Here is a 56831-nt window from a genome sequence, read left to right as displayed (position 1 = left end):
GCAGCGCGGAAATGCCAAACTGTTCCGCCAGATGCTGACAGCGGGCGGGATCTTTCACCTCATCCTGAATAATTTCCGCCGTCGTGCGGCCGGTATCTTCTTCGCCAGGACTGAGTAAATCGGTATTGTTGCGCTGCCACTCGTCGCTGACCAGCTTCTGCAGCTGTTCAAAGGACAGGCGCGTCAGGCGCGTGAAATCGCTCCGGCATTCGCCTTTGAGAAGGGTAAGCTCTCCGGCGAGCGCGCGGGCCAGCGCGGATTTACCGCTGCCGTTAGTGCCGACAAACGCCCAGCTTTCACCCGCGCGTATTGTCAGATCGGCAATCGTCAGTGTTCGGGTATCGCTAAGACGAAACGTACCTTGCGAAATATGCAATGATGACATGATGTATCCCATTTTTTGCAGCAATTGATATCAGGGATACGCACTGTCGTCACGATTGTCAATGCGCTCAGCACAATGTGGCGATAATCACCCGGTCCGCGTTGAAATATGCGGTGACGACAGCACCTTCTTCTAAATCGTTCGCCTCGCTGAGCGGGACCGTGGCGCAAAGCGCCTGTCCGTCTGCCAGGGGCATCAGCACTTCGCACTGCTCCTTGCCGCGTTCGATATGGCTGATGGTGCCCCGCAGCTGGTTATCAGCCGCCTTTGCTTTGTCCGGGTCGCGTGTGATATTGACCCAGGGTGCTTTCAGCAACACCAGCACCTCTTTACCTTCATCCAGGTCAAGGCGCTCTGCGCTCTGGGCCGTTATCGCCGCTTTCAGACGGGTGACACCATCGGCAAGCAGGATCTCAACATGCTGCTGTACCTGGAGATTATCGCGCGCCGTCACCGTACCAAACCACTGGTTGCGGGCGCTGGTCTGCAACGAGAAGCGGGAAATGGCTGCCAGCAAGCTGTCCAGCGGAACGTTGTCGTCGTCACTCAATACATCGAACGCTTTTTGCTGAATCTGGCCCAGGAGATCGTAGAGCTGAATCAGGCGCAGGCCGTAGCGTGTGACAACAGCACCTCCACCGCCTTTGCCCCCTGTGGCTCTGTCCACCAGCGGATGCTCGCTCAGGGTGTTCATGTCATTGATGGCATCCCAGGCGCTTTTATAGCTAATCCCGGCGTTCTTAGCGCCCTGGCTAATTGAGCCGGTTTGTTCTATCTGTTTAAGCAGGGCAATACGTCGGGGATCGGCGAAAAGCTTTTGCTGAAGTCGGAGAGTAAGAAGAATTTCGGCCTGCATAACAGTGTCCTGGCAAAAAGAATATTGTGACCCAAATGGTGCAGGGCGCAAAGGGCACCGCACAAAAGGGGATGTTTTTCTTACTTTTCAGGGTAGAATAGCCCATTCACAAAATCTGGAGAAAACCATGTTAGAGTTGTTGAAAAGTCTGGTATTCGCCGTGATCATGGTACCAGTAGTGATGGCCATCATCCTCGGTGCCATCTACGGCCTGGGTGAAGTGTTCAACATCTTTTCGAATATCGGTCACCGAGACCGTGCGAAAAAGCAGCATTAATTTCCCACAAAACGCCCGGCTTGCCCGGGCGTTTTGCTCTCAAGCTTTTCTTACTTTCGCCGATATAATTTAACGTAACACACCATGTTACCCCTTGAGCGGTACGAATTACCGCTGGGATCTCCCTGACGATATCGTTATATTAATATGTATATAACGCTACTCACAGGAGTTACAGATGGCACGTTCATGGGTACGCCTTTTCGCAGGGGCAACGCTGATGCTTTCACTTACCGGACACGCGCTGGCGGACGAAGGTAAAATTACGGTCTTTGCGGCGGCGTCGTTGACCAACGCGCTGCAGGATATTGCGGCGGCGTATAAAAAAGAGAAAAACGTCGAGGTAGTCTCCTCTTTTGCCTCTTCCTCTACGCTGGCACGGCAGATAGAAGCGGGCGCTCCGGCAGATCTGTTTATCTCTGCTGACCAGAAGTGGATGGACTACGCGGTGGAGAAGAAATCGATTGATGCGGCGACCCGCGAAACGCTGCTGGGCAATAGCCTGGTTGTGGTTGCACCGAAGGCCAGCGCGCAGGGTGAAATCACCATCAATAAAGAGACAAACTGGACCCGCCTGCTGAACGGTGGCCGTCTGGCGGTGGGTGACCCGGAACACGTTCCGGCCGGGATTTACGCCAAAGAAGCGCTGCAAAAGCTGGGCGCGTGGGAGACCCTGTCATCAAAACTGGCCCCGGCGGAAAATGTGCGCGGCGCGCTGGCGCTGGTGGAGCGTAACGAAGCTCCGCTGGGCATTGTGTATGGTTCCGATGCCGTTGCCAGCAAGGGCGTAAAAGTGGTTGGCACCTTCCCGGAAGACTCCCACAAGAAAGTGGAATATCCTGTGGCGATTGTTGATGGACATAAAAATGCGACCGTAACGGCCTTCCGCGATTATCTGAAGGGGCCGGAGGCGTCCGCAATCTTTAAACGTTATGGATTTACGACTCACTGATGATACTGACCGATCCTGAATGGCAGGCTGTTCTGCTGAGCCTTAAAGTCTCTTCCCTGGCGGTTGCGCTGAGTTTGCCCTTTGGGATCTTTTTTGCCTGGTTACTGGTTCGCTGTCGGTTCCCCGGCAAAGCGCTGCTCGACAGCGTCCTTCATCTTCCCCTGGTTTTACCGCCCGTGGTGGTCGGTTATCTGCTGCTGATTTCGATGGGGCGACGCGGTTTTATCGGCGAAAAGCTTTACGACTGGTTCGGAATCACCTTTGCCTTTAGCTGGCGCGGTGCGGTACTGGCGGCGGCGGTGATGTCATTCCCGCTGATGGTCAGAGCGATCCGCCTCGCGCTGGAAGGCGTGGATATGAAGCTCGAACAGGCAGCCCGCACGCTCGGTGCCGGGCGCTGGCGCGTCTTTTTTACCATCACGCTTCCGCTTACGCTGCCGGGCATCATTGTCGGGACGGTGCTGGCGTTCGCCCGCTCGCTGGGCGAGTTTGGTGCGACCATCACGTTTGTGTCGAACATTCCCGGCGAGACGCGGACCATCCCATCGGCCATGTATACCCTGATTCAGACGCCAGGGGGAGAGAGTGCCGCAGCGCGGCTGTGTATCATCTCTATCGTATTAGCCCTGGTTTCGCTGCTGGTTTCTGAATGGCTGGCACGGCTAAGTCGCGAACGGATGGGGAAATAACGATGCTGGAACTGAATTTCACCCAGACGCTGGGAAACCATACCCTGACGCTTAACGAGACGCTGCCTGCAAGCGGCATCACCGCCGTCTTCGGCGTGTCGGGCGCGGGTAAAACGTCTCTGATTAACGCCATCAGCGGCCTGACGCGCCCGCAGTCAGGGCGCATTGTCCTGAACAACCGCGTCCTGAATGACGTGGAGAACAAGATTTACCTTTCGCCGGATAAACGCCGCATCGGCTATGTTTTTCAGGACGCGCGCTTGTTCCCGCACTACAGCGTGCGCGGCAACCTGCGCTACGGCATGGCGAAAAGCATGGCCGGGCAGTTTGATAAGCTGGTGACGCTTTTAGGCATTGAACCCCTGCTCGACAGGCTGCCGTCCTCGCTCTCCGGCGGGGAGAAACAGCGTGTGGCTATAGGCCGCGCGTTGCTGACCGCCCCCGAACTGCTGCTGCTCGACGAGCCGCTGGCCTCGCTGGATATTCCGCGCAAGCGTGAGCTCCTGCCGTACCTGCAGCGTCTGACCCGCGAAATTAATATTCCGATGCTCTACGTCAGCCATTCGCTGGATGAGATCCTGCATCTGGCCGACAAAGTGCTGGTGCTGGAAGAGGGCTGCGTGAAGGCCTTCGGCAACCTGGAAGAGGTGTGGGGCAGTAGCGTGATGCACCCCTGGTTACCCAGGGAACAGCAGAGCAGCATCCTGAAGGTGAGCGTTCTGGAGCATCATCCGCACTACGCGATGACCGCCCTGGCGCTGGGCGACCAGCATCTTTGGGTCAATAAGATCGACAAACCGTTGCAGTCCGCGCTGCGGATCCGCATCCAGGCATCGGACGTCTCGCTGGTGCTGCAGCCGCCGCTGCAAACCAGTATTCGAAATATTCTGCGCGCCAAAGTGGCGGAGTGTTTTGATGATAACGGGCAGGTAGAGGTGAAGCTCGACGTGGGCAGCAGGACGCTCTGGGCGCGCATCAGCCCGTGGGCCAGGGATGAGTTGGCAATCAAGCCCGGCCTGTGGCTTTACGCGCAAATCAAGAGCGTTTCGATCACCGCCTGATTACAGCAGGTGGGTATAAATGTACTGCGCGATGCTATCGGTGGTGTTGTCGCCAATCACCACGTTAGCGCGCGCTTTTACCGCGTCGTCGGCATTGCCCATCGCCACGCCCGTACCGACGGCTTCCAGCATGCTGATGTCGTTGTAGTTGTCGCCGAAGGCGATCGCGTCCTGCATTGACCAGCCCTGCGATTCCACGTACTGCTTCAGACGCTTGCCTTTGCTGTTGCCTTTGCGGGCAATATCCACCTGATCGTGCCAGGACCATTCGCACTCCAGCCCCAGCGTGTCCTCGACGTGTTTCGCGAAGGTATTCAGCTTGGTGGTGTCTTCATCCGTCAGGGCAAACTTCCAGATAGCCTCAACGTCCTGGGCCGCCTGACGCAGAGAGGAAACCTGGGTAAAGACCGGACGCTGCGCTTCTGGCAGGGACAACGCCCAGTTGCTGGTGCGTACCACATGGCCGGTTGGGCGCTCGTACACCATCGCGTTATCCACATACATCAGGCCGTGAACGTTATGCTCATCCAGCAGATCAATCAGCTGCAGCGCCTGGGGAACCGGTAGCGGGTCGGAGGCTAAAACCTTTTTTGCCTGATAATCATACAAATAAGTGCCATTACAACAAATTGCAGGTGTATCCAGCGCCAGTGCCTGATAAAAAGGGTGAATGGCAACGTGATGTCGACCCGTTACGATAAGGAGTTGATATCCCACTTCCTGCGCGCGTTTAAGCGCTTCAAGGGAGGAGGGGAGCAGGGTTTTCTGAGGGGTAAGTAATGTTCCGTCTAAATCCAGTGCAATCACACGCGAGGTCATTTGTTCTTCCGGGTTAATGTTGAATTTTAGGTCTCAGGGGATGTTACACCGAGAGTAAATCGCTGCAAAATTCCTGGCTAAAATTCAGCATTCACCGTTAAAAATAATCACTTTCACGTGCAGTGAGGAAAGGAGTATTCATGAAACAAACCGTTTATACCGCCAGTCCTGAAAGTCAGCAGATCCACGTCTGGCGCTTGAATGCAGAAGGTTCGCTCACGCTGGTTCAGGTTGTTGATGTACCGGGCCAGGTGCAACCGATGGTCGTCAGCCCGGATAAACGTTTCTTATACGTGGGTGTGCGCCCGGAGTTTCGCGTGCTGGCCTACCGCATCTCTCCTGACGACGGCGCGCTGACCTACACCGCTGAAGCGCCACTGCCGGGCAGCCCAACCCACATCTCGACCGATCGTAAAGGCCGCTTCATTTTTAGCGGTTCTTACAATGCCGGTTGCGTCAGCGTGACCCGTCTTGACGATGGTATTCCGGTAGAAACTGTCGACGTGGTGGAAGGGCTGGAAGGCTGCCATTCGGCGAATATCTCCCCGGACAACCGCACGCTGTGGGTGCCTGCGCTGAAGCAGGATCGAATCTGCCTGTTCACCCTGAGCGACGATGGTCACCTGGTGGCGCAGAATCCTGCTGAAGTCACCACCGTTGAGGGCGCAGGTCCTCGCCATATGGTATTCCACCCGAACCAGCAATATGCCTACGTCGTTAACGAACTGAACAGCTCGGTGGACGTATGGGAGCTGAAAGATCCAAACGGCCAGATTGAGTGCGTGCAGACGCTGGATATGATGCCGTCTGACTTCTCTGACACTCGCTGGGCGGCAGATATTCACATCACGCCGGATGGTCGCCATCTGTACGCCTGCGACCGCACCTCCAGCCTGATTACCGTGTTTAGCGTCTCCGAAGATGGCAGCGTGCTGGCTATTGAGGGCTTCCAGCCAACGGAAACCCAGCCGCGCGGCTTTAATATCGATCACAGCGGTAAATACCTGATTGCGGCGGGACAGAAATCCCACCACATCGCGCTGTATGAAATCAAAGGCGAGCAGGGCCTGCTGGAAGAGAAAGGACGCTATGCGGTAGGTCAGGGGCCAATGTGGGTGGTGGTTAACGCTCACTAAGCGGCTTAAAACAAAAAAACCTCGCGGATGCGAGGTTTTTTTATGCCCGGTGGTAGCCGGGTGAGCACATCAAAACGTAACCAACAGGGTCATCATAATGTCGACTCAAGGCGATGTAAATTCATCGTCAACGAACAAAGGAGAACACGGAATGATCAGTAAATAGTATATAAATAATAATCAGTCACTTAAGTGCTTTTGCTTTATAAATTCCTAAATTGGTTTTAACTGTTTTTATGTACAGTAGTGATTTGATATCATTCTGTGCGTTGGTTCGATGTGTTGCAGTTCCGCAATTCAGGATCCTTTTTAAGTCCTGGCTGTCGGGTGGTGCCGACGGTGCCTAAACTGCGGAGCACATCAAAACATAACCAACACACCTCTGGTGACAGGCAGCGGAAAGATAAACCAGAGGAGAAGTGCTCTATACCAAAGGAGTGGCGTATGAGCGGTGTGGAATGGGCAATTCTGTTCCTGCAACTCATGGTTGCGATTATGCAACTATTGGATGCGTATCTTAAGTTTGGAGCCTGACGCATTCAGTCGCAGTAAAAAGGGGGATTAAACTCCCCCTTTTACTCTCATCTCGTTACTGCTTCGGCTCAGCAACCACGTTGCTGCCCAGACCGCGGTTGTTGTATTCCCACATGCGGTTGAAGTTCGCGTCGTTCAGGTTGCGCTGCACGTTTCCTTTATCGTCCACCGCACCGGTGTTGCCGGAGAACGGACGTTTGGAGACAGCCGCATCAGCCCACGGCTTCGCCACGTTAAAGCCTTCGTTGATCACGCTGTCGCGGATAACGACCTGGCCGTTGGTCGCAGAGTCCACGTCCAGGGAGCGGCCCAGCTGCGCCACGCCGTCACCGGCCGCGTTAAAGCGGCTGTTCACGGCCAGGAAGCCGTAAAACAGGTTAGACTGGGTTGCCGGAGCAAACACATAGCCTTCCTGCTGGGTACGGGAATTCACCACGCGGAAATCGGTGTTATCAAACACCACCGCGCCGCGACCGGACACCAGATCCACGTCACCTTCAACGTAGCTGTTGGTCACCAGCGTGCGGGTCAGACGGTTGTTCTGCAGCGTGTTCTGTACGCCGCTGTTGGTCACGAAGAAGGTGTTCTGACGGCCCAGAATATTGACGTTGTTAATCTGCACCTTATCGCCGTCGCTACGCAGCGCCACGGCCTGATGGTTACCGGCATCCACGCTGTCACCCAGGGTATTCTGAATGGTCAGGTTCTGCAGTTGCAGGCCATTATTCTGCGACCAGAACACCGCCGAGCACATCACGCCAATGGTGGCGGAACGCTTGCTCTGGCAGTTATCAAACATATACCACGCCGGTTTGCCCGGCATATATTTGCCTGCCGGGTTCACCAGGTGACGCCAGGCGGTGCTGTCGATTTCGGAATCAATCGCCAGGCCAATTTTTACGTCGATGGCTTTTTCACCCAGACCGTAAATCGTAATGCTGCCAGGAGCCGCCGGAACATACACGGTGCCTTCGTATTCACCCGGCAGGATCGCGATGTACTGGCGAGACGCGCTGTGTTTAGTGATTGCCGCGTCAACCGCTGCCTGGATAGTGGTATGCGTTACGCCCTGCGCGCCAGCCGGGCCAACAACGAAGTCAGGCTGTTTAGGCAGGTTAATAGAAGACGGTGTCCACGGCGCGGCGTTAGGATCCATCGCCGAGAAGTAATGGGTGCGGTCGAAATTCTTCGCTTCATCCGCGGACAAAATCGGGCGGGAGGCGGTACCGGGCGCTACCTGCTCAGAAGGACGCTGATCCGGTGGTGTAGAACTGCATGCGGATAATGTCACGCCAAAGGCGAGCGCTAACGCCAGACGGGAAATCCTGGAAATGTTCAAGGTGAAGCTCCTGGGTATGCAAGTCTTTACGGGATAGACGAAATAGCCTGCTTTTTTATACTAAGTTGAGCGAAACGGGAAGATAAAAAGGGTAAAAGTTGCATTTTTTGCCCGGAGGTGACGGGAAAGTCATCACAAATAAATAACATTTTCCCTTAAGGCGGTTGACAGCAGACGATGGATGCAAATAAATGTCTATACAACCCATGACAAGTGGAATGCCCATGCAGCTTCAACCTGACGATGTTATATGGCGAAATGCGCGCCTGGCAACAATGGTTCCCGATACATCCGCGCCTTATGGCCTGAAAGAGCAGCACGCGCTGGTCGTGCGCGGCCAAACTATCCTTGGCGTGCTTCCTGAATCTGACCTTCCTTCCGGACACCGTCACGTCATCGATCTTGAGGGACGTCTGGTCACGCCTGGCCTGATTGACTGCCATACCCATCTGGTATTTGGCGGCGACCGCGCGGCGGAGTGGGAACAGCGTCTGAACGGCGTCTCTTACCAGACCATCAGCGCTCAGGGGGGCGGGATTAACGCCACCGTGACGGCAACGCGCAGCAGTTCCCTGGAAACCCTGCTGAAACTTGCGCAGCAGCGGCTCCAGCGTCTGATGAATGAAGGTGTAACGACCGTTGAAATCAAATCGGGATACGGACTCAACGCCGAGGCCGAAGAGAAGATGCTGCAGGTTGCCCGCCAGCTGAGCCTCGATAATCCGGTTGATATCAGCCCAACGCTGCTGGCGGCCCATGCGGTTCCGCCGGAATACCGACAGGATCCGGATGCGTACCTCGCGCTGGTTTGCGAGCAGATCCTGCCCACGCTGTGGCAAAAAGAGTTATATGAAGCAGTAGACGTGTTTTGTGAAAACGTCGGCTTTACCCCGTCGCAAACCGAGCGCCTCTTCCAGGCCGCCGCCGCGCTCGGTATCCCGGTGAAAGGGCATGTTGAACAGCTGTCGAATCAGGGCGGAGCGGCGCTGGTCAGCCAATATAACGGACTGTCGGCCGATCATATCGAATATCTCGACGACGCGGGCGTGCAGGCGATGGCGCAAAGCGGTACGGTTGCGGTACTGCTCCCCGGCGCGTTCTATTTTCTGCAGGAGCGCCAGCGTCCGCCGGTTGATCAGCTCCGAAAACGTGGTGTGCCGATGGCCGTCGCCACCGACTATAACCCCGGCACCAGCCCGTTTGCCAGCCTGCACCTGGCGATGAATATGGCCTGCGTCCAGTTTGGCCTGACGCCCGAAGAGGCCTGGGCTGGCGTCACGCGCCATGCGGCGCAGGCGCTGGGCCGCGGCGCAACGCACGGGCAGCTGCAGTCGGGGTTTGTCGCTGATTTTATCGTCTGGGATGCTCACCACCCGGTGGAGATGGTCTACGAGCCGGGACGCAATCCGCTGTATCAACGTATTTTCCGTGGGGAGGCAGTATGAAGTTATGGCGGCCCGTCGCCGAAACGGTCTGGCAGGGGCGAGACGACAGCGCCGAAGCCAGCAATGCAACGCGCATTTTCCAGACGATACAACAGCAGGCGCAGTTCACGCCGCTTTCATCCGGCATCGCGCTGATAGGCTTTGAATGCGATGCAGGTGTTAAACGCAATCAGGGCAGGCCCGGCGCCGCGCAGGCCCCTGATATTCTGCGCAAAGCGCTGGCGAATATGGCAAGCCATCAGGGACACGAACGGCTGGCGGATATGGGCTCGGTGTACGTTGAAGGCGATGAGCTTGAACCCGCGCAGCGGGCGTTAAGCGATGCCGTGACGGCCTGCCAGCAGTCCGGGATGCGCACGCTGGTGTTTGGCGGCGGGCATGAAACTGCCTGGGCGCATGGACGGGGTGTTCTGGATGCATTCCCCGGCGAGCGCGTGGCGGTGATAAACCTGGATGCGCATCTCGATCTGCGCAAGGCCGACCGGGCGACGTCCGGCACGCCGTTTCGTCAGCTGGCGCATTACTGCGCTGAGCGCGGGCGGGCATTTCAGTACGCCTGCTTTGGCGTGAGCCGGGCGGCGAACACGCAGGCGCTGTGGGATGAGGCCGAGCGCCTGAACGTCACGCTGGTGGAGGATCTTCATTTCAGACGCGAGGCATTATCGGCGCTGGAAAAGGTGCTGGCGCAGGCCGATCGTGTCTATCTGACGATCGATCTGGACGTCCTGCCCGCGGGCGAAATGCCTGCCGTTTCCGCCCCTGCGGCGTTAGGCGTCCCGGCAATGGATCTTATGCCGGTTATTGAACAAATCTGCCGCAGCGGTAAGCTGCAGGCCGCCGATCTGGTAGAGTTTAACCCGCAGTACGATCGGGACGGACAGGGCGCAAAGCTCGCTGCCCGTCTGGCCTGGCAAATTGCTCACTGGTGGGCATAACACTATTAAAGGAGTCACGATGTTTTCACGCTCACCCCTGCCGCAACCGAGCCCGCCCGCGCCTTTTTATGAAAAGGTGAAGCAGGCGATCAGCGAAAAGATTGCTACCGGCGTCTGGCGCCCGCACGATCGCATTCCGTCGGAGGCCGAGCTGGTGGCGCAGTTCGGTTTTAGCCGGATGACCGTCAACCGGGCGCTGCGCGAGCTCACCGACGAAGGACTTCTGGTGCGCCTGCAGGGCGTGGGGACGTTCGTGGCGGAACCGAAAGGGCAGTCCGCCCTGTTTGAAATCCGCAGCATTGCCGATGAGATAACCTCGCGTAATCATCAGCACCGCTGCGAAGTGCTGGTGCTGGAAGAGACCCAGGCCAGCGCCGAGCAGGCCGTTGAGCTAAATGTCAAAGAGGGTAGCCGCATCTTCCACTCTGTGATGGTGCATTTTGAAAACGACATTCCGGTGCAGATTGAAGATCGCTGCGTCAACGCAGAGCGGATACCGGAATACCTGAACCAGGATTACACCCACACCACGCCGCACGCGTATCTCTCGCTCGTTGCACCGCTCACGGAAGGGGAGCACATTGTGGAGGCCGTACGCGCGACGCCGCAGGAGTGCGAGCTGTTGCGCATTAAAGAACACGATCCGTGCCTGCTGATCCGCCGTCGTACCTGGTCATCATCGCATATCGTGTCGCATGCCCGACTGCTTTTCCCGGGGAACCGTTACCGGCTGCAGGGCCACTTTATGTCATAAGTTTTATAAGCGTGATCGCTAACGCAATATAACAAAATTGTATCTTTTTTGTTAAATCCGACCTTGTGTGTGCTTGTCTATACAAGTATATCTAAATGCATCATCTGTCCCTTATGAGGAGCACACAATGTCGTCAGGTAAATACCGCCAGCAGGACGTCCGCGCCGCGCGCGGCACCACGCTTACTGCCAAAAGCTGGCTCACCGAAGCCCCGCTGCGCATGTTGATGAACAACCTTGATCCTGAGGTGGCGGAAAACCCCCACGAACTGGTGGTCTACGGCGGCATAGGCCGTGCCGCACGCAACTGGGAATGCTATGACGCAATTGTAAAATCCCTGACCGAACTCGAACACGACGAAACCCTGCTGGTGCAGTCCGGCAAGCCGGTTGGCGTATTTAAAACCCATAAGAACGCGCCGCGCGTGCTGATCGCCAATTCTAACCTCGTGCCGCACTGGGCCACCTGGGAACACTTCAACGAGCTGGACGCGAAAGGGCTGGCGATGTATGGCCAGATGACCGCCGGGAGCTGGATCTACATCGGCAGCCAGGGGATTGTGCAGGGCACCTACGAAACCTTCGTGGAAGCGGGGCGTCAGCACTATAACGGCTCGCTGAAGGGCCGCTGGGTGCTTACCGCCGGTCTGGGCGGGATGGGCGGCGCGCAGCCGCTGGCCGCCACGCTGGCCGGCGCGTGCTCGCTGAACATTGAATGCCAGCAGAGCCGCATTGATTTCCGTCTGCGTACCCGTTACGTCGACGAACAGGCCGAGAATCTCGATGACGCGCTGGCGCGCATCAAAAAATACACGTCCGAAGGCAAAGCGATGTCGATTGCCCTGTGCGGTAACGCGGCGGATATTCTGCCGGAGCTGGTTGCCCGCGGCGTGCGTCCGGATCTCGTTACCGACCAGACCAGCGCCCATGACCCGCTGCACGGTTACCTGCCAAAAGGCTGGACGTGGGAAGACTACCAGCAAAAAGCGGAAACCGACCCTGAAGGCACGGTACTGGCGGCTAAGCGTTCGATGGCGGAACACGTCTCCGCGATGCTGGCCTTCAGCCAGTTGGGCATTCCAACCTTTGACTACGGCAACAACATCCGCCAGATGGCGAAAGAGATGGGCGTGAATAACGCCTTCGACTTCCCCGGCTTCGTGCCTGCCTATATCCGTCCGCTGTTCTGCCGCGGCATCGGCCCGTTCCGCTGGGTGGCCTTGTCCGGCGATCCGCAGGATATCTACAAAACTGACGCTAAAGTGAAGGAGATCGTCGCAGACGACGAACACCTGCACCACTGGCTGGATATGGCTCGCGAACGCATCAGCTTCCAGGGCTTGCCGGCGCGCATCTGCTGGGTAGGGCTGGAGTGGCGGCAAAAGCTGGGTCTGGCCTTCAACGAAATGGTGCGCAGCGGTGAAGTCTCCGCGCCTATCGTCATTGGCCGCGACCATCTGGACTCCGGCTCCGTCGCCAGCCCAAACCGTGAAACCGAAGCCATGCGCGACGGATCTGACGCGGTCTCCGACTGGCCATTGCTTAATGCCTTGCTGAATACCGCCAGCGGCGCCACCTGGGTCTCTCTGCACCACGGCGGCGGCGTCGGGATGGGCTTCTCCCAGCACTCAGGTATGGTCATTGTCTGTGACGGAACCGATGAAGCGGCCGCGCGCATCGCCCGCGTGCTGCACAACGACCCGGCAACCGGCGTGATGCGTCACGCGGATGCGGGTTACGAGATTGCCATTGACTGTGCCAAAGAGCAGGGACTGAACCTGCCGATGATCCCTGCCACACAAGGAAAGCATGCATGAACGCGTTAACACTCACTCCCGGCTCGCTGACGCTCAAACAGCTGCGTAACGTCTGGCGCCAGCCGGTCACCCTTTCACTTGATGAAAGCGCCCACGCCGCGATAAACGACAGCGTCGCCTGCGTAGAAGCGATTGTTGCCGAAGGGCGCACCGCCTACGGGATTAACACCGGCTTTGGCCTGCTGGCGCAGACCCGCATCGCCACGCACGATCTGGAAAACTTACAGCGTTCGCTGGTGCTGTCGCACGCGGCAGGCGTCGGCCAGCCGCTGGATGATGAGATTGTCCGTTTGATGATGGTGCTCAAAATCAACAGCCTGGCGCGCGGTTTCTCGGGCATTCGCCTGAGCGTGATCCAGGCGCTGATGGCCCTGGTGAATGCAGAAGTCTATCCGTGGATCCCGGCAAAAGGTTCCGTCGGTGCCTCCGGCGATCTCGCCCCGCTGGCGCACATGTCGCTGCTGCTGCTGGGTGAGGGCAAAGCGCGCTGGCAGGGCGAGTGGCTCCCTGCGAAAGAAGCGCTGGCAAAAGCCGGCTTAACGCCAATCACTCTCGCGGCAAAAGAGGGGCTGGCGCTGCTCAACGGCACGCAGGCGTCGACGGCCTTTGCGCTGCGCGGCCTGTTTGAAGCGGAAGATCTGTTCGCCTCCGCGGTGGTGTGCGGTGCGCTGACCACCGAGGCGGTGCTCGGCTCGCGTCGTCCGTTTGACGCGCGTATTCACGCGGTGCGCGGCCAGCGCGGGCAGATTGATGCCGCCGCCATGTACCGCCACGTGCTCACCGACACGAGTGAGATTGCGGATTCACACCATAACTGCGAGAAGGTGCAGGATCCGTATTCCCTGCGCTGTCAGCCGCAGGTGATGGGCGCGTGCCTGACGCAGCTGCGCCAGGCAGCAGAGGTGCTGCTGGTGGAGGCCAACGCGGTCTCCGACAACCCGCTGGTATTCGCCGAGGAAAACGAGGTGGTCTCCGGGGGCAATTTCCACGCCGAGCCGGTGGCGATGGCGGCGGATAATATCGCGCTGGCGATTGCCGAAGTCGGGGCGTTATCCGAGCGCCGCATCGCGCTGATGATGGATAAACACATGTCCCAGCTGCCACCGTTCCTGGTGCGTAACGGCGGGGTTAACTCAGGCTTTATGATCGCTCAGGTGACGGCCGCAGCGCTGGCAAGCGAGAACAAAGCCCTGTCGCACCCGCACAGCGTGGACAGCCTGCCAACTTCGGCGAACCAGGAAGATCACGTTTCGATGGCACCCGCTGCCGGGCGTCGTCTCTGGGAAATGGCCTCCAACACCCGCGGCGTGCTGGCGGTGGAGTGGCTGGCGGCGTGTCAGGGTATCGATCTGCGCGAAGGGCTTAAATCCAGCCCGCTGCTGGAGCAGGCGCGCCATGTGCTGCGCGAGCACGTCACGCATTACGATGACGACCGCTTCTTTGCGCCGGATATTGATAAGGCGATGCAGCTTCTGGAAGAGGGACGCCTTGTAGGACTGCTACCTTCGGTGCTGTGATGTTTTGCCCGGTGGCGCTGCGCTTACCGGGCCTACGAATGCGAAATCCAGGCCGGGTAAGGCGTAGCCGCCACCCGGCTTTTTTCAGGAATACATCGCCGTAATCGACGCGCTCCCCAGGGAATGGAAATGCACGTTAAACCCGACCATCGCGCCGCTCGCGCCTTCATCGATCTCAATCTTCTCCACATCCAGCGCGTGCACCGTGAAGATATAGCGGTGGGTTTCCCCTTTTGGTGGCGCTGCGCCGCCGTAGCCCGCTTTACCAAAGTCAGTGCGCGTCTCAATGGCACCTTCAGGCAGGGCAACCAGGTCTGAACCGGAACCCTGCGGCAGCACGCGCGTGTCGGCGGGCAGGTTCGCCACAACCCAGTGCCACCAGCCCGAGCCGGTCGGCGCGTCCGGGTCGTAGCAGGTCACGACAAAGCTTTTGGTTCCTGCAGGAACGTCGTCCCACGCCAGGTGCGGGGAGATATTATCCCCCTGATAGCCCATGCCGTTGAAAACGTGGCGTTCGGGGAGTTTTTCACCGTCGCGCAGATCTTTACTAATGATTTTCATACGGTTTACCCTCGTTATTCACTCGTTCAGGAAGTGTAACGCATGGAATTAAATCGCGAAATGCGCGGGAATGTTAACGGCTGTTACGACCGCGTCGGTTAATTTACGCAACTGCTCCGGCGTGATGCTGTACGGCGGCATCAGGTAGATAAGCTTGCCGAAAGGCCGCACCCAGACGCCCTGCTCAACGAAGAAGCGTTGCAGCGCCGCCATGTTCACCGGGCGGGTGGTTTCAATCACCCCGATGGCACCCAGCACGCGCACGTCCGCCACAAAATTCGCCCCCGAGGCGGCGCTCAGCTCTCCTTTCAGCTGTGCCTCAATCGCCGCGACCTGCGTCTGCCACTCGCCGCTCTCCAGAATGGCGAGGCTTTCGCTTGCCACGGCGCAGGCCAGCGGGTTGCCCATAAACGTCGGGCCGTGCATAAAGCAGCCCGCCTCGCCGTCGCTGATGGTGTCGGCAACCTGATGAGTGGTGAGGGTGGCGGAGAGCGTCATGGTGCCGCCAGTCAGCGCTTTACCCAGACACAGAATATCCGGCGCAATGCCCGCGTGTTCGCAGGCAAACAGCTTGCCGGTGCGGCCAAAGCCGGTGGCAATTTCATCGGCAATCAGCAGAATGCCCTCGCGGTCGCACATCTTGCGAATGCGCCTCAGCCATTCCGGATGGTACATCCGCATTCCGCCCGCGCCCTGCACGATCGGTTCGAGAATAACGGCGGCGATTTCATGGCGATGCGCCGCCATCAGCCGCGCGAAGCCCACCATGTCCGTCTCGTTCCATTCACCGTCGAAGCGGCTTTGCGGCGCAGGGGCAAACAGGTTTTCCGGCAGATAGCCCTTCCACAGGCTGTGCATGGAGTTGTCCGGATCGCACACCGACATCGCCCCGAAGGTATCCCCGTGATAGCCGTTGCGGAAGGTGAGGAACCGCTGGCGCGTTTCGCCCTTCGCATGCCAGTACTGCAGCGCCATCTTCATCGCCACTTCCACCGCCACCGAGCCGGAATCGGCCAGGAAAACGCACTCCAGCGATTCAGGCGTCATCGCCACCAGGCGACGGCATAAATCCACCGCGGGCTGATGGGTGATCCCGCCAAACATCACGTGCGACATCTGGTCAATCTGGGCCTTCATCGCCGCGTTCAGGCGCGGATGGTTGTATCCGTGAATGGCCGCCCACCAGGAGGACATTCCGTCAACCAGCCGCTCGCCGCTGGCGAGATGCAGCTCGCAGCCGTGGGCAGAGGCTACCGGATAGACGGGAAGGGGGCGGGTAGTGGAGGTGTAAGGGTGCCAGATATGCTGCTTGTCGAAGGCGAGATCGTCCTGGGTCATAATCGACTTGTAAACCATTTTGAAAAGTTTTAGGTTTACGAGTATAAACCGAACCGAAAATTAACAAAACCCTTTGGAGAAGCCCAATGGCTCACCACGCACGCTGGACGATGTCGCAAGTTACTGAATTATTCAACAAACCTTTCCTTGAGCTGATGTTTGAAGCGCAACAGGTGCATCGTCAGCACTTCGATCCGCGTCATGTTCAGGTCAGCACGCTACTGTCGATCAAGACCGGCGCCTGCCCCGAAGACTGCAAATATTGCCCGCAGAGCGCGCGCTACAAAACCGGTCTCGAATCCGAGCGTCTGATGGAAGTGGAGCAGGTGCTCGACTCCGCGCGCAAGGCCAAAAACGCGGGCTCAACCCGCTTCTGCATGGGCGCGGCGTGGAAGAACCCGCACGATCGCGATATGCCCTATCTGGAGCAGATGGTGAAGGGCGTGAAGGAGATGGGCCTCGAAGCCTGTATGACGCTCGGCACGCTGAACGAGGAGCAGGCGCAGCGCCTCTCTGCCGCGGGGCTGGACTACTACAACCACAACCTTGATACCTCGCCGGAATTTTACGGCAACATCATCACCACGCGCACCTATCAGGAGCGCCTGGACACGCTGGATAAAGTGCGTGATGCGGGGATCAAGGTCTGCTCCGGCGGCATCGTGGGCTTAGGCGAAACGGTGAAAGACCGCGCGGGCCTGCTGCTGCAGCTGGCGAACCTGCCGACCCCGCCGGAAAGCGTGCCCATCAACATGCTGGTGAAGGTCAAGGGCACGCCGCTGGCGGATAACGAGGACGTGGATGCGTTTGATTTTATTCGCACCATCGCGGTGGCGCGCATCATGATGCCAACGTCTTACGTTCGCCTCTCTGCGGGCCGCGAGCAGATGAACGAGCAGACCCAGGCGATGTGCTTTATGGCCGGCGCCAACTCGATCTTCTACGGCTGCAAGCTGCTGACCACGCCGAACCCGGAAGAGGACAAAGACGTCCAGCTGTTCCGCAAGCTGGGGCTGAACCCTCACCAGACCGGGGTGTTGAAGGGCGATAACGAGCAACAGCAGCAGCTGGAGCAGCAGATTTTCAACGCCGACACCGACCAGTTCTACAACGCGGCAGCCGTATGACCTGGCAGGTACGGATTAATGCCGCGCTGGAAGAACGCCGGGCGGCAGAGGCGTTTCGCGTTCGCAGGGTGGTGGAAAACGGCGCGGGCCGTTTTCTGACCCGCGAGGGACGGCAGTTTTGTAATTTCTCCAGCAATGACTATCTCGGGCTGAGCCAGCATCCGGCCATCGTCCGCGCCTGGCAGCAGGGCGCGGAGCGGTTTGGCGTGGGCAGCGGTGGCTCGGGGCACGTCAGCGGATACACCACGGCGCATCAGGCGCTGGAGGAAGAGCTGGCCGACTGGCTGGGCTATCCGCGCGCGCTGCTGTTTATCTCCGGCTTTGCCGCCAATCAGGCGGTCATCGCGGCCATGATGGGGAAAGAGGACCGCATTGTCGCCGACCGTTTAAGCCACGCCTCCCTGCTGGAGGCTGCAAACTTAAGTCCCGCCCAGCTGCGGCGTTTTGCCCATAACGATGCGTCACAGCTCGCCTCGCTGCTGGACAAACCCTGCGACGGGCAACAGCTGGCAGTCACGGAAGGGGTGTTCAGCATGGACGGCGACAGTGCGCCGCTTGCCGCGCTTCACGAGGCCGCAAAGCGGCAAAACGCCTGGCTGCTGGTCGATGATGCTCACGGCACTGGCGTGATGGGCGATGAAGGACGCGGCAGCGCCCATCAACAAAACGTGAAGCCGGAACTGCTGGTGGTTACCTTCGGCAAAGGCTTTGGCGTCAGCGGCGCCGCCGTGCTGTGCAGCGAATCTGTCGCCGACTATCTGCTGCAGTTTGCCCGTCACCTCATCTACAGCACCAGCATGCCCCCGGCGCAGGCCGTGGCGCTGTCGGCGTCGCTGGCGGTGATCCGTAGCGCAGAAGGGGATGAACGCCGTCAGCAACTGGCAGAGCACATCTCCTGCTTCCGTCAGGGACTGGCGGCGCTTCCCTTCCAGAGTCCCGATTCGCAGAGCGCCATCCAGCCCGTGATTGTCGGCGAAAACGGCCGCGCGCTGGCGCTGGCCCAGGCGCTGCGCGAGCGGGGGATGTGGGTAACGGCCATTCGTCCGCCAACCGTTCCGCCGGGCACCGCGCGTCTGCGCTTAACCCTGACGGCGGCGCATGAGGCGCAGGATATCCAGACGCTGCTGGAGGCGCTTCATGATGCCGGTGAATAAGCAGGCCGTTGCGGCGGCATTTGGCCGGGCCGCGCGGAGCTATTCGCAGCACGATGAACTCCAGCGCCAGAGCGCGCAGGGGCTTCTGGCCGCGCTTGGCGAGAACCGCTTCCCGCAGGTGCTGGACGCCGGCTGTGGTCCCGGCAGCAACAGCCGCTACTGGCGCGAGGCGGGGAGCGAGGTGACGGCCATCGACCTGTCGCCCGCCATGCTGGACGAGGCGCGCCAGCAGCAGGCGGCGCACCACTATGTAGTGGCGGATATCGAGGCGATCCCGCTGGCGGACGCGCAGTTCGATCTGGTCTGGAGCCATCTGGCGGTGCAGTGGTGCAGCAGCCTGCCGCAGGCGTTACGCGAGCTTTATCGCGTCGCACGACCGGGCGGAAAGGTGGCCTTTACCACCTTGCTGGAAAGTTCGCTGCCGGAGCTGAATCAGGCGTGGAAAGCGGTGGATGAGCAGCCGCACGCGAACCGCTTTTTATCGTATGAGCAGGTGACGCAGGCGCTGGCAGGCTGGCGCTGTCGCAGCACGGTGCAAACCATCACGCTTAATTTTAGCGACGCGTTCAGCGCCATGCGCTCTCTGAAGGGTATCGGCGCCACGCACCTGCACGCCGGGCGGGAGAAAAAACCGCTGACCCGGGGGCAGCTGCAACGCCTGGAGCTGGCCTGGCCGCAGCAGCGGGGCCTTTTCCCGCTCTCTTATCAACTTTTTCATGGGATTATCGAACGTGACTGAACGTTATTTTGTTACCGGCACGGATACGGAAGTGGGCAAAACGGTTGCCAGCGCTGCGCTGCTGCAGGCGGCACGACGGCTCGGAAAAAACACCGCCGGATATAAGCCCGTGGCTTCCGGCAGCGAGATGACGGCGGAAGGGTTACGCAACACCGACGCGCTGGCGCTCCAGCGTAACAGTAGCCTTGAGCTTGCCTATTCGGCGGTGAACCCCTATACCTTTGCCGAGCCGACGTCGCCGCACATTATCAGCGCTGACGAAGGCCGTCCGATTGATTTCGCCGTGCTGTCTGCCGGGTTACGGACGCTGGAAAGCCAGGCCGACTGGGTGCTGGTGGAAGGCGCGGGAGGCTGGTTTACGCCACTTTCGGACACGCAGACCTTTGCTGACTGGGTGCAGGCCGAGCGGCTTCCGGTCATTCTGGTCGTCGGCGTGAAGCTGGGCTGCATCAATCACGCCATGCTGACGGCGCAGGCCGTTCAGCAGGCAGGGCTGACGCTGGCAGGCTGGATAGCCAACGACGTGGTTGCGCCGGGCAGGCGGCATCAGGAGTATCTGGCGACCCTCAAGCGCGTGCTCCCGGCACCGTTCCTCGGGGAAATCCCCTGGATTGCTGGCGATGCTGAGCAGGCCGAAACCGGGCGTTATCTCGACCTCAGCGTCTTGCTTCCCGCGACATCCAGTGGGCAATGAGCTCATCGTTCAGCTCGCTAACGTGGCCCTGAGCCACGTTACGCCCGCGATAAAGCATGCAAAACCGATCCGCCACCCGGCGGATAAACGACAGCTGCTGCTCCGCCAGCAGCACCGTCATGCCTAACTCTCGGTTTAAGCGCCCCAGCAGCTGCGCCAGCTTCTGGGCAAATCCGTGTCCTGCCCCATGCGTAGGCTCATCCAGAATCAGCATCCGCGGGCGGTTGACCAGTGCATTCGCCAGGGCAAGCTGATACTGATCCTCTGGCGAAAGGGCATTGCCCCGCGTCTGACGTCGCGCGTAGAGTTCCGGGAACAGATCGTATACGTCGCTTTTCGCCGCCGGGTCGGGTTTCCCCATCGCCCGCATGGCAATATGCAGATTCTCCTCAATCGTCAGTTGAGAGAAAATACGCCTGTCCTGCGGCACATAGCCTATTCCCGGCTCTGAACGTTGTTCCGGTGCCGGGCTGAGCAAATCACGCGGCGGTGCGCCCGCTTCATGCCAGATAATCGTGCCGCTTTCGACGGGGATGTTTCCGGTAATGCAGTTCATCAGGGTGGTTTTGCCCATCCCCGGCAGGCCTATGACGCCTGTACACATCCCTTGCGGAAAATCCAAATTCACGTTCCATAGCGTATGTTGGCTTCCGTAAAACTGATTCACTGCACGCAGACTCAACATCTTTCTCTCCTTAAAAATGCGTAGGGATAGGCCTGACGTGAAGCTGCAAAACGCTTGCCAGAAACCTGAAATCGATTAAAAAAACGACTTTTTTAGGAATAAGCCACAGGAGAGCAGGGTAAAAACGCGTGGCTTGCACATCGACGGTGCCGGGAATGGTGAGTTGTGGTGCAGGACGAAAAATGGCTGAAATGTGAGCAGGATCGCATCTGTTGGTTATGAATGACTCAACTGTTTATCGTCAAAAAAGAGCTATAAAAATTTTTTGTTGCCGCCTCGTGGGAAAATCCGGGAATTTGCTGAGCGGCGGTCTACACGGGCTGGAAGCAGTTATCCACTATTCCTGTGGATAACCATGTGCATTAGAGTTAGAAAACACGCGATAAGCGAGAGAAGACGCGGCTTTCGCCCAAATTGACGCGAAACGCGGCTTTAGAAAATATCGTTTAAAATTTAATTGCTTAGATAAAAGCAATTACCGTAATGAAAGTGTCACTCGTTGCCATAAAACTATCATTACCTGGCTTGACAAATGTTAAAAAAGAAAAAGTTCTGGGGATAACCCAACCTGGCTGGTTTTTTATCTCGTCAGAGCCTAAATTTTGTCCGCTAACGCGCTAATGACTCCGCCGCTACGCTAAATATCCTGACACGCTACTGGTTTTTCATCCAGTGTTTTTTACTGGCATTCCTGGCAACAACGAGTAAAATTACTCACCTGCCGCTTATAACGTCATCAGGTCGTCGCCCATGAGTAAACCGTTCAAACTGAATTCTGCTTTCCGCCCCTCTGGCGATCAGCCTGAGGCGATCCGTCGTCTTAAAGAGGGGCTGGAAGACGGGCTGGCGCACCAGACGCTGCTGGGGGTAACCGGCTCGGGCAAAACGTTTACTGTCGCCAACGTGATCGCTGACCTGCAGCGCCCCACGATGGTGCTTGCACCCAATAAAACCCTCGCGGCACAGCTTTACGGCGAGATGAAAGAGTTCTTCCCGGAAAACGCGGTGGAGTATTTTGTCTCCTACTACGATTACTACCAGCCGGAAGCCTATGTGCCGAGCTCTGATACCTTCATCGAGAAAGATGCTTCGGTGAACGAACACATCGAACAGATGCGACTGTCTGCGACCAAGGCGCTGCTTGAGCGACGCGATGTGGTTGTGGTCGCGTCTGTTTCGGCGATTTACGGCCTGGGCGATCCGGATCTCTATCTGAAGATGATGCTGCATCTGACGCAGGGGATGATCATCGATCAGCGCGCAATTTTGCGCCGTCTGGCCGAGCTGCAGTACACCCGTAATGACCAGGCCTTCCAGCGCGGGACGTTCCGCGTGCGCGGTGAGGTGATCGACATCTTCCCGGCGGAATCGGACGATATGGCGCTGCGCGTCGAGCTGTTTGACGAAGAGGTCGAGCGTTTGTCACTGTTCGACCCGCTGACCGGCCACGTTGAGTCGGTGATACAGCGTTTTACCATCTACCCTAAAACGCACTACGTGACGCCACGCGAGCGTATCGTGCAGGCGATGGAAGAGATCAAAGAGGAGCTTGCAGAGCGCCGTAAGGTGCTTCTGGCTAACAATAAGCTGCTGGAAGAGCAGCGCCTGAGCCAGCGCACCCAGTTCGATCTGGAGATGATGAACGAGCTGGGCTACTGCTCGGGTATCGAAAACTACTCGCGCTTCCTCTCCGGGCGCGGGCCGGGCGAGCCACCGCCGACGCTGTTTGACTACCTTCCGGCCGACGGTCTGCTGGTGATCGACGAATCCCACGTCACGATCCCGCAGATCGGCGGGATGTACCGCGGCGACCGCGCGCGTAAAGAGACGCTGGTGGAGTACGGCTTCCGCCTGCCGTCAGCGCTGGATAACCGTCCGATGAAGTTTGAAGAGTTTGAGGCGCTGGCGCCGCAGACCATCTACGTGTCGGCTACGCCGGGCAACTACGAGCTGGAAAAATCGGGCGATGAGGTGATCGACCAGGTGGTCCGTCCGACCGGGCTGCTGGATCCGATTATCGAAGTGCGCCCGGTGGCGACCCAGGTGGACGATCTGCTCTCTGAGATCCGCGCCCGTTCCGCCATCAACGAGCGCGTGCTGGTGACGACGCTCACCAAGCGCATGGCGGAAGACCTGACCGAGTATCTTGAAGAACACGGTGAGAAGGTGCGCTATCTGCACTCGGATATCGACACCGTGGAGCGCATGGAGATTATCCGCGATCTGCGTCTGGGCGAATTTGACGTGCTGGTGGGGATCAACCTGTTGCGAGAAGGTCTGGATATGCCGGAAGTCTCGCTGGTGGCGATTCTGGACGCCGATAAAGAGGGCTTCCTGCGCTCTGAACGCTCCCTGATCCAGACCATTGGCCGCGCCGCGCGTAACGTCAACGGGAAAGCGATTCTGTACGGCGACAAAATCACCCCGTCGATGGCGAAAGCGATTGGCGAAACGGAACGCCGACGCGAGAAGCAGCAGCGCTACAACGAAGAGCACGGCATTACACCGCAGGGGCTGAACAAGAAGGTGGTGGATATTCTGGCGCTGGGTCAGAACATTGCGAAGACCAAAGCGAAAGGCCGCGGCAAGGCACGTTCTGTGGTGGAAGAAGATACCGTCGTACTGACGCCGAAGGCGCTGCAGCAGAAAATCCACGAGCTGGAAGGGCAGATGATGCAGCACGCCCAGAACCTGGAGTTCGAAGAGGCGGCGCAGATCCGCGACCAGCTGCATCAGCTGCGGGATCTGTTTATTGCGGCATCATAGGTAAAGCGGCGTGTATTCCCCCTCTCTCCGTGGGAGAGGGCTGGGGTGAGGGCATCAGGCCGCACAAAGCGAACCTAACCCAACGCCTGAATCGCTTTCTCCAGCGCCTCGCGCAGCAGGTGGCGGTCGTGACGATATTTAATATCGCTGGCTTCCAGCGGCTCCTGCACCACCACGCGATCGCCAATCCCTGTCACATCCACTTTTGGCCCAACCACGACACCGTCGATAATTTTCTTACCGACGTACTGCTCCATCAGGTCCAGCTTGTCCGCCAGCGACAGGCTCGCCGCTGCCGGGCTCAGCTCACGGCCCAGGTTACCGATATAGACCATCGGGGCAGGGGTGCGACGCAGCGCCTGCGCCAGCTCTTTTACCAGCAGAATGGGCATCAGGCTGGTATAAAAACTGCCTGGACCGATCAGGATAAGATCCGCTTCACCAATGGCCTCCACCGCTTCTCGCGTGGCGGGCACGCTCGGATAGGTCATCAACTCCGTTGGCGGCAGGAGGAGCTGGTCAATATTCACCTCGCCGTAAACTTCATGCCCTTCGGCATCGATTGCCATCAAGTCAACCGGTTGTTCAGACATGGGGATCAGGAATGCATCCACCTTGAGCAGATTACGGATTAAGTTGATGGCTTCCAGAGGCCGTACGCTCAGGTGATCCAGCGCCTTTAACATCAGATTTCCGAGGTTATGCCCGGAAAGTTCGCCATTGCCGCCAAAACGGTACTCAAACATCGCCGACGCGACGCTCGGCTCGGTAATTAACTGGTTCAGGCAATTGCGCATATCTCCCCAGGCAATGCCGCCTTCAGCCCGCCTGATCCGCCCGGTTGAGCCGCCGTTGTCGGTGGTTGTCACTATCCCTGTCAGCCGTGAGCCCAGTGACGACAAAGAGGACATGACGCGGCCCAGGCCGTGGCCTCCGCCAAGAGCGACCACTCGGTCAAGATCCGCAAAAGTGCGATTGCGCATACGTATTCCTTATCACGTTCGATCGCGTAACAGTAACCTAACTACCCCCAAAAGACGATGCCTCACCCAATGCAAAATGACGTATATCAATGCGAAAATGCGGTTTTTAGGTATTCTGTAGCGAAAATGCAGGACTGAATCGCTATATACATAATTATATAGCGAAAAGCGACAATGGCGGAGTGTCGATTTCCACGCTACTATCGCCATAACCACGTTTTCAAAACTGAAAACATACACTCTAGCCCTGGCGCCTGTGTCGAATGATATGGCGCCCTGGCCGTGGCGGATTTGCCACCAGGGTACAGAAAGAAATGACTGTGCCTCCCGATCTGGAAAGGTGTACATGGCTTCACAACTTACTGATGCTTTCGCGCGTAAGTTTTATTACTTGCGTCTGTCGATTACCGATGTGTGCAACTTCCGTTGCACCTACTGCCTGCCCGATGGCTACAAGCCGGGCAGCGTCACCAATAATGGCTTTCTCTCCGTGGATGAAGTGCGCCGCGTCACGCGTGCGTTCTCTGAGCTCGGTACTGAAAAAGTCCGTCTGACCGGTGGCGAACCCTCCCTGCGCCGCGATTTCCCCGACATCATTGCCGCCGTACGCGAAAACGAACGCATCCGCCAGATCGCGGTGACCACCAACGGTTACCGCATGGCGCGTGACGTGGCCAACTGGCGCGACGCTGGCCTAACCGCGATCAACGTCAGCGTGGACAGCCTTGATGCCCGGCAGTTTCACGCCATTACCGGTCAGGACAAGTTCCGCCAGGTGATGGACGGCATCGATGCGGCGTTTACTGCCGGGTTCGAAAAGGTCAAAGTCAACACGGTGCTGATGCGCGACGTTAACCATCATCAGCTCGACACCTTCCTGGCGTGGATTAAATCCCGTCCCATTCAACTGCGTTTTATCGAGCTGATGGAAACGGGCGAGGGCAGCGAACTGTTCCGCCGCCACCATATTTCCGGCATGGTGTTGCGCGACGCGCTGCTGAAACGCGGCTGGATCCACCAGATCCGCCAGCGCAGCGACGGCCCGGCACAGGTCTTTTGTCACCCGGATTACGAAGGCGAGATTGGGCTGATCATGCCCTATGAGAAAGATTTCTGCGCCAGCTGCAACCGCCTGCGCGTCTCTTCCGTCGGCAAACTCCATCTCTGCCTGTTTGGCGACGGTGGCGTGGATCTTCGCGATCTGCTGGAAGACGATGCGCAGCAGGCCGCGCTTGAAGCGCGCATTTCCGAGGCGCTGACGCACAAAAAGCAGACCCACTTCCTGCATCAGGGCAATACCGGCATTACTCAGAACCTGTCCTACATCGGCGGGTAATCAGTCTTTAGAAGGAACCAGAAGATGAGTCAGGTCAGCGCAGAATTTATCCCGACACGCATTGCTATTCTTACCGTTTCCGACCGCCGTGGCGAAGAGGATGATACCTCCGGCCACTGGCTGCGTGAGGCGGCCCATGACGCGGGGCATACCATCGTCGATAAAGCGATTGTGAAAGAGAACCGCTACGCCATTCGCGCGCAGGTCTCTCAGTGGATCGCCAGTGCTGAGGTGCAGGTGGTGCTGATCACCGGCGGCACCGGCTTTACCGCGGGCGATCAGGCCCCCGAGGCGCTGATCCCGCTGTTTGACCGCGAGGTGGAAGGCTTCGGCGAAGTGTTCCGCATGCTCTCCTTTGAAGAGATTGGCACCTCCACGCTGCAGTCGCGCGCGGTGGCCGGCGTGGCAAACAACACGCTGATTTTCGCCATGCCGGGCTCGACCAAAGCCTGCCGCACCGCGTGGGAAAATATTATTGCCCCGCAGCTGGATGCCCGTACCCGTCCGTGTAATTTTCATCCCCATTTGAAGAAGTAAACTATGTCACAACTGACCCACATTAACGCCGCTGGCGAAGCGCATATGGTGGATGTCTCCGCCAAGGCCGAAACGGTGCGCGAGGCGCGTGCTGAGGCATTCGTCACCATGCTGCCTGAGACGCTGGCGATGATTATCGACGGCAGCCACCACAAGGGTGACGTCTTTGCGACCGCCCGCATCGCCGGTATTCAGGCTGCAAAACGGACCTGGGACCTCATCCCGCTCTGCCATCCGCTGATGCTGAGCAAGGTGGAAGTGAACCTGCAGGCGCAGCCGGAGCACAACCGCGTGCGTATTGAGTCCCTCTGTCGCTTAACCGGCAAAACCGGCGTGGAGATGGAAGCCCTGACGGCGGCCTCCGTCGCCGCGCTGACCATCTACGACATGTGCAAAGCGGTGCAGAAAGATATGGTGATTGGCCCGGTTCGTCTGCTGGCAAAAAGCGGCGGCAAATCCGGTGATTTTAAGGTGGACAGCCATGATTAAGGTGCTCTTTTTCGCCCAGGTGCGTGAGCTGGTCAATACTGACAGCCTGACGCTGGACGCCTCTTTTGAAAACGTCGCCGCCCTGCGCGCGCACCTGGCGGCACAAAGCGACCGCTGGGCGCTGGCGCTCGACGAAGGCAAGCTGCTGGCGGCCGTTAACCAGACGCTGGTGGAGTTCACCCACCCGCTGACTGAAGGGGATGAAGTGGCCTTCTTCCCGCCGGTCACAGGGGGCTAAGATGGCTGAAACCCGAATTCTGGTCGGTCCCGAGCGCTTTAACGTCGGTACAGAATATGACTGGCTGGCGGAGCGCGATGAAGACGGCGCGGTCGTTACGTTCACCGGTAACGTGCGTAACCACAATCTCGGCGACAGCGTAAAAGCGCTGACGCTGGAGCACTATCCGGGCATGACGGAGAAATCGCTGGCGGCAATTGTGGATGAAGCGCGAGGCCGCTGGCCGCTCGGGCGGGTCACGGTGATCCACCGCATCGGCGAGATGTGGCCCGGCGAAGAGATTGTCTTTGTCGGCGTGACCAGCGCGCACCGCGGTAGCGCCTTTGCGGCAGGGGAGTTCATTATGGATTACCTCAAAACCAAAGCGCCGTTCTGGAAGCGCGAAGCCACGCCGGAAGGCGACCGCTGGGTGGAATCTCGCGACAGCGATAAACAGGCTGCCAGCCGTTGGTAGTCGGTTTACGTGGATGTGTTACTCTTAATGTGTGTGTCTTCTTAACCTTAATCAGGAGTGAATCATGGACCGATTTCCGCGTTCCGATTCAATAGTACAGCAGACCCGTAGCGGGCTGCAGACGTATATGGCGCAGGTGTACGGCTGGATGACGGTCGGCCTGCTGCTTACCGCGTTTATCGCGTGGTATGCGGCGAACACGCCTGAGCTGATGATGTTTATCTTCTCCAGCAAAATCACCTTCTTTGGGCTGATTATCGCACAGCTGGCGCTGGTGTTTGTGCTTTCCGGCCTGGTGCAGAAACTCAGTGCCGGAATGGCGACCACGCTGTTTATGCTCTATTCGGCATTGACCGGCTTGACGCTCTCCAGCATTTTCATCGTCTACACCTACTCCTCCATCGCCAGCACCTTCGTGGTGACCGGCGGGATGTTCGGCGTGATGAGCCTGTACGGTTACACCACCAAACGTGACCTGAGCGGCTTAGGTAATATGCTGTTTATGGGGCTGATCGGGATTGTGCTGGCATCGCTGGTGAACCTGTGGCTGAAGAGCGACGCGCTGATGTGGGCCGTGACCTATATCGGGGTGGTGGTCTTCGTTGGCTTGACGGCCTACGACACCCAGAAGCTGAAAAACATCGGCGAGCAGATCGACGTGCGCGACAGTTCCAACCTGCGCAAATACTCGATTCTGGGCGCGCTGACGCTCTATCTGGACTTCATCAACCTGTTCCTGATGCTGCTGCGGATTTTCGGCAACCGTCGCTGAGGTTGCTTTGCCGGGTGGCGGTGCGGTCTGGTGCCCTCACCCTGACCCTCTCCCACGGGAGAGGGAACAAAAACTAAAAACGGCAACAAAGTTGCCGTTTTGCTTTTATCTCGCCATTGCCTTCTCATTTTTCGCCCGTAACTTTTTCGCCCGGCTCTCCAGCACCAGATAACAGACCGTTGCCAGCGCCAGCGGCAGGAAGTAATAGAGCATGCGGTAGGCGAGCAGGGCGGCAATAATTGTCCCCTGTGAAACATGTTCTCCGGCCAGCAGCGCGATAAACACCGCCTCCAGCACACCAATTCCCGCCGGAATATGCACGATAACCCCGGCGATACTGCTCACCAGCAGCACGCCCAGCACGAAGAAGTAGTTCACGTCCTCGCCAATCAACAGCCAGATGATCGCCCCCATCGCCATCCAGTTGGCGCTGGATACCGCCATCTGCAGCACCGCGAACTTCCACGACGGCAGTACCAGTTTCTGCCCTTTAATGGTCATATGGCGGCGTTTGGCAAAGGCGCAGGCCCACAGATACACGGCGATGATCAGCAGCAGCACGATGCCGAGAATGCGCAGCGTGGCCTCGTCGATATACCAGTGCGCGGGCAGCTGCACCACGCCGATGGTGAAAATCACCCCGCCCAGCAGAATGTACCCCAGCCAGTTGGTGGTGATACTCAGCGAGAAAATGCGGGTGATGGTGCCACCCGGTAATCCGAGACGCGAGTACAGGCGATAGCGCATGCCGATGCCGCCCACCCAGGTGCTCAGCGTCAGGTTGAAGGCGTAGCAGATAAACGACACCAGCATCACCTGACGTTTAGCCAGCTTGTGGCCGCAGTAGGCGCGACCGAGCAGGTCGTAGCAGCCGTACATCAGGTAGCTGACGATAACCAGCCCTACGGCGCCCAGCAGCACCAGCCGGTTATAGTTGCGGATGACCTTCCACACCTCTTCCCAGTCCACTTTCTGCGCGTAGACCACCAGCAGTACCGCGACCGCGATAAAGAATACCCAGGTGAGGATTTTTTTCGCCAGCCGCCAGCGAGGATGAGATTTTGACATCAGGGTTTGCCTCCATCTTCCGCTTCAACGCGGTCCTGGGTTTCCATTTCAGGTTGTACCGGCGGATCAACCTGCGCCAGCTTTGGCGTATGCGCCGGCAGCCAGCCGACCATCGCCGGGAAGTGGCGCAGGAAGTGGAACACCACCACGCCGATGCCAACGTTCCACCAGCTCCGTTTCGGCACCATGGACTCATCCACCCGTACGCAGTCCTTATGGATAAGTCCCTGAAGGTTATCCCGCAGGGTCTGGTTAAACTGACGGTCGTGGATGATCAGGTTCGCTTCCAGGTTCAGCGACAGGCTCAGCGGATCGAGGTTACTGGAGCCGACGGTTGCCCAGTGGTCATCCATGACGGCCACTTTGCCGTGCAGCGGGCGGCGGCGGTATTCATATATCTGCACGCCGCTTTTCACCAGGTAGCGGTAGAGCAGGCGCGCGCCCACCTTCACAATCGGCATATCCGGCTCGCCCTGCACAATCAGTTTAACGCTCACGCCGCGTCGGGCCGCGTTGCGCATGGCGTGCAGAATACGGTAGCCGGGGAAGAAATAGGCGTTGGCGATAATCACTTCGCGCTTCGCATTGGCCAGCATCTTCAGGTAATGACGTTCAATATCGTCCCGATGCTCCTCGTTGTCCCGCCAGACAAACAGCGCCTGCGCTTCGCCGGGCTTGCGGTTCTCTTCCGGGCGATGACGGCGTCGCCACCAGCGGCGAGCGGCCTCTTTACCGGGCAAGTTTTCCAGCACGAACAGCTGGATGTCCTGAACCACCGGTCCCTCAATGCGGATCGCGTAGTCCTGCTTGGCCTCCGGGCCGTAATCCGACATATGCTCGGCGGAGTAGTTAATGCCGCCCACGAACGCCACCGTTTCGTCCACTACGACGATTTTGCGGTGCATGCGGCGGAACAGGTTGGTGCGCATGCCGAACAGACGCGGACCGGGATCGTAATAGCGGAACACCACGCCGGCGGCGGTGAGCTCGTTAACAAATTCATCGCTAAGATCCGGCGAGCCATATCCATCGAGCAGCGCCTCGATTTTTATCCCGCGCCGGGCGGCATGCAGCAGTACGCTGTGCAGCTGCCTGCCAACGTCGTCTTCAAACCAGATAAACGTTTCAAGGTAGACTTTCTGCTGTGCGTGGCTAATCGCCTCAAAGACCGCCGGATAAAAGTTATCGCCGTTTTCCAGCAGCGTAATACGGTTACCTTCCTGCCAGGTGCATTTCATAAGTGGATCTCCGCGCTCAGCGGGGCATGGTCGGAAAGATGTCGCCAGTTCAGTAACGCCAGCGCCGTCGGGCTGCTGGCATGCGCATTTTTCACGTAGATGCGGTCCAGGCGCAGCAGGGGGAAGCGCACCGGAAACGTCCGTGCGGGACGACCATGTGCCCGGGTGAAAATTTCTTCCAGTCCCGCTTTGACCTTCAGCGGATGGTTGGCGCGCTGCCGCCAGTCGTTAAAATCCCCGGCGACCACCACGGGTTCGCCTTCCGGCAGCGCATTGGTCCAGTCCGCCAGCATCTGCAGCTGCGCCTGGCGGTGGGCTTCACGCAGTCCGAGGTGAACGCAGCCCACGTGAACCGGAACGTCAAGTTCCGGCGGCGTGATGCGGCAGTAAAGCAGCCCGCGCTTTTCGCTCTCCCCGACGGAAACGTCCCGGTTCTCATAATGTTCTATAGGAAAACGCGACAGCACCGCATTACCGTGATGGCCTTCCGGATAGACCGCGTTGCGGCCGTAAGCGTAATCGCTCCACATGGTGTCGGCCAGGAATTCATAGTGCGGCGTATCGGGCCAGTTTTCGAAATGCATGGGGTGTACCTCGTGCGCGCCCATCACCTCCTGCAGGCAGACAATGTCCGCGCTGACGGTGCGTACCGCGTCGCGCAGCTCCGGTAAAATGAAGCGGCGGTTAAATGCTGTGAAGCCCTTATGAATGTTTATCGTCAGCACCTTAAGCGAGAAATGCTGCGTTTTTTTGCTCATAAACACCTTCCTGGGTGACTATCCCGATGAAAATAAAGTGTAGTCGGCGTCACAAAAAGATGCGGCGTTACGGAATTTTCCGTAAAGTGCGGTAGTCTGATTAAGCAGAGAAAAATCCTTCAGGAGAGAAGCCATGAAGTGGCAACAACGTGTTCGTGTCGCAACGGGTTTGAGTTGCTGGCAGATAATGTTGCATTTACTGGTCGTGGCCGTACTGGTGATGGGCTTGATGAGCGGCACGCTGGTGCGTGTTGGCTTAGGGCTATGCGTCCTCTATGGCGTCACCGTGCTGTCGATGCTGTTCTTACAGCGCCACCATGACGCGCGCTGGCGCGAGGTGGGTGATGTGCTCGAAGAGCTCACCACCACCTGGTACTTTGGTGCCGCGATGATCGTGCTGTGGCTGCTGTCACGCGTGCTGCAAAACAACCTGCTGCTGGCCCTGGCGGGTCTGGCAATCCTTGCAGGGCCAGCGGTAGTGTCGCTGCTCACTAAAGAGAAAAAGCTACGCAATGTTGCGTCTAAACATCGCATAGGCCACTGACCCCGTCGTGGCCGCTATGACCAGTAGCGGCCACAAACTTCCCCAGACAATGTCCAGACTCGCATCCTTCAGATAGATCTGCTTGGTGATATCCGTAAAGTGTCGAATCGGGTTTATCCACGTTAAATCCTGCAGCCACACCGGCATGTTCTCGACGGGCGAAACGTACCCGGAGAGCAGAATCGCCGGCATCATAAAGACGAATACCCCGATAAACGCCTGCTGCTGCGTGGAGCAGAGCGCTGAAATCAGCAGCCCAAACCCCACCAGCGACAGCCCGTAAATCACCATCGTGAAGTAAAACAACGCCAGCGATCCGGCGAACGGGATCTCGTAGGCCCAAATTCCCACTCCCAGCACGATGGTGGCCTGGAAGGTAGCGACGATCAGCGCCGGCACCGCTTTGCCGACGAAAATCTGCCAGGTGGCGAGCGGGGAAACCAGCAGCTGATCCAGCGTGCCCTGTTCGCGCTCGCGGGCCACGGACAGGGAGGTCACGATCATCACCCCGATGGTAGTGATCATGGCGATCAGCGACGGCACCACAAACCACTTGTAGTCCAGATTCGGGTTGTACCAGTTGCGCACCACCAGTTCGCTGTTATTGGGCTTCGGTTTGCCCTCCATCAGCTCCTGCTGATACTCCTTCACTATCTGCTGCAGGTAGTTGGCCGCTATCTGGGCGCTGTTGGAGTTGCGCCCGTCGAGGATCAGCTGCATCGGCGCGGTCTGGAAGGTATCCAGATTGCGGGAGAAATCCGCCGGGAAACGCACCAGCAGCAGCGCTTTTTGCGTGTCGATAGTGGGCTGGATCTCCTGCGGGGTTTTCAGCAGCAGGATGTGGGTAAAGGCCTTCGCCCGGGCAAAACGCTGCGTCAGCTCGACGGCGTGTTTGCCGTTGTCTTCATTATAAATGGCAATGGTGGCGTTAGTTACCTCAAGGGTGGCGGCAAACGGGAACAATAAAACCTGAAGCAGCACCGGCAGCACCAGAATGGCGCGGGTTTGCGGCTCGCGCAGCAGGGACTGCAGCTCTTTGCGGATCAATGTCCATAAGCGGTGAAACATGTGCGCTCCTTAATCCAGTCGCCGTTTGGTTTTCAGCCACGTCAACCCGATAAACATCACCGCCGACGCCAGCAAAAACAGGGTATTGATAATCAGCACCACCGGAATATTCCCCGCCAGGAACAGGCTCTGCAGCGTGCTCACGAAGTAGCGTGCCGGAATGATGTAGGTCACAGCGCGGATCACCGCCGGCATGCTGTCTATCTGGAAGATAAACCCGGAGAGCATAATCGATGGCAGGAAGGCGGCGTTGAGCGCTACCTGGGCGGCGTTAAACTGGTTGCGGGTGATGGTGGAGATGAGCAGCCCCATCCCCAGCGTGCTCAGTAAAAACAGGCTGGTGATAAAGAACAGTACCACCAGCGAGCCGCGGTAAGGCACGCCAAGAATAAAGACCGCGACCAGCATGCAGAGCAGCATCGCCAGCATGCCGAGGAAGTAGTAGGGGATGAGCTTGCACAGCAGCAGCTCAACCCGCGTCACCTCGGTGGAGAGCAGCGCCTCCATAGTGCCGCGCTCCCACTCGCGGGCGATGACCAGCGAGGTGAGGATCGCGCCAATCACCGTCATAATGATGGTCACCGCCCCCGGAATAATAAAGTGCTGGCTGATGGCGGCGGGGTTAAACCAGTAGCGCGTCTGCACATCGATGAGCGGTTCAAACGTCTCACCCCGATCTTCGGCGCGCTGCATCTGCCAGAGCTGCCAGATCCCCTCCGCATAGCCCTGCACGAAGTTGGCGGTGTTCGGCTCGCTGCCGTCGGTAATCACCTGAATCGGCGCATCGGCGCCCGGGCGCGCCATGTTGGCGGCGAAATCCACCGGGATGACGATCAGGCCGCGAATTTTCCCGGCCTGCATTTTCTGAATCAGTTCCTGCCGGTTGTCGCTGACGGTGGCGTCAATGTAGGGTGAGCCGGTCATGGTGTGGGTGAAGTCCAGCGCCTCTTCGCTCTGCTGCTCCAGCAAAATCCCGACCCGCAGCTTGCTGGAATCCAGGTTAATGCCGTAGCCAAAGATAAACAGCAGCAGCAGGGGGATCACCACCGCAATCAGCCAGCTGCTGGGATCGCGCACGATCTGCCGCGTCTCTTTGATGCAAAGGGCGCGCACCCGGCGCCAGGAAAGGGCGTTACTGCGCATGAGCATTCTCCTTATCCCAGTCGTGGATGAGGGTGATAAACGCCTGCTCCATGGTCGGGTCTGGCTGTGCGTCGTCGGCGGCCTGCGCTTTCAGGTCGTCCGGCGTGCCGTGGGCAATCAGCTTGCCGCGATAGACCAGCCCGATGCGGTCGCAGTACTCCGCCTCATCCATAAAGTGGGTGGTGACCATCACGGTCACGCCTTTTTCCACCATGCTGTTGATGTGCAGCCAGAACTCGCGGCGGGTGAGGGGATCGACGCCTGACGTAGGTTCATCAAGAAACAGGATATCCGGCTCGTGCATCAACGAGCAGGCCAGCGCCAGACGCTGCTTAAAGCCGAGCGGCAGCTCGTCGGTGGCGTGGGACGCAATATTCGTTAACCCGAAGGCGTCGCTCATGCGGCGGATTTTTTCATTCTGCGCCCGCCCGCGCAGGCCGTACACCCCAGAGAAAAAGCGCAGATTCTGCTCGACCGTCAGGTTGCCGTACAGCGAGAACTTCTGCGCCATATAGCCGAGATGCTGGCGCGCTTTGCCGGAACTGACCTTGAGATCCATATCAAGCACCAGCGCCTTGCCGGACGTCGGGACCAGCAGGCCGCACATCATCTTAAAGGTGGTGGATTTTCCCGCCCCGTTCGGCCCGAGCAGGCCGAAAATCTCGCCGCGCTTCACGGCAAAATTGACGTTATCGGTGGCGGCGAAATCCCCGAATTTTTTGGTGAGCGATTTGGCTTCGATCACCGTTTCGCCCGGCGTGCCTTCCACCGTGTGCAGGATCGCGCCAAGGGGCGATTCCGATGTGCCTGCACCGCCCAGCAGATCGATAAACGCATCTTCAAAGCGCGGGGCGGTCTCGTCCATTTCAATCTCAGGCATGCCCGGCGCATGGCGAATATCGTCGACGGTGGCCTCTTTTTTGAGGATCACGCGCACCGAGCGGCCCTGAATCATGCCGTCGCTGATCTGCGGCAGCTTCAGCACCCGTTGCAGCAGCGTGCGGTTGGACTCCTGCGGACTATGCAGCAGAAAACTGCGCCCGGCCATGGTGTGCGTCAGCTCGGTGGGCTCGCCCTGATAGAGCAGTTCGCCTTCGTTCATCAGCAATACGTCGCGGCACTGCTCCGCTTCGTCGAGGTAGGAGGTGCTCCAGAGGATCAGCATCCCGTCGCCCGCCAGCTCGTGCACCATCTGCCACAGCTCGCGGCGGGAAATCGGGTCCACGCCGACGCCGGGCTCATCGAGCAACAGCACTTTTGGTTCGCCCACCAGCGTACAGGCCAGCCCCAGCTTCTGCTTCATCCCGCCGGAAAGCTTGCCCGCCAGCCGGTCGGTGAACGGGCCGAGGGAGGTAAATTCGAGCAGTCGGGCGAAAGTTTTCTGCCGGGTTTCACCGGTGACGCTGCGCAGGTCGGCGTACAGATTGAGGTTCTCCATCACCGTCAGATCTTCGTACAGGCCAAACTTCTGCGGCATATAGCCGAGCATGGCGTGGAGCGCGCCGTCGTCTTTTATCGGGTCAAGGCCCAGCACGCGGGCCGATCCTTCATCCGGCTTCAGCAACCCCGCCAGCATCCGCATCAGCGTGGTTTTGCCCGCGCCGTCCGGGCCGACCAGGCCGGTCACGTAGCCTTTCTGAATGGTGCAGTTCAGCGGCGCGACCGCCGGTTTATCCATTCCGGGGAAGCGTTTGACCAGATTATTGAGCTGGATAACCGCATCATTCATGTCGTTCCCCGTCGTTTAAGGTCACGGTAACAGGCATGCCCTGACGCAGCGCGTCGTCCGCGTCGGTGACGATGATGCGCAGGCGGTACACGAGGTCGGTACGCAGGTCCGGTGTTTCTACCGTTTTCGGCGTGAATTCGGCGGTAGGGGAGACAAAGCCCACTTTGCCGTGATACGGCTTGTCCGGGCGACCGTCGGTATAGAGCAGCAGCTCGCGGCCCGGCTGCATCTGGCCGAGATTCGGCTCATCAATATAGGCGCGCACCCACACCGGGCGGGTCAGGGAGAGGGTTAACACGGTACTGCCCGCGCTGAGCATGCTGCCAGGCTCTACCGCGCGGGTCATCAGCGTGCCGTCAGACGGGGCGGTTAAGATAGTGTCGTGCAGATCCAGCTCCGCCTGAGCCAGCTGCGCCTGCGCCTGTTCGAGGCTGGCCTTCGCCTGGGCGATGTCCTGCTCGCGGTTACCGGAGCGGTACTGGCTTAATTTATCTTGCGCGGATTTCAGCGTCGCCTGCGCCTGGTCGCGGGATGACCGCGCGTTTTCCAGATCGTTGGCGGAAATGGTGCGGCTTTTCCACAGCCCCTGCTGGCGGTTATAGAAGTTCTGCGCGTAGTCGTAGGCGGCTTTGGCCTGCTTAACGGCGGCAGCGGCCTGGGCAATCTCCTCATCGCGATAGCCCGCCAGCATCAGGTCATACTGCGCCTGGGCGACGGAGACGCCGGCTTTTGCCTGCATCAGCGCGTTCTCAAAGGGAGCTTTATCCAGCACGCCCAGCGTCTGCCCGGCTTTGATGGCGTCGCCTTCGTCAACGCTCAGCGAGGCGAGACGCCCGCCGACGCGGAAGCTCATATTCACGGTACGAATATCCACGTTACCGTACAGCGTCAGGCCCCGATCCTGCTGGCTCTGATACCACAGCCAGCCACCGATTCCCGCGGCAAGCAAAACAACAACCACCAGAACGATGGTGACAGGTTTTTTCATCACTTCAGGCTCCTTTGCGTTAAGCCTTGCAGGATCAGATCGAGATGACAGGTGATGACCTGGCTAATCTGCGCGGCTTTATCCTCATCGAATTGTGCCCAGCCCGTGCGTAACAGGATGGTTTCACGCCCCAGACGGAAGGCGAGAATTTCGCCCAGCAGGGCGTGGGTATGCAAAATGGTGTCGGTATCGCTGGCGTCCCGCCCGGTGTAGGCGGCAATCAGCCGGGTCAGATGGGTGTGCATCGGGGCAATCACCTGATCGTGTACCAGCTGATAAGCGGCAGTGGGGGAGAGCTGCTCGCGGGAGATAAATTTGCTCAGGTTGAGCGTATCGTCGTGCGTCAGCAGGCGGATCATATTGTGGCAGGCATTGAGAATAAGTTGCCTGATAGCGGTACGATCCGGCGTCGGCTGGCTCAGCAGCGCGGTGGCCTCCTCAACGTGCGGGCGAAAATTGTTGCCAATAAAATCGGCAATCCACTGGGCGCAGGCGAGGTATAAATCCTCTTTTGAGCCAAAATAGTAGGTAATGGCCGCGATGTTTTGTCCGGCCTGGGCGGCGATATCCCGCGTGGTGGCATGCAGGCCATACTCGCCAAACTGCGCCAGCGCGGCGGCGATAAGCTGGCTTTTGGCCTGTTCACCTTTGGTTGTCGTCGGTGTCGTATTCATGTCGGCATTAAAAATTAATCAATCGATTGATTAAAATTATACCTGAATCGCTAAATCGTCGAGGGATACGACAGGGATATTTTATGCGCCACGTCACAAAAGCTGCTACACTCCGCACCTTCGCGACATTGTGGTTTTTGTCCTTCTATTCGTGATATCTCCCTGAAAACTACACCTGTGATGGTCGGGGCGGTTCGGAGTTTTTATGTCTTTTGATTCCCTTGGCCTGAACCCGGAAATTCTGCGCGCGATCGCAGAGCAGGGCTACGTTGAGCCAACCCCTATCCAGCAGCAGGCTATTCCGGCCGTGCTTCTGGGCCGTGACCTGATGGCCAGCGCCCAGACCGGCACCGGTAAAACCGCGGGCTTTACCCTGCCGCTGTTAGAGCTGCTGGTAAAAAACCAGCCGCACGCCAAAGGCCGTCGTCCGGTGCGCGCGCTGATCCTCACCCCAACCCGCGAGCTGGCAGCCCAGATTGGCGAGAACGTGCGTGAGTACAGCCGCTATCTCAACATTCGCTCGCTGGTGGTTTTTGGTGGCGTGAGCATTAACCCGCAGATGATGAAGCTGCGCGGCGGCGTGGACGTGCTGGTGGCAACGCCGGGCCGTCTGCTGGATCTGGAACACCAGAACGCGGTGAAGCTCGACAGCATTGAAATTCTGGTGCTGGACGAAGCCGACCGCATGCTCGATATGGGCTTCATTCATGATATTCGTCGCGTGCTGGCGAAGCTGCCGCCGCGTCGCCAGAACCTGCTCTTCTCCGCGACCTTCTCCGATGAGATCAAGGCGCTGGCGGAAAAGCTGCTGCATAACCCGCTGGAAGTGGAAGTGGCGCGCCGCAACACCGCTTCCGAGCAGGTCACGCAGCATGTTCACTTTGTGGATAAAAAGCGCAAGCGGGAGCTGCTCTCCCAGATGATCGGTCAGGGCAACTGGCAGCAGGTGCTGGTCTTTACCCGCACCAAGCACGGCGCTAACCACCTGGCGGAACAGCTGAATAAAGACGGCATCCGCAGCGCGGCGATCCACGGTAACAAGAGCCAGGGCGCGCGTACCCGCGCGCTGGCGGACTTCAAGTCCGGCGACATCCGCGTGCTGGTGGCGACCGACATCGCTGCCCGTGGCCTCGATATTGAAGAGCTGCCGCACGTGGTGAACTACGAGCTGCCAAACGTCCCGGAAGATTACGTTCACCGTATCGGTCGTACCGGCCGTGCGGCAGCAACAGGTGAGGCGCTCTCTCTGGTCTGCGTGGACGAGCACAAGCTGCTGCGCGACATCGAACGCCTGCTGAAGAAAGAGATCCCGCGCATCGAAACCCCGGGCTATGAAGTGGACCCGTCCATCAAAGCCGAGCCGATTCAGAACGGTCGTCAGGGTGGTGGTCGCGGTCAGGGCGGCGGTGGTCGCGGCCAGCAGCCGCGTCGTGCTGAAGGTGGCGCGCCGAAGTCATCCGGCAAACCGCCGCGTCGTAATAACGACGGCAAGCCGGCCGGTGAAAGCCCGTGGCGCAGCGGCGAAGGGAAACCGGCAGGCGAGGGGCAGCGCCGACGCCGCCCGCGCAAGCCTGCTAACCCGCAGTAATCTGGAAGCCCGGTCGTAAAGCCGGGCTTTTCTTTTTGCGACGGCGAAGAGAAAGTGCCACAATAGTGGCTGTTTATACAGTATTTCAGGTTTTCCAATGGCTTTAACCGCGGCGCTGAAAGCGCAAATAGGCGCCTGGTATAAGGCGCTTCAGCAGCAGATCCCCGACTTTATCCCCCGAGCGCCGCAGCGGCAGATGATTGCCGACGTGGCAAAAACGCTCGCCGGGGACGACGGGCGACATCTGGCGATTGAAGCCCCGACCGGCGTCGGGAAAACCCTGTCGTATCTCATTCCCGGCATCGCTATTGCGCGGGAAGAGGACAAAACGCTGGTGGTCAGCACTGCGAACGTGGCCTTGCAGGACCAGATCTTCAGCAAAGATTTGCCCCTGCTGCGCAAAATCATCCCCGATCTCCGCTTCACCGCCGCTTTTGGGCGCGGGCGCTACGTCTGTCCGCGTAACCTGGCGGCGCTGGCCAGCAGCGAGCCTTCGCAGCAGGATCTGCTCGCCTTTCTGGATGACGAGCTGACGCCAAACAACAAAGCCGAGCAGGAGCAGTGCGCAAAGCTGAAAGCCGAGCTCGACGGCTATAAGTGGGACGGCCTGCGGGATCACACCAGCCTGGCGATTAGCGACGACCTGTGGCGCAGGCTCAGTACCGATAAAGCAAGCTGCCTGAACCGCAACTGTCACTACTATCGGGAATGCCCGTTCTTCGTCGCCCGGCGCGAGATCCAGGAGGCGGAGGTGGTTGTCGCCAACCACGCGCTGGTGATGGCGGCGCTGGAGAGCGAAGCGGTGCTGCCGGAGCCGAAAAACCTGTTGCTGGTGCTCGACGAAGGCCACCACCTGCCTGACGTGGCGCGGGACGCGCTGGAGATGAGCGCGGAAATCACCGCTCCGTGGTTCCGACTTCAGCTGGATCTGTTCTGCAAACTGGTGGCGACCTGCATGGAGCAGTTTCGCCCGAAAACCACGCCGCCGCTGGCGGTACCCGAGCGTCTGAGCGACCACTGCGAAGAGGTTTACAGCCTTATCTCGTCTCTGAACAACATCCTCAATCTTTATCTTCCGGCAGCCCAGGAGGCAGAACACCGCTTCGCGATGGGCGAGTTGCCGGAAGAGGTGATGGAGATCTGCCAGCAGCTGGCGAAGCATCTCGAAAAGCTGCGCGGGCTGGCGGAGATGTTCCTGAACGACCTCAGCGAGAAAACTGGCTCGCACGACGTGGTGCGGCTGCACCGCATCCTGCTGCAAATGAACCGCGCGCTGGGGATGTTTGAGGCGCAGAGCAAGCTCTGGCGGCTGGCCTCGATGGCGCAGGCGTCGGGCGCGCCGGTCACCAAATGGGCCACCCGGGAAGTGCGGGACGGGCAGGTGCACCTCTTTTTCCACTGCGTGGGCATCCGCGTGGCCGATCAGTTGGAAAAGCTTATCTGGCGCAGCGTGCCGCACGTGGTCGTTACCTCTGCGACGCTGCGCTCTCTGAACAGCTTTTCACGGTTGCAGGAGATGAGCGGCCTGAAGGAGAAAGCGGGCGATCGTTTTGTGGCGCTGGACTCGCCGTTCAACCACTGCGAGCAGGGCAAGCTGGTCATTCCACGCATGAAATACGAGCCGCTTATCGACAACGAAGAGCAGCACATTGCGGAGATGGCGGCCTACTTCCGCGAGCAGGTCGAAAGTAAAAAATATCCCGGCATGCTGGTGCTGTTTGCCAGCGGGCGGGCGATGCAGCGCTTCCTGGAGCACGTCACCGACCTGCGTTTACTCCTGCTGGTGCAGGGCGACCAGCCCCGTTACCGGCTGGTGGAAACGCACCGCAAACGTATTGATAACGGCGAGCGCAGCGTGCTGGTGGGGCTACAGTCCTTTGCCGAAGGGCTGGATTTGAAGGGGGATTACCTGACGCAGGTGCATATCCATAAGATCGCCTTTCCGCCTATCGACAGCCCGGTGGTGATCACCGAGGGCGAGTGGCTGAAAAGCCTCAACCGCTATCCGTTTGAGGTGCAGAGCCTGCCTGCGGCGTCGTTTAACCTGATTCAGCAGGTGGGGCGTCTTATTCGTAGCCACGGCTGCTGGGGTGAGGTAGTGATTTACGACAAGCGTTTGCTCACCAAAAACTACGGTCAGCGGCTGCTGAACGCGCTGCCGGTCTTCCCGATTGAGCAGCCGGAGGTGCCTGATGTAAAAAAACGCCCGGCAAAACTGGCCGCCGGGCGCAGGAAAAGCATCCGTGCTAAGGGGCGCGGTCCTACTGGTAAGTAAAGGTCACCTGAATCACGCTGCTGAACGTGCCTGCGGAGACGGGCATAGACGTGGCGTAATAGCGGGCGGAGAGCGGAAACGTGGCCGTGTGGTCAGCCGGGTTAATCGGCACGTTAAACGCCGCCTGCGGGGCGATCAGGATCTTGTCCTGTCGGTCGGCCAGCTCCAGCGCCAGCCCCTTCGCGCTGCCGGTGTTGGCGAATTTGGTCGGGTGCACGCTGTCTGCCTGGCCGTAGAAATAGGCCGTGGCAAGCGCCAGCGTGGCGGGACAGTGCGATACCGAGAGCGAAAAATCTTTCCATTCGCCGGTATCCCCTACATCTTTAAAATTACCTGATACTGCCTGGCCTAAATCTACCGTCAGGTTGCGGCTGGCGCTGTCAATGACGCAGGTGTTGGCGTAAATATTCCCCGTCATCTGGATCTGAATATCATCGGCGTGGGCCTGGGCTATCAGGCCCAGCGCCAGCATCAAAGCTGTTTTTTTCATGATTGTCACTTATAAGCGAGGGTAACGGTGGCGACGGTGTTGGCAGGGCCTGGCGTCACGACGTTGCTGGTTTGTTCGTAGCGAACCTCAAACGGGATCGCCAGCGTCTGGTTGGCGATTGCCTGGCTTTGGGTGTTCACGTAGGTGTCAAAGGTGGCGAGTTGGTTATCAACCAGCATTCTGACCCCGACGCCGGTTGCCATGCCGGGCTGCCGGGTGAGTTTGATCACCCCTGCTGACCCCGGTTCATAACCATTTGAACTGGTGACCTTCACTTCAGGCTGCACGTTGCTGTTGCAGTTCACCGTCACGTCAAAGTTTTGCGCCGGGCTGGATAACATCCCCACGCTAATAAAATCGCTGACCGGGAAGTCGCCCAGATTAATGGTCAGGTTTTTTGGGGAAACGGAGCAGGTGACGTTCTGGAAGTTAACGTTTCCTGCGTAGGAGATAACATTGGGTGAACCAATGCCGTCGTTGCCATATACGCCAATACCGAACTCTGTTTGCGCCTGAAGCAGCGTGCCGGACTGTACTGCATCACTGGTTTTAACCAGCTCAAGCGTGACGTTAAAGTCAAAGGACTGATATCCATCGGTCGAGACATAGCCGATGGGCGTACTGCGGGAATCGCAGGCGACCTTTCCCCCGCCTGAAATGCGCTGGCCCTGGTCGTTCCTTAAGGCAATGCCGACTCCAGGCACGCCTGTGTCATAAACGCCGGTCAACCCGGGTATCTCCGAACCGCTTCCGTAATAGCAGGAGATGATTTCCATCCCGCTTTCGTAAGGATGGTTGCAGTTACCCGCGACGTGTACAGTCTGCTCCGTACCGGGAATGGTCGCGCCTACTGCCAGCGTCGTCGGGACCGAAATGGTGGCAACGTTGATCATTTTCGGCATATCGGGCGTAGTGCAGTCAGCCTTCGCATGCGGCATAAATAATGCCGCGGTGCCCAGAATCAGTAAGAAAAAGCATTGTTTTATCATTTGCATAGTCGTTAGCCTGAACGGTGAATCAATGACACTGCGCGGCAGCGTTAATGATGCTGGTTTTCTCTTTCTCATCCGTTAGCGCATAGTCTGCGATGCAGTGCTCGCTAGCGTCCTGTCCCCAGGAAACGGCGAGATGCCCCTGCTGCGGCAGACCCGAAAGATAGGTCTGGCCGTCATTACCCACAATAAACTCGCTGTCCTTATCCTCTGTAGTGACCGTCGCGCCGAACGGCAGCGGTTTGCCGTTGTGCGTCAGCGTCATCAGCACGCGGTTGCCCACGCGGGTGTTAAAGCTGGCGCGCACCACGGCCCCGCGAGTTGGGGTGACGACCTGCGCGGCGTGGGTGACGTCGGCATTGTCCGGCAGCGTTTCGGTATCCAGCGCAATGGTGTTGTGGCGATACGCGGTCACATACGGGACAACGGTGTAGCCGCGGAAGTCGGTTTCAACGCCGGTCTGGTTAGTGATGTGCGTCCCGTGCGTGCCCGGCGCTTTCACCAGCGCGATGGTCTCACCGAGCGGCTGGCTCAGGGTGATGCCGTTCGCATGGGCAACCACGCCGCCCTGCAGGCCGACGTTCACGGTCTGCTGATATTTGTCCTGGCTGACGCCGCCGCTGAGTTCGCCGTACGTTGCTTTGTAATCGGCGTTGAGGCTGGTGGAGTTGCCGCTGCCGGTACTGCTCACCCCCTCCTGAATATTCCAGTTGAGGTTATCTTCTTTCAGCGCCGTACCGTTCAGACCGATATTCTGCGTGGTGCCATCTTTGGTGTTGTTCAGGTTGTAGGTGGCCCAGGTGTTATGCATCCAGTGGTCCAGCGGCACCGAGACGCTCAGCGCGAACTGGTTGTCGTTCGTCACCTCATTGCCGTCTTCGTCGCTGTCGCGGGTGTTTTTGTTCATGCTGTAGCTGAGGCTGTAGCTCACGCCGTGCCAGCTGTTGTTGTAGCTGACGCTCACCGATGTCATGTCCTGGCTCTGGGTCCAGTAGGTCTCTTTCACCAGGCTCAGGGTTACGGAACCCCAGCCTTCCGGCAGCGTCTGGTCGACGGTGGCTTCGGTACGGGCGCGGCGCTGCTGCGGTTCAGACCAGTCGTCAGAGCGGGTATACGACTCCATGGTGTCTTCCAGGGTGTAAAACCCTTTGCTGTTATAGCGGTAGCCGGCCAGCGAGAAGTTAGTGCCTGACTGGGCGATATCTTTGCTGTAGCGCACGCGCCACGACTGGCCTTTGCTGGCCTGCTGTTTTTTCAGCAGGGCTTTGGCGCGAGTGACGTCAATGGAGAAGGCGCCTAAATCGCCCATGTTTTTCCCGACGCCCACCGCCTGAGACTGATAATGGCTGCTCTGCTGAACGCCGCCGTAGGCGGTGATACCGTAGGGTAAACCGTAGATGGCGCTGCCCTGGGCAAACGGGGTCTTTTCGACATCGTTGTCATAGGAACGATAACGCCCGGCGGTCACGCTGTAGCGCAGGTTTTTTTCACGCTGCAAGACCGGCACGGAGGCAAACGGCACGACAAAATGGCTTTCGCTGCCGTCGGTCTCTTTCACGGTAACCTGCAGGTCGCCGCTGCTGCCGGTGGGGTAGAGATCGTTAATTTCGAAGGCGCCCGGCGCGACCGTGTTCTGATAAATGACGTAGCCGTTCTGGCGAACCACCACCAGCGCGTTGCTGTGGGCCGTGCCGCGGATAATCGGCGCGTAGCCTTTCTCGCTGTCCGGCAGCATGTCGCTGTCGGATTTCAGCTCCACCCCGGTGTAGGGAACGCTGTCAAACACGTCGGCAGGGGATGAGCTCTGGCCGACGGTGATGTCGCTTTTCATTGCCACGATATCGCGTTGCGCATAGGTATAAACGGAGGTGAATTTCTGCTCCTCCTCATGGCCCGTGGTGCTGCGATTCCAGGTGGAATAGTTGCGAATGCGCCATGCGCCAACGTTCAGGCCTGGGCGCAGGTTTACGTACTGGCTGCTGTTATCCTGCTCACCGTGCTGTCGCGCGCGGCTGTGGCTGGCATTGGCGCTGTAATTAAGCAGGCCCGCAGTGATCCCTTCGTCAAACTCTTTCGGGTCAATGTAACCTCGAGGCACCTGGCCCAGCGCCGTTTGAGGGATGCTCATCAGCAGCTGCTGGTTGCGAACGCGAAAGGTGGCGGATGCAGCAGGAATGACATGTAAATCAGCACACTGGCCTTTGGCCATCAGCTGCGGAAATTTTTTGGTTTTGATGCCGAGGCTTTTTAATTCCTCAAGGCTAAAGCAAGGCTGCAGCGTGCTGTTGCCCTGCGAATCTTTCTGAAGCGTAAAGGTCACGTTGCGGGTATCAATTTTATTATTATTGATAAATACCGCGACCTCATATTTCCCCGGCGCCTGACCTGGCCCTTTTTCATAGATGGACAGATCGGTTTTACCCTGCTGGGGATTATCAATATCCAGCAGGGCAGGGTTAAAATAATCATCAGCCATAACCTGCTGCGCAAAGATCGCGATTGCCAGGCCACAGAGAATGACCAGCAATGAAGAAAATCGGCAGGTGAACGGCTTTTTATGGCTGTACATAATTATTTTATTACCGGGCAAAAGAATTAATGAACGGATTTCGACCAGGTATGGCTGATGCTGCCGTAGTCGGTAATAATGGAATATGTCACGTTCGCGCCCCCAACATTACCCGGTAAGGCAAAATGCGTTTCCGTTTTCGGAACAGCCCAGGTGGCTTTCGCGACTTTATGACCATTCAGCGTGACGGTCTGGAAATTCATATAAAACGGCGTGGGGTTATTCACCACGAGGTCGTTCCCTTCGCGGCGCCATTCAAGCTTATCCGCCACATCTTCTGGACGGCCTTTTACCGCAGACGGGCGATAGAGCAATTTAATGCGGGTATTGATAGCAATTTGCAGCGTATTCACCCCCTCAACGTGCTTTGAGGAAGGGATCGCTTTAATGTTCAACCAGTACAGGGATTCCCTGTCTTCCGGTAAATTTCCGCCCGTACGCACCACGCGCAGAACGTTATCTTCGTGCGCATCCAGACGGAAAAGCGGCGGGGTGATCAGGAACGGGGCTTTGGCCAGGTTTTTACCGCCGGAATCAACCCAGGACTGCACCAGATAATCCGTCGCATCTGGATTTGAAAGACCAAGAGAAGATTCCTTTTTATCTCCCTGATAGACCAGTCGGGTGCCGTTAATAATGACCCCAGCATGTGAAGCAGTTGCTACCAGTAAAAGCGTGCTCAGTAAATAACCGTGGCGCATAAAGATTTCTCAATGAATAAAGAAGATATTAATGCTCGCGAAAGCATTAATATCTCCGGATTGATAAGATCAGTTATAAATAACGGTGAAGGTTGAAACGGAGTTAGCAGGGCCTGCGGTAATTGCCGGGCCGGTTTGGATATAGCGTGCGCCGAACTCCAGAACGTTAACCGCCGTGCCGGAGGTTAACTGATACTGCTGAGACGGCGTATACAGGCTGACAGGCTGCTGCGAGGCATCCACCAGCTGAATCGCCACCCCTGTTGCCGCATCGGTATCTGGCGTTAAGGCAAGCGTCGAATTGTTATTCGCGTCCGGTGTTCCGCCAAAGTTAATGGCGGCGGAGGTGACCGTGTCAGGACAATTCGTTAACTGAATATCAAACTTCGTTAAGGTGCTGGTAGAGCCTGCACCGGTAAATACCGTTTTAGACACTTTGCCCAGCTGTACATTTAATGGATTACTTAATCCATTTACGACCTGACAAGCAGAATCGATAATTTCGCCGGTGAAGTTTATTTGCCCTTCACCGTTCGTTGCCGCAAACGTGGATGCAGAACATCCCACCGCTGCGGCGATGATTAAACCTAAAGCAATCTTGTTCATAGCAAATCCTGATATGTTTCGGGTGAGAGCGTTGCCTGGACGTTTTCACCGTTGACCCTTAATGACTTTCCGCTGGTTATTTAATCAAAAAATGTATGAATACGAATCTGCTATAGAAATCACAAATAATTGAAAAAAAACTTGTGTTTATTTTTTGCTATTAAAACAGAAGGTTGTCTTAAGGGATAAAAAACTAACGGATAGCCATTCATCAGGGCTATAGTGTTAACAAGATAGGCTGTCAGGAGGAATGTCGTGGATTATCGCAAAATTATCAAAGAGGTAGGACGTGGGAAAAACCACGCCCGCGACCTGGACCATGAAACCGCTCGCGCGCTTTACACCCGTATGCTCAACGGCGAGGTACCGGACCTGGAAATGGGCGGCATCCTGATTGCGCTGCGTATCAAAGGCGAAGGCGAAGCGGAGATGCGTGGTTTCTACGAGGCGATGCAGGCGCAAACGCTGCGCTTAACGCCACCAGTGGCAAAACCGATGCCGATTGTGATCCCGAGCTATAACGGGGCGCGCAAGCAGGCAAACCTGACGCCGCTGCTGGCGATATTGTTACATAAGCTGGGGTTCCCGGTGGTGGTACATGGGGTCAGCGAAGATCCCACGCGCGTACTGACAGAAACCATCTTTGAACTGCTGGGCATTGAACCGACTCTCCATGCCGGTCAGGCGCAGGCAAAGCTGGAGGGGAACCAGCCGGTCTATATTCCCGTTCGTGCGCTCTGCCCGCCTTTGGAAAAGCAACTGGACATGCGCTGGCGCATGGGCGTGCGTAACAGTGCGCACACCCTGGCGAAGCTGGCAACGCCGTTTGCTGAGGATGCCGCACTGCGCCTTTCCAGTGTTTCTCATCCGGAGTACGTGACGCGCGTCGGTCAGTTCTTTGCCGAAATCGGTGGACGCGCACTGCTGATGCACGGAACAGAAGGGGAGGTGTACGCCAACCCGCAGCGTTGTCCACAGCTGGTGCTGATCGATTCTGCCGGTACGCGCGTTGTGCTTGAACGCGGGGAAGAAAACAGCGATGTGATTCTGCCGGAGTCAAAAGATCCGCAGGTTACCGCGCACTGGATTACGCAGTGCCTGGCCGGAAATGTGCCGGTCCCACAGTCGATCAAGCTGCAAATGGCCTGCTGCTTGCTGGCGACAGGGGAGGTAGAGACGGTGGAAGCGGGGTTACAGCGGGTGGCACAGTCGTTTTAAGCAAAAAAAAGCCCGTCCAGTGGCGGACGGGCAAGCAAGGGTAACAAACAACAGGGTCAATGAGGGTTGGAGCAGCTCACCAGAGGGTTTGGCGAGGGTACAGCATTCATTTCAGGCGATTATTTGTAGATAACCGCAGTACCGCTCAGCTTGTTATTGGTGTTAGCGGAGGTGATGGTGTATCCGCTTGCACCGGCAGCAGCGGCTTTCTCAGCCAGCTTGGCTTCCAGGCCGTCCAGCGTGGTCGCGCCTTCTGCACTTACCACACCGATTTTATTCATGCTCTGGGCCTGAGTGGATGAAACAGGCTCTACGGCGAATGCGCCGAAAGACAGAGCGGACAGGGCAACAGCAGCTACAGCATATTTGATGGTTTTCATAATTAATCTCTCGCAGGTGTTTTCTGTTAAGGGGACGATGTTCCGTCGATGTGATAAGTATCACGTTTTTTCCTGAGGGATAAAATCGAAGAGAATTGACGTGATCAGTCAAAAAAATTGAATGACAAATAACTTATTGAATATTAATAAATTCAAACCAGCGCTTTACACTTCTTGTGGATGCGCTTTACAGAACAAAGATGAAGGGCACATTTTGCTACGCGGTTCGCTAAAAACCGTGAGCGTAAAGGTAAGTGCAGGCAGGGTTAACTTAGGTAAAGGAGAGTCAGCGTAACTGGCTATCTTTCGATCCTCTGCGATTATAACCTGAATGTGAGGCATTTTTTGAATCTTTATCCTGCTGGCAGGCAATGCATAACCTTACGCCTGGAATGGCTTTACGCCGCGCCTCCGGGATCGGCTCTCCGCATTCTTCGCACTCCTTCAAACTTTCGCCGCGCGGAATCTCGCCGCGAGCGCGCGCAACCGCATCTTCAATGGTACTGTTGATCTGTTCGTTAACGGCGTCGTCATTCGCCCAACCGGAAGCCATGGCATCCTCCTGAAATCGGTTTATACCCTGTTTTTAATATGGGGTTAAAAAATGAACAATCAAGATAAAGTGGAAATGAACTGCATCCGGCAGGCAGATGCAGTCTTGTTGTGGAGGAAAAAATTATTTATAGATGGTTGCTGTGCCGTACATATGGTTATCTCCGCCAGCGGAGTTCACGACAAAGCCTTTCGCACCTTCCTGGCGGGCTTTTTCGGCCAGTTTATTCTGCAGATCGTCCAGGTTACTTGCGCGACTTACCGAGACGGTGCCCGCCGGACGCAGTTGGCTAGTATCGGTACTTTCATTCAGTGACTGAACGGCCATCGCAGAAAATGAAGCCGTTGCCAGGGCGCCGGCGATAACAGCAAGGGTCAGGTACTTTTTCATAATCACATCCTCATGAGGAAACAACAGGTGATTCCCTTTAAGTTTAGAAGCCTGACGAGTGTGACTTAGCGCAAATATTTGATGATGATCTGCTTATTTTTTGAACGATAAAAACTGACAATTCGCTGACAGATCATAGACGTAGAGGTGTTTGATTTACGGTGTTTTTTTAAGCGCCGCAGAGAAAGATTTACCGCTGGGCCAGCACAGGGTATCTTACGCCGCTGTTTAAAGGAGAACGCCATGACTTCCCAAAAGCCGGGATTGCACCCACGAAATCGCCACCGCAGCCGCTACGACATGAACGCCCTGTGCCAGAGCTGCCCTGCGCTGCAGGACTATATTGTCCAGACCCCAGCGGGTGAGCCGACCGTCAACTTTGCCGATCCGCAGGCGGTGAAAACGCTGAACAAAGCCCTGCTGGCGCATTTTTACGGTGTGGCTCACTGGGATATTCCGGAAGGCTTTCTCTGCCCCCCTGTGCCGGGCCGTGCTGATTACGTTCATCACCTTGCCGATCTGCTTGCCGAAGATCGTGACGGCGCTATACCGCAGCAGGCTTCCATCCTGGATATAGGCACCGGGGCAAACCTGATTTACCCGCTGATTGGCGTACATGAATATCACTGGCGCTTTACCGGGAGCGAAATCGGCGCCGAGGCTTTTGCCAGCGCGCAGGCGATTATCAGCGCGAACCCTGGCCTGAGCCGCTCCATTCGTCTGCGTCGTCAGAAAGAGGCGGCTTCCATCTTCAACGGCATTATTCATAAAAACGAAAGCTATGACGCTACGATGTGCAACCCGCCGTTTCATGATTCGGCGGCAGCGGCTCGCGCGGGCAGCGAGCGTAAACGCCGCAACCTCGGTCAGGCGGAAGACGCCGCGCTGAACTTCGGCGGGCAGCAGCAGGAGCTGTGGTGCGAGGGCGGTGAAGTTGCCTTCATCCTGCGCATGATTGCGGAAAGCAAACAGTTTGGCCGTCAGGTGAAGTGGTTCACGACGCTGGTTTCCCGCGGGGATAACCTGCCGCCGCTCTACCGCGCGCTGAGCGAAGCGGGCGCCGTAAAAGTGGTGAAAAAAGAGATGGCGCAGGGCCAGAAGCAGAGCCGCTTTATCGCCTGGTCGTTTATGGACGATAACAAACGTCGCAAATAGTATCCCGCCGTAGGCCGGGTAGGGCAAAGCCGCCACCCGGCTCGGTTACAGCGTCGGCTCCTGCGGAGGGAGCGGCGAGGCGGGCGGCGACAATACCTGATACGTCTGCACCGGCGTTCGCACGTTCGCCAGATCGAAGTGCTTTTTCACCATGCTGTCGAGGGCAAAGCGCACCGTCCACTGCTTCAGCGGCTGGGTGGTGAACGACACGCGCAGGGTGAACGCCGTGTTGGTCAGCCCAACGATGCCGGCAAACGACGGCTCGCCAATCACCAGCCCGCGAATATCCTCCATTTCCATCAGTTCACTGACCGCATCCCGCAGCGCCTGCTTCGCTTTGTCTGCATCTTCATGACGATCCACATCGTAGTTGGCCACAACGGAGCCAATGCCGCGCACAAAGTTGGCGAAGGTAGTGATCGATGACCAGGGAATGATGTGATATGCCCCGGTATCCTGACGCACGCCTACCGAGCGAATCGACATCCTCTCCACGGTACCGGTCAGCGGCCCGATGGTCACCAGATCCCCTGTGTTCATCCCGTTCTCAAACTGGATAAAGATGCCGGTAATAATATCCTTCACCAGCGTTTGCGAGCCGAAGGAGATCGCCAGCCCCAGCGCGCCTGCACCTGCCAGCAGCGGGGCGATATTCACGCCGATTTCTGATAGCACAATCATGATGGTGATGGTGCTGATGATCACCGCCAGCGCGTTGCGGAACAGCGTCAGCAATGTGCGGGCCCGTGCGCTGGGGAGCGGTCTACCGTGAATATCCGATACCAGACGGTTCTCGATAAGGCTCGCCAGCAGCGTCCAGCCGACGGCGGAGAAGAACAGAATCAGCGCGATACGAATTAAAATATCGACGGTCTTCTCGCCTGCGCCGTTATGCAGCCAGTTCCAGAAATCAAACAGGCTCCACGCATTCAGCAGCAGCATGATCGCCACGCAGACGGTCAGAATGCGCGCCACCTTAAGCGATACCGACATCCAGCCGTTCACCCGTTTTTGCAGTTCCGGGTAATTACGCTGCACCTGCGGCGACAGGGTGATGGTTTTCGAGATCCAGCGGGACAACAGCCCGGACACAAACGCCGCGATGCCGATAATCGCCAGGCTTTTAAACGTCGCCCCCATCATAAATTTCAGGCTGTTTCCCGGGTCGAACAGCGAGAAGAAGCACAGCACAATAAAATACGCGCTTGCCAGCCAGTGCCACACCAGCGCGAAGGCGCGGATAAACAGACTGAAGAAAGAGAGGGAACGGTCGGCCAGATGCAGCAGACTCTCGGTGATCGCCCTTTTATTGTGAAAGATAAGGTACAGAGACCAGACGGTTATACAGAGCATAATCAGCACGTTCGCCAGCGCGCCAAACTGCACGTTGACCTGGTTGGAGATAATCGGCACGGCAACCAGCAGGCCGTAGCCTATCAGCCCGCTGAGCACGCTTAGCCGCACGGCCCAGTATTTCGCGCTGTCGTCGTTGATGTTGAAAGGGCGAAGTTCAGGCACGCGCGGGCAAAAGATGACGCGCAGCACCGCTTTAAAAAATTCGATGAGCGCAAACGCATTCAGGAAGAGCGCCTGCTGGAAGGCAATGGTTTTGTTGCCCGTATTGAGGCGGTCCGCCAGCACCTGACCGACAAACAGCGTCAGGGCCAGCAGCAGTAAATCGATGATAAACGCCCCGGTAATCATGGCCGGGAGGTGCAGCCAGCTGCTTTTATGCTGATTTTTTTTCCGTCCCCAGTGGCCCATTTTCCGGTAGAGCGGCCAGGCGCACAGGCGCAGCAGCCAGTAAAAAATGAATACGGCACCCGCCAGAATTGCAAACTGCGTGGCGGCTGCGGTGAAGGTGTGGGGATTAAAAGGTTTATGCGAGGTGCCAACAAGATTTCGATAGAGCTGGGCAAAACGCGACGACAGGGCTTCCCCGTAGCGGCGGCTGATGTCGGTGACGTTTTCCAGTACCGTCTTTTCCTCTTCGATCTGCGGTGGCGTAATGGTCGGAACCGGATCCTGAGGCGGCGTGGCGGCCACCTTCCTCAACTGTTCGATCAGCTCCTGCCGGGAGGTGTCATTCTCAAGGACGTCGGCAAGTGCGCTATAGGCCGCTTTTTGTTGTTCTGCATCCGGCTCCGGAGGCGGCGTATTTTGCTGAGTAGCAGTTGCTCCAGTGGTGACGCCGGGGATTGCCACGGCGAGCGATGGCGTACTAAACAGGCTTATCAACAGCAGCAGGATCCACGGCACGGCGTCCTCCGACAAAAATATCGTGCAAAATGATAAGTATAGAGGGCGAGAGGCGGAGGGGAGTTTTTGGGAACAATCTGGCGTAAAAAAGCCGGGCAAGCCCGGCTCGGTATTTAGCGAGGGATCAGGAGACGTGCTGCAGGAACTCCTGCAGACGCTGGCTAGGCGGATTCGCGATCAATTCCTGCGGGTTACCGTCTTCGGCGATGCGGCCTTTATCAATAAAGATCAGGCGGGAAGCCACTTTCTCAGCAAAGCCGATTTCGTGGGTCACGATCACCATCGTCATCCCTTCTTCCGCCAGATCCTGCATGACTTTCAGCACCTCGTGGCGCAGCTCCGGGTCGAGTGCGGATGTCGGCTCATCAAACAGCATCATCTTCGGTTTCACCGCCAGCGCGCGCGCAATTGCCACACGCTGCTGCTGGCCACCGGAGAGCTCGGAAGGGTAGTGGTGCGCACGCTCCGCCAGGCCAACCTTCGCCAGCAGATCTTTTGCCAGCGCTTCCGCCGCCGCTTTGTTGGCACCGCGCACGCGCAGTGGGCCAAACATCACGTTTTCCAGCGCCGTCAGATGCGGGAACAGGTAGAACTGCTGGAACACCATGCCCGCTTCCTGACGAATCAGACGCTCGTCCACTTTCGGGTCGTTTACCTTCAGACTGTCAACGATCAGATCGCCGCTGGTGATCTCTTCCAGCTTGTTGATGCAGCGCAGCAGGGTCGATTTACCGGAACCGGAAGGCCCGATAATCACCACCACTTCACCCTGCTTGATATTCAGATCAATATTGTGCAGCACCTGGGTTGGGCCAAAGTGCTTGGAGACGTTTTTAAATTCAATCACAGGATTTTCATCCTTCTTTCAAGACGGCGCAGAACGAAGCTCAGTACCAGCGTAATGATCAGATAAACGACGGCGACCGCACTCCAGATTTCCAGCGCGCGGAAGTTGCCCGCAATGATTTCCTGGCCCTGACGGGTCAGTTCGGCCACGCCGATAACAATGAACAGCGATGTATCTTTAATGCTGATGATCCACTGGTTACCCAGCGGCGGCAGCATGCGGCGCAGCGCCAGCGGGAGAATAACGTGACGGATCGTTTCGCGACGAGAAAGACCTAATGCCAGACCGGCTTCGCTGAAACCTTTATGAATCGACAGCACCGCCCCGCGGGTGATTTCCGCGATGTAGGCGCCCGAGTTGATCATAATGGTCACGACGGCCGCGCTGAACGGATCGATGCGCAGGTCGGTAAAGGCCATTGGCAGGGCGAAGTAGATAAACATGACCTGCACGACAATCGGCGTGCCGCGGATCACTTCGATGAAAACCAGTGCGATGTGGTTTGCAATCCAGCCACCGTAGGTGCGGGCGAAACCGGCGACAAGACCGATAATCAACCCGCCAACCAGACCGAGGACCGAAATCCACAGGGTCATTTTAGCGCCTTCAAGCAAGAGTGGAATGGCAGGCCAGATGGCGCTCCAGTCAAACTGCATGATGTATTCCTGTATACCGTGGTGAAAAACGAAAAATGTAGGCCCGGCAAGCGTGAGCGCCGCCGGGCGCTATAAACCTGAATTCAGGTAAAATTATTTAGGCTCAGTACCGAACCATTTTTTATAGATTTCGTTGTAAGTGCCGTTCTCTTTCAGCGTTTTCAGTGCGCCGTTAACTTTCGTGCGCAGATCGTCGCTGCCTTTCGGGAACGCGATACCGTACTGCTGAGCTTCCAGAGAGTCGCCCACGGCTTTGAACTTGCCGTTACCAGCCGTTTTAATGAAGTACAGGATGTTCGGCGTGTCGTGCAGAACAGCGTCAGCACGGTTGGTGCCGAGTTCCATATACGCGTTGTCAATGTTCGGGAACTGGCGCAGGTCTTTGGTTTTGATGTTCGCTTTCGCGTAATCCACGGAACCGGTGCCGCTCTTCACTGCCACCACTTTACCGTCGAGGTCTTTCACGCTTTTTACGTCGTTATTATCCGCTTTGACCATCACCAGCAGGCCGCTTTTGTAGTAGCCGTCAGAGAAGTCGATCGCTTTTTTACGTTCTTCGGTAATGGTGATGCCCGCCAGCGCCAAATCGACGTTTTTGGTTTGCAGCGCCGGGATGATGCCGCTGAAGTCCATCGGCTTCAGGGTGTAGTCCAGTTTGAGTTCTTTGGCGATAGCGGCCCACAGATCAACATCAAAACCAACGTATTTGTCACCCTGTTTGAATTCAAACGGAACGAACGCCGTGTCGGTCGCCACAACCAGTTTGTCGGCAGCCTGAGAGGACACCGCAAAAGCCAGGGTAAGTGCAGCCAGTGAAACTTTTAATACAGACTTCATAGCATTTCCTTTTATATCCACGGGGCGATCCCCTGCGAGAACGACTGGCACAATGAAAAAATCGTGCCAACTTTACAAGCTGTTGTTTTACAAAGGGGATGAAATCATCCATTGCACAAAAAGCGTGGCAATGATGTCGTGTTGCACCAGCATGGAGCACCATTTTGGTGCGCTTCGTTTGGGTCAACTGACGGGGAGATATTAAGCGTAAATTCTGATGAAAAAACAATCTTCCATTAACGGTTGTGTGAGGTGATTATTACAATTTATTCACTTTTGCACCGTCTCAGGCAAAAACTGTGCACCATAAATGTGCAAAACCCTCACCAGAGGCGAGGGTTTGACACGAAAGTCTTATGGATTACTCGATGTTAGATTCGATAAACCACAGGAACTGATCCAGGTCGCGGGATGCGGCGGTGAAGATGTCTGCGGTATCTTCATCCTTGGCTTCGCTAATCGCTTTGCGCACGTCATTGGCCACAATCGCGTAGCGGTCCGCCAGCTCTTTCAAGTGATCCTGAACGGTGTGGATATCCAGCGGGTAGCTTTTCAGCGGCGTTTTGCTGTTGATCACCTGCGTGGTCCCAAGCGCGACACCACCCAGTTGAACGGCACGTTCAGCCATCGTATCGAGGTGTGTCACCAGTGCTGTGCGGAAGCCATCCAGCATTTCATGGACGGCAATGAAGTTTGCACCGCGCATATTCCAGTGGGCCTGTTTGGTGATCAGCGAAAGATCGATGAACTGGATCACCTGGCGATTCAGCAACTCAATGGTCGCTTTTTTGTCGCTATCCGATACATCGTTACGGGTATAAAGCAGATTAGACGCTTTCGTTTTCACCAGTTTAGCGGTACTCATAATCTCATATCCTCTTGATGTTTATGTCCCAGGTAATTACGGAACTAAGTATAGCACCGGATTTTTTCTCTGCGGTCTGGCTGTGCCTATCGGTTTAATAGCAAGAAGGAGGTTGATAATTTAATTTATTGAAATTAAAAGATAATTTTAAAATTGATACAGATCAATCTTAATTCGCATAGAGGAGAATGGGTGGGGGAGGATATTTCGGTAATATGACAAACTATGTAAGAAATTATAACGGATGGCATTCTGGCCTTTATTCTGCATGGCCGTGAAGCCATGCAGAATATATGGCATTAGCCGATGTCGATTTTCTCAACTTTAGGTTCAGGGCGCATGGTGAGCGTTGACCCCATTGACGCCGCGATAATTGAGCAGAGCGCCAGCGTCTGGGTAAACGTCAGCGTTTCGCCCAGGAACACCATCCCGGAGATCGCCGCAAGGGCGGGCTCCATGCTCATCAGGGTGCCAAATATGCGCGTCGGCAGACGCGTCAGGGCAATCATCTCCAGAGAATAGGGGAGAGCCGTTGAAAGAATAGCGACCGCCAGCCCGATGGGCATGACTGACCATTGCCAGATAGACTCCGTGGCCTGCGCCATACCGATCGGCACAAAAACGATAGCCGCAATCACGGAACCCAGGGCGACCGTTGCCGGGCCATGCTCTTCACCCGCTCGCTGCCCGGTGAGTATATAGACAGCCCAGCAGGCTCCTGCTCCCAGCGCCAGCGCTGCGCCCGTGAGATCAATCTCAGAGACATTCTGGCCGAGCGGCAGCAGGAACCATAAGCCCAGAACGGCCAGCACGACCCAGATAAAATCCACCGGACGACGTGACGAGAAAAGC

The 56831-nt window shown here is 57.5% G+C and carries 57 protein-coding genes and 1 riboswitch (2 of these 58 cut by a window edge); of the genes, 27 read left to right on the top strand and 30 right to left on the bottom strand.

Going from position 1 to position 56831, the window contains the following annotated elements:
• Positions 1–385 carry the 5' end (the start) of a molybdate ABC transporter ATP-binding protein ModF gene (gene modF, locus ACTJI7_RS05555; protein ID WP_440669835.1) on the bottom strand. The gene continues 1088 nt to the left of window position 1, outside the view, so the window shows 385 of its 1473 coding nt (coding positions 1–385); its start codon is at positions 383–385; the stop codon falls past the left edge of the window.
• A 67-nt stretch (positions 386–452) separates the two neighbouring features.
• Positions 453–1241: a molybdenum-dependent transcriptional regulator gene (gene modE, locus ACTJI7_RS05550; protein ID WP_047367754.1), complete on the bottom strand. Its 789-nt coding sequence runs from the start codon at positions 1239–1241 to the stop codon at positions 453–455.
• 127 nt (positions 1242–1368) lie between these two features.
• Here modE and ACTJI7_RS05545 point away from each other — a divergent pair, with 127 nt between their 5' ends.
• The 4 genes from ACTJI7_RS05545 (at position 1369) to modC (ending at position 4220) form a co-directional block, all read left to right on the top strand.
• Positions 1369–1518, top strand: coding sequence for an AcrZ family multidrug efflux pump-associated protein (locus ACTJI7_RS05545; RefSeq protein WP_041910751.1), 150 nt, complete (start codon positions 1369–1371; stop codon positions 1516–1518).
• Positions 1519–1696: 178 nt separating this feature from the next.
• Positions 1697–2470: a molybdate ABC transporter substrate-binding protein gene (gene modA / locus ACTJI7_RS05540; RefSeq protein WP_440669833.1), complete on the top strand. Its 774-nt coding sequence runs from the start codon at positions 1697–1699 to the stop codon at positions 2468–2470.
• The gene (gene modB / locus ACTJI7_RS05535) at positions 2470–3159 is read left to right on the top strand and encodes a molybdate ABC transporter permease subunit (RefSeq protein ID WP_041910749.1); all 690 of its coding nucleotides are present in this window, start codon (positions 2470–2472) and stop codon (positions 3157–3159) included. Before modA ends, modB begins: the two co-directional genes overlap by 1 nt.
• Positions 3160–3161: 2 nt before the next feature.
• Positions 3162–4220, top strand: a complete 1059-nt coding sequence (gene modC, locus ACTJI7_RS05530; protein ID WP_063154688.1) for a molybdenum ABC transporter ATP-binding protein ModC — start codon at positions 3162–3164, stop codon at positions 4218–4220.
• Here modC and ACTJI7_RS05525 read toward each other — a convergent pair whose 3' ends face one another.
• Positions 4221–5039 (bottom strand): pyridoxal phosphatase, encoded by an 819-nt coding sequence (locus ACTJI7_RS05525; RefSeq protein ID WP_049001166.1) that lies wholly within the window; start codon positions 5037–5039, stop codon positions 4221–4223. It lies immediately after the preceding gene.
• Positions 5040–5179: 140 nt separating this feature from the next.
• On the opposite strand from ACTJI7_RS05525, the gene pgl reads away from it, so the two are divergent.
• A complete protein-coding gene (gene pgl / locus ACTJI7_RS05520) occupies positions 5180–6175 on the top strand; it encodes a 6-phosphogluconolactonase (protein ID WP_041910746.1) in 996 nt (331 codons plus the stop codon).
• Positions 6176–6619: 444 nt separating this feature from the next.
• Positions 6620–6709, top strand: a complete 90-nt coding sequence (gene tisB, locus ACTJI7_RS05515; RefSeq protein WP_023332440.1) for a type I toxin-antitoxin system toxin TisB — start codon at positions 6620–6622, stop codon at positions 6707–6709.
• 55 nt (positions 6710–6764) lie between these two features.
• Here the strand turns inward: tisB and ACTJI7_RS05510 are convergent, their stop codons facing one another.
• On the bottom strand, positions 6765–8048 hold the full coding sequence (locus ACTJI7_RS05510) for a putative acyl-CoA thioester hydrolase (RefSeq protein ID WP_063154687.1): 1284 nt from the start codon (positions 8046–8048) through the stop codon (positions 6765–6767).
• Positions 8049–8272: 224 nt separating this feature from the next.
• Between ACTJI7_RS05510 and hutI the strand changes: the two genes are divergently transcribed.
• From hutI to hutH, 5 genes are all read left to right on the top strand, one after another.
• Positions 8273–9493 (top strand): imidazolonepropionase, encoded by a 1221-nt coding sequence (gene hutI, locus ACTJI7_RS05505; RefSeq protein WP_063154686.1) that lies wholly within the window; start codon positions 8273–8275, stop codon positions 9491–9493.
• Positions 9490–10428: a formimidoylglutamase gene (hutG, locus tag ACTJI7_RS05500; protein ID WP_063154685.1), complete on the top strand. Its 939-nt coding sequence runs from the start codon at positions 9490–9492 to the stop codon at positions 10426–10428. Before hutI ends, hutG begins: the two co-directional genes overlap by 4 nt.
• Before the next feature lie 19 nt (positions 10429–10447).
• Positions 10448–11182, top strand: coding sequence for a histidine utilization repressor (locus ACTJI7_RS05495; RefSeq protein WP_047367758.1), 735 nt, complete (start codon positions 10448–10450; stop codon positions 11180–11182).
• Positions 11183–11309: 127 nt separating this feature from the next.
• A complete protein-coding gene (hutU, locus tag ACTJI7_RS05490) occupies positions 11310–12998 on the top strand; it encodes a urocanate hydratase (protein ID WP_063154684.1) in 1689 nt (562 codons plus the stop codon).
• Positions 12995–14515, top strand: coding sequence for a histidine ammonia-lyase (gene hutH / locus ACTJI7_RS05485; RefSeq protein ID WP_047367760.1), 1521 nt, complete (start codon positions 12995–12997; stop codon positions 14513–14515). Before hutU ends, hutH begins: the two co-directional genes overlap by 4 nt.
• 84 nt (positions 14516–14599) lie before the next feature.
• On the opposite strand, the gene ACTJI7_RS05480 is transcribed toward hutH, so the two are convergent.
• Together ACTJI7_RS05480 and bioA are read right to left on the bottom strand one after the other, a co-directional pair.
• Complete coding sequence (locus ACTJI7_RS05480; RefSeq protein ID WP_063154683.1) at positions 14600–15076, bottom strand: kinase inhibitor; 477 nt, start codon at positions 15074–15076, stop codon at positions 14600–14602.
• Between the two features lie 48 nt (positions 15077–15124).
• A complete protein-coding gene (bioA, locus tag ACTJI7_RS05475) occupies positions 15125–16414 on the bottom strand; it encodes an adenosylmethionine--8-amino-7-oxononanoate transaminase (RefSeq protein WP_416173953.1) in 1290 nt (429 codons plus the stop codon).
• An 86-nt stretch (positions 16415–16500) separates the two neighbouring features.
• On the opposite strand from bioA, the gene bioB reads away from it, so the two are divergent.
• From bioB to bioD, 4 genes are read left to right on the top strand one after another with little or no spacing between them, the layout of a single operon-like run.
• Positions 16501–17541: a biotin synthase BioB gene (gene bioB, locus ACTJI7_RS05470; RefSeq protein WP_126326693.1), complete on the top strand. Its 1041-nt coding sequence runs from the start codon at positions 16501–16503 to the stop codon at positions 17539–17541.
• Entirely contained in the window at positions 17538–18695 is a 1158-nt protein-coding gene (gene bioF / locus ACTJI7_RS05465; protein WP_126326691.1) for an 8-amino-7-oxononanoate synthase, read from the top strand. Before bioB ends, bioF begins: the two co-directional genes overlap by 4 nt.
• On the top strand, positions 18679–19434 hold the full coding sequence (gene bioC, locus ACTJI7_RS05460; RefSeq protein ID WP_045259949.1) for a malonyl-ACP O-methyltransferase BioC: 756 nt from the start codon (positions 18679–18681) through the stop codon (positions 19432–19434). Before bioF ends, bioC begins: the two co-directional genes overlap by 17 nt.
• Positions 19427–20128, top strand: coding sequence for a dethiobiotin synthase (gene bioD / locus ACTJI7_RS05455; RefSeq protein WP_069732602.1), 702 nt, complete (start codon positions 19427–19429; stop codon positions 20126–20128). Before bioC ends, bioD begins: the two co-directional genes overlap by 8 nt.
• On the opposite strand, the gene ACTJI7_RS05450 is transcribed toward bioD, so the two are convergent.
• Positions 20091–20813, bottom strand: coding sequence for an ABC transporter ATP-binding protein (locus ACTJI7_RS05450; protein WP_236278434.1), 723 nt, complete (start codon positions 20811–20813; stop codon positions 20091–20093). The genes bioD and ACTJI7_RS05450 overlap by 38 nt on opposite strands.
• Before the next feature lie 750 nt (positions 20814–21563).
• Between ACTJI7_RS05450 and uvrB the strand changes: the two genes are divergently transcribed.
• Positions 21564–23579, top strand: a complete 2016-nt coding sequence (uvrB, locus tag ACTJI7_RS05445; protein ID WP_028012419.1) for an excinuclease ABC subunit UvrB — start codon at positions 21564–21566, stop codon at positions 23577–23579.
• 74 nt (positions 23580–23653) lie between these two features.
• On the opposite strand, the gene yvcK is transcribed toward uvrB, so the two are convergent.
• Positions 23654–24562, bottom strand: coding sequence for a uridine diphosphate-N-acetylglucosamine-binding protein YvcK (gene yvcK, locus ACTJI7_RS05440; protein WP_028012420.1), 909 nt, complete (start codon positions 24560–24562; stop codon positions 23654–23656).
• 225 nt (positions 24563–24787) lie between these two features.
• Positions 24788–24921: riboswitch (molybdenum cofactor riboswitch) on the top strand.
• On the opposite strand from yvcK, the gene moaA reads away from it, so the two are divergent.
• The 6 genes from moaA to ACTJI7_RS05410 all read left to right on the top strand — a co-directional run bounded on the left by moaA (position 24909) and on the right by ACTJI7_RS05410 (position 28388).
• The gene (moaA, locus tag ACTJI7_RS05435; RefSeq protein ID WP_049136981.1) at positions 24909–25898 is read left to right on the top strand and encodes a GTP 3',8-cyclase MoaA; all 990 of its coding nucleotides are present in this window, start codon (positions 24909–24911) and stop codon (positions 25896–25898) included. Its footprint overlaps the riboswitch before it by 13 nt.
• Positions 25899–25922: 24 nt before the next feature.
• Entirely contained in the window at positions 25923–26435 is a 513-nt protein-coding gene (moaB, locus tag ACTJI7_RS05430; protein WP_028012422.1) for a molybdenum cofactor biosynthesis protein B, read from the top strand.
• A 3-nt stretch (positions 26436–26438) separates the two neighbouring features.
• On the top strand, positions 26439–26924 hold the full coding sequence (gene moaC / locus ACTJI7_RS05425; RefSeq protein ID WP_008501142.1) for a cyclic pyranopterin monophosphate synthase MoaC: 486 nt from the start codon (positions 26439–26441) through the stop codon (positions 26922–26924).
• Positions 26917–27162 carry a molybdopterin synthase sulfur carrier subunit gene (gene moaD / locus ACTJI7_RS05420; protein WP_045259953.1) on the top strand — a complete coding sequence of 82 codons (246 nt, stop codon included), beginning with the start codon at positions 26917–26919 and terminating at the stop codon, positions 27160–27162. The genes moaC and moaD overlap by 8 nt, the downstream gene beginning before the upstream one ends.
• Position 27163: 1 nt before the next feature.
• Entirely contained in the window at positions 27164–27616 is a 453-nt protein-coding gene (gene moaE / locus ACTJI7_RS05415) for a molybdopterin synthase catalytic subunit MoaE (RefSeq protein WP_440669825.1), read from the top strand.
• Between the two features lie 64 nt (positions 27617–27680).
• Positions 27681–28388 (top strand): Bax inhibitor-1/YccA family protein, encoded by a 708-nt coding sequence (locus tag ACTJI7_RS05410; RefSeq protein ID WP_010428846.1) that lies wholly within the window; start codon positions 27681–27683, stop codon positions 28386–28388.
• Positions 28389–28493: 105 nt separating this feature from the next.
• On the opposite strand, the gene ACTJI7_RS05405 is transcribed toward ACTJI7_RS05410, so the two are convergent.
• From ACTJI7_RS05405 to ACTJI7_RS05395, 3 genes are read right to left on the bottom strand one after another with little or no spacing between them, the layout of a single operon-like run.
• Positions 28494–29456 carry a YbhN family protein gene (locus ACTJI7_RS05405; RefSeq protein WP_348596850.1) on the bottom strand — a complete coding sequence of 321 codons (963 nt, stop codon included), beginning with the start codon at positions 29454–29456 and terminating at the stop codon, positions 28494–28496.
• On the bottom strand, positions 29456–30694 hold the full coding sequence (gene clsB / locus ACTJI7_RS05400; protein ID WP_045259955.1) for a cardiolipin synthase ClsB: 1239 nt from the start codon (positions 30692–30694) through the stop codon (positions 29456–29458). Before clsB ends, ACTJI7_RS05405 begins: the two co-directional genes overlap by 1 nt.
• Positions 30691–31452 carry an endonuclease/exonuclease/phosphatase family protein gene (locus ACTJI7_RS05395; protein WP_041910727.1) on the bottom strand — a complete coding sequence of 254 codons (762 nt, stop codon included), beginning with the start codon at positions 31450–31452 and terminating at the stop codon, positions 30691–30693. The genes clsB and ACTJI7_RS05395 overlap by 4 nt, the downstream gene beginning before the upstream one ends.
• Before the next feature lie 133 nt (positions 31453–31585).
• Between ACTJI7_RS05395 and ACTJI7_RS05390 the strand changes: the two genes are divergently transcribed.
• The gene (locus tag ACTJI7_RS05390; protein ID WP_028012428.1) at positions 31586–31996 is read left to right on the top strand and encodes a YbhQ family protein; all 411 of its coding nucleotides are present in this window, start codon (positions 31586–31588) and stop codon (positions 31994–31996) included.
• Here ACTJI7_RS05390 and ACTJI7_RS05385 read toward each other — a convergent pair.
• From ACTJI7_RS05385 to cecR, 5 genes are read right to left on the bottom strand one after another with little or no spacing between them, the layout of a single operon-like run.
• Positions 31958–33064, bottom strand: a complete 1107-nt coding sequence (locus ACTJI7_RS05385) for an ABC transporter permease (RefSeq protein WP_348596852.1) — start codon at positions 33062–33064, stop codon at positions 31958–31960. The genes ACTJI7_RS05390 and ACTJI7_RS05385 overlap by 39 nt on opposite strands.
• A gap of 9 nt (positions 33065–33073) precedes the next feature.
• Entirely contained in the window at positions 33074–34207 is a 1134-nt protein-coding gene (locus ACTJI7_RS05380) for an ABC transporter permease (RefSeq protein WP_199886745.1), read from the bottom strand.
• Complete coding sequence (locus ACTJI7_RS05375) at positions 34197–35936, bottom strand: ATP-binding cassette domain-containing protein (protein WP_440669822.1); 1740 nt, start codon at positions 35934–35936, stop codon at positions 34197–34199. Before ACTJI7_RS05375 ends, ACTJI7_RS05380 begins: the two co-directional genes overlap by 11 nt.
• Positions 35929–36924 carry a secretion protein HlyD gene (gene hlyD, locus ACTJI7_RS05370; RefSeq protein WP_047368141.1) on the bottom strand — a complete coding sequence of 332 codons (996 nt, stop codon included), beginning with the start codon at positions 36922–36924 and terminating at the stop codon, positions 35929–35931. The genes ACTJI7_RS05375 and hlyD overlap by 8 nt, the downstream gene beginning before the upstream one ends.
• Positions 36924–37598, bottom strand: coding sequence for a transcriptional regulator CecR (cecR, locus tag ACTJI7_RS05365; RefSeq protein ID WP_028012433.1), 675 nt, complete (start codon positions 37596–37598; stop codon positions 36924–36926). The genes hlyD and cecR overlap by 1 nt, the downstream gene beginning before the upstream one ends.
• 205 nt (positions 37599–37803) lie before the next feature.
• Between cecR and rhlE the strand changes: the two genes are divergently transcribed.
• Together rhlE and dinG are read left to right on the top strand one after the other, a co-directional pair.
• Complete coding sequence (rhlE, locus tag ACTJI7_RS05360) at positions 37804–39186, top strand: ATP-dependent RNA helicase RhlE (protein WP_440669819.1); 1383 nt, start codon at positions 37804–37806, stop codon at positions 39184–39186.
• Between the two features lie 97 nt (positions 39187–39283).
• Positions 39284–41461, top strand: coding sequence for an ATP-dependent DNA helicase DinG (dinG, locus tag ACTJI7_RS05355; RefSeq protein ID WP_440669817.1), 2178 nt, complete (start codon positions 39284–39286; stop codon positions 41459–41461).
• Here dinG and ACTJI7_RS05350 read toward each other — a convergent pair.
• The 5 genes from ACTJI7_RS05350 to ACTJI7_RS05330 all read right to left on the bottom strand — a co-directional run bounded on the left by ACTJI7_RS05350 (position 41448) and on the right by ACTJI7_RS05330 (position 46819).
• Complete coding sequence (locus ACTJI7_RS05350) at positions 41448–41951, bottom strand: fimbrial protein (RefSeq protein WP_047368144.1); 504 nt, start codon at positions 41949–41951, stop codon at positions 41448–41450. The two genes, dinG and ACTJI7_RS05350, sit on opposite strands and share 14 nt — an antisense overlap.
• A 5-nt stretch (positions 41952–41956) precedes the next feature.
• Positions 41957–42946, bottom strand: coding sequence for a fimbrial protein (locus tag ACTJI7_RS05345; RefSeq protein ID WP_048960241.1), 990 nt, complete (start codon positions 42944–42946; stop codon positions 41957–41959).
• Positions 42947–42968: 22 nt separating this feature from the next.
• Entirely contained in the window at positions 42969–45512 is a 2544-nt protein-coding gene (locus tag ACTJI7_RS05340; protein ID WP_157843450.1) for a fimbria/pilus outer membrane usher protein, read from the bottom strand.
• 26 nt (positions 45513–45538) lie between these two features.
• A complete protein-coding gene (locus ACTJI7_RS05335) occupies positions 45539–46213 on the bottom strand; it encodes a fimbrial biogenesis chaperone (protein WP_045259963.1) in 675 nt (224 codons plus the stop codon).
• A gap of 69 nt (positions 46214–46282) precedes the next feature.
• Positions 46283–46819: a fimbrial protein gene (locus tag ACTJI7_RS05330; protein ID WP_440669814.1), complete on the bottom strand. Its 537-nt coding sequence runs from the start codon at positions 46817–46819 to the stop codon at positions 46283–46285.
• A gap of 255 nt (positions 46820–47074) precedes the next feature.
• On the opposite strand from ACTJI7_RS05330, the gene ybiB reads away from it, so the two are divergent.
• Positions 47075–48037, top strand: coding sequence for a DNA-binding protein YbiB (gene ybiB, locus ACTJI7_RS05325; RefSeq protein WP_028012441.1), 963 nt, complete (start codon positions 47075–47077; stop codon positions 48035–48037).
• A gap of 119 nt (positions 48038–48156) precedes the next feature.
• Here the strand turns inward: ybiB and ybiJ are convergent, their stop codons facing one another.
• From ybiJ to mcbA, 3 genes are all read right to left on the bottom strand, one after another.
• On the bottom strand, positions 48157–48417 hold the full coding sequence (gene ybiJ, locus ACTJI7_RS05320) for a DUF1471 family protein YbiJ (RefSeq protein ID WP_014883102.1): 261 nt from the start codon (positions 48415–48417) through the stop codon (positions 48157–48159).
• Positions 48418–48703: 286 nt separating this feature from the next.
• Positions 48704–48970, bottom strand: a complete 267-nt coding sequence (locus ACTJI7_RS05315; protein ID WP_045259965.1) for a DksA/TraR family C4-type zinc finger protein — start codon at positions 48968–48970, stop codon at positions 48704–48706.
• 123 nt (positions 48971–49093) lie between these two features.
• Entirely contained in the window at positions 49094–49360 is a 267-nt protein-coding gene (gene mcbA / locus ACTJI7_RS05310; RefSeq protein ID WP_028012443.1) for a DUF1471 family periplasmic protein McbA, read from the bottom strand.
• Between the two features lie 243 nt (positions 49361–49603).
• On the opposite strand from mcbA, the gene rlmF reads away from it, so the two are divergent.
• Entirely contained in the window at positions 49604–50515 is a 912-nt protein-coding gene (rlmF, locus tag ACTJI7_RS05305) for a 23S rRNA (adenine(1618)-N(6))-methyltransferase RlmF (RefSeq protein WP_063154667.1), read from the top strand.
• Positions 50516–50560: 45 nt separating this feature from the next.
• Here the strand turns inward: rlmF and ybiO are convergent, their stop codons facing one another.
• From ybiO to rhtA, 6 genes are all read right to left on the bottom strand, one after another.
• A complete protein-coding gene (ybiO, locus tag ACTJI7_RS05300; RefSeq protein ID WP_063154665.1) occupies positions 50561–52774 on the bottom strand; it encodes a mechanosensitive channel protein in 2214 nt (737 codons plus the stop codon).
• Positions 52775–52898: 124 nt separating this feature from the next.
• On the bottom strand, positions 52899–53621 hold the full coding sequence (glnQ, locus tag ACTJI7_RS05295; RefSeq protein WP_063154663.1) for a glutamine ABC transporter ATP-binding protein GlnQ: 723 nt from the start codon (positions 53619–53621) through the stop codon (positions 52899–52901).
• On the bottom strand, positions 53618–54277 hold the full coding sequence (gene glnP / locus ACTJI7_RS05290) for a glutamine ABC transporter permease GlnP (RefSeq protein ID WP_003858462.1): 660 nt from the start codon (positions 54275–54277) through the stop codon (positions 53618–53620). The genes glnQ and glnP overlap by 4 nt, the downstream gene beginning before the upstream one ends.
• A gap of 93 nt (positions 54278–54370) precedes the next feature.
• Complete coding sequence (glnH, locus tag ACTJI7_RS05285) at positions 54371–55114, bottom strand: glutamine ABC transporter substrate-binding protein GlnH (RefSeq protein ID WP_014831177.1); 744 nt, start codon at positions 55112–55114, stop codon at positions 54371–54373.
• Positions 55115–55475: 361 nt separating this feature from the next.
• Complete coding sequence (dps, locus tag ACTJI7_RS05280; RefSeq protein WP_008501171.1) at positions 55476–55979, bottom strand: DNA starvation/stationary phase protection protein Dps; 504 nt, start codon at positions 55977–55979, stop codon at positions 55476–55478.
• A 299-nt stretch (positions 55980–56278) separates the two neighbouring features.
• Positions 56279–56831: the 3' portion of a threonine/homoserine exporter RhtA gene (gene rhtA, locus ACTJI7_RS05275; RefSeq protein ID WP_041910716.1), read on the bottom strand. The gene runs 335 nt beyond the window's last position; the window shows 553 of its 888 coding nt (coding positions 336–888); its start codon lies off the right edge, out of view; its stop codon occupies positions 56279–56281.

Origin of the sequence: Enterobacter sp. 22499 (assembly GCF_052044815.1) — a bacterium.
Taxonomy (GTDB): domain Bacteria; phylum Pseudomonadota; class Gammaproteobacteria; order Enterobacterales; family Enterobacteriaceae; genus Enterobacter; species Enterobacter bugandensis.
This window is presented reverse-complemented; position numbering and strand designations above follow the sequence as displayed.

Coding starts and splice junctions, on each gene's coding strand:
- modE (WP_047367754.1), bottom strand. CDS start 1,241: ATGCAGGCCGAAATTCTTCTTACTCTCCGACTTCAGCAAAAGCTTTTC.
- ACTJI7_RS05545 (WP_041910751.1), top strand. CDS start 1,369: ATGTTAGAGTTGTTGAAAAGTCTGGTATTCGCCGTGATCATGGTACCA.
- modA (WP_440669833.1), top strand. CDS start 1,697: ATGGCACGTTCATGGGTACGCCTTTTCGCAGGGGCAACGCTGATGCTT.
- modB (WP_041910749.1), top strand. CDS start 2,470: ATGATACTGACCGATCCTGAATGGCAGGCTGTTCTGCTGAGCCTTAAA.
- modC (WP_063154688.1), top strand. CDS start 3,162: ATGCTGGAACTGAATTTCACCCAGACGCTGGGAAACCATACCCTGACG.
- ACTJI7_RS05525 (WP_049001166.1), bottom strand. CDS start 5,039: ATGACCTCGCGTGTGATTGCACTGGATTTAGACGGAACATTACTTACC.
- pgl (WP_041910746.1), top strand. CDS start 5,180: ATGAAACAAACCGTTTATACCGCCAGTCCTGAAAGTCAGCAGATCCAC.
- tisB (WP_023332440.1), top strand. CDS start 6,620: ATGAGCGGTGTGGAATGGGCAATTCTGTTCCTGCAACTCATGGTTGCG.
- hutI (WP_063154686.1), top strand. CDS start 8,273: ATGCAGCTTCAACCTGACGATGTTATATGGCGAAATGCGCGCCTGGCA.
- hutG (WP_063154685.1), top strand. CDS start 9,490: ATGAAGTTATGGCGGCCCGTCGCCGAAACGGTCTGGCAGGGGCGAGAC.
- ACTJI7_RS05495 (WP_047367758.1), top strand. CDS start 10,448: ATGTTTTCACGCTCACCCCTGCCGCAACCGAGCCCGCCCGCGCCTTTT.
- hutU (WP_063154684.1), top strand. CDS start 11,310: ATGTCGTCAGGTAAATACCGCCAGCAGGACGTCCGCGCCGCGCGCGGC.
- hutH (WP_047367760.1), top strand. CDS start 12,995: ATGAACGCGTTAACACTCACTCCCGGCTCGCTGACGCTCAAACAGCTG.
- ACTJI7_RS05480 (WP_063154683.1), bottom strand. CDS start 15,076: ATGAAAATCATTAGTAAAGATCTGCGCGACGGTGAAAAACTCCCCGAA.
- bioA (WP_416173953.1), bottom strand. CDS start 16,414: ATGACCCAGGACGATCTCGCCTTCGACAAGCAGCATATCTGGCACCCT.
- bioB (WP_126326693.1), top strand. CDS start 16,501: ATGGCTCACCACGCACGCTGGACGATGTCGCAAGTTACTGAATTATTC.
- bioF (WP_126326691.1), top strand. CDS start 17,538: ATGACCTGGCAGGTACGGATTAATGCCGCGCTGGAAGAACGCCGGGCG.
- bioC (WP_045259949.1), top strand. CDS start 18,679: ATGATGCCGGTGAATAAGCAGGCCGTTGCGGCGGCATTTGGCCGGGCC.
- ACTJI7_RS05450 (WP_236278434.1), bottom strand. CDS start 20,813: ATGTTGAGTCTGCGTGCAGTGAATCAGTTTTACGGAAGCCAACATACG.
- uvrB (WP_028012419.1), top strand. CDS start 21,564: ATGAGTAAACCGTTCAAACTGAATTCTGCTTTCCGCCCCTCTGGCGAT.
- yvcK (WP_028012420.1), bottom strand. CDS start 24,562: ATGCGCAATCGCACTTTTGCGGATCTTGACCGAGTGGTCGCTCTTGGC.
- moaA (WP_049136981.1), top strand. CDS start 24,909: ATGGCTTCACAACTTACTGATGCTTTCGCGCGTAAGTTTTATTACTTG.
- moaB (WP_028012422.1), top strand. CDS start 25,923: ATGAGTCAGGTCAGCGCAGAATTTATCCCGACACGCATTGCTATTCTT.
- moaC (WP_008501142.1), top strand. CDS start 26,439: ATGTCACAACTGACCCACATTAACGCCGCTGGCGAAGCGCATATGGTG.
- moaD (WP_045259953.1), top strand. CDS start 26,917: ATGATTAAGGTGCTCTTTTTCGCCCAGGTGCGTGAGCTGGTCAATACT.
- moaE (WP_440669825.1), top strand. CDS start 27,164: ATGGCTGAAACCCGAATTCTGGTCGGTCCCGAGCGCTTTAACGTCGGT.
- ACTJI7_RS05410 (WP_010428846.1), top strand. CDS start 27,681: ATGGACCGATTTCCGCGTTCCGATTCAATAGTACAGCAGACCCGTAGC.
- ACTJI7_RS05405 (WP_348596850.1), bottom strand. CDS start 29,456: ATGTCAAAATCTCATCCTCGCTGGCGGCTGGCGAAAAAAATCCTCACC.
- clsB (WP_045259955.1), bottom strand. CDS start 30,694: ATGAAATGCACCTGGCAGGAAGGTAACCGTATTACGCTGCTGGAAAAC.
- ACTJI7_RS05395 (WP_041910727.1), bottom strand. CDS start 31,452: ATGAGCAAAAAAACGCAGCATTTCTCGCTTAAGGTGCTGACGATAAAC.
- ACTJI7_RS05390 (WP_028012428.1), top strand. CDS start 31,586: ATGAAGTGGCAACAACGTGTTCGTGTCGCAACGGGTTTGAGTTGCTGG.
- ACTJI7_RS05385 (WP_348596852.1), bottom strand. CDS start 33,064: ATGTTTCACCGCTTATGGACATTGATCCGCAAAGAGCTGCAGTCCCTG.
- ACTJI7_RS05380 (WP_199886745.1), bottom strand. CDS start 34,207: ATGCGCAGTAACGCCCTTTCCTGGCGCCGGGTGCGCGCCCTTTGCATC.
- ACTJI7_RS05375 (WP_440669822.1), bottom strand. CDS start 35,936: ATGAATGATGCGGTTATCCAGCTCAATAATCTGGTCAAACGCTTCCCC.
- hlyD (WP_047368141.1), bottom strand. CDS start 36,924: ATGAAAAAACCTGTCACCATCGTTCTGGTGGTTGTTGTTTTGCTTGCC.
- cecR (WP_028012433.1), bottom strand. CDS start 37,598: ATGAATACGACACCGACGACAACCAAAGGTGAACAGGCCAAAAGCCAG.
- rhlE (WP_440669819.1), top strand. CDS start 37,804: ATGTCTTTTGATTCCCTTGGCCTGAACCCGGAAATTCTGCGCGCGATC.
- dinG (WP_440669817.1), top strand. CDS start 39,284: ATGGCTTTAACCGCGGCGCTGAAAGCGCAAATAGGCGCCTGGTATAAG.
- ACTJI7_RS05350 (WP_047368144.1), bottom strand. CDS start 41,951: ATGAAAAAAACAGCTTTGATGCTGGCGCTGGGCCTGATAGCCCAGGCC.
- ACTJI7_RS05345 (WP_048960241.1), bottom strand. CDS start 42,946: ATGCAAATGATAAAACAATGCTTTTTCTTACTGATTCTGGGCACCGCG.
- ACTJI7_RS05340 (WP_157843450.1), bottom strand. CDS start 45,512: ATGTACAGCCATAAAAAGCCGTTCACCTGCCGATTTTCTTCATTGCTG.
- ACTJI7_RS05335 (WP_045259963.1), bottom strand. CDS start 46,213: ATGCGCCACGGTTATTTACTGAGCACGCTTTTACTGGTAGCAACTGCT.
- ACTJI7_RS05330 (WP_440669814.1), bottom strand. CDS start 46,819: ATGAACAAGATTGCTTTAGGTTTAATCATCGCCGCAGCGGTGGGATGT.
- ybiJ (WP_014883102.1), bottom strand. CDS start 48,417: ATGAAAACCATCAAATATGCTGTAGCTGCTGTTGCCCTGTCCGCTCTG.
- ACTJI7_RS05315 (WP_045259965.1), bottom strand. CDS start 48,970: ATGGCTTCCGGTTGGGCGAATGACGACGCCGTTAACGAACAGATCAAC.
- mcbA (WP_028012443.1), bottom strand. CDS start 49,360: ATGAAAAAGTACCTGACCCTTGCTGTTATCGCCGGCGCCCTGGCAACG.
- rlmF (WP_063154667.1), top strand. CDS start 49,604: ATGACTTCCCAAAAGCCGGGATTGCACCCACGAAATCGCCACCGCAGC.
- glnP (WP_003858462.1), bottom strand. CDS start 54,277: ATGCAGTTTGACTGGAGCGCCATCTGGCCTGCCATTCCACTCTTGCTT.
- glnH (WP_014831177.1), bottom strand. CDS start 55,114: ATGAAGTCTGTATTAAAAGTTTCACTGGCTGCACTTACCCTGGCTTTT.
- dps (WP_008501171.1), bottom strand. CDS start 55,979: ATGAGTACCGCTAAACTGGTGAAAACGAAAGCGTCTAATCTGCTTTAT.